The organism is Pseudoalteromonas sp. NFXS53 (assembly GCF_056629255.1).
In genome coordinates this window covers 1-57,671 of the sequence record NZ_JBWVBR010000022.1, presented here as the reverse complement: position 1 = coordinate 57,671, position 57,671 = coordinate 1, and the positions used below count along the sequence as shown (strand labels likewise).

Below are 57,671 nucleotides of genomic sequence, written 5' to 3'. Positions count from 1 at the left end.
AACTTTTTTCATAGATATCCTTCCTTTATTGTGACAGTGCGTAAACTTTTAGCACATAACGCTTGCCGTAAACGGCACAAAATAGCAGGCTAAAATTAGCGACGAAGGAGCAAAAGCCTGCTGTTTTGTGTCCTTGGTTTAACGGCTTTGTTAGCTGTACTTCACTAGAACTTCTTTAGCAAACTTATAAAAACAAACTGCCGCTAATAGTGTGAAAATAGAGGGTATAAGAAATACGAAAACCTCAATTAAGCCAAGCTCTTCAGAACTCTCTACAATTGAACTTGCTACAAACGAAGAGAAAATTGTAGCAACAATAGAGATTTTAACTCCTTTGGCATGCTTACTTTTTGTAACTTTATCAAGCTTAACAAATGCGAAAAGTACTATAAAAAGAGCAATTAGATAAGTAAGAGTATCTACTATCATCACAGCGAATTCAGCCAGTGATATCCCATACATATTTTTGATAATTTCAGCGAACATTTCCACTACTCAGATTTTCCTTGTACAGCTAACGCTTGCCGTAAACGGCACAAAATAGCAGGCTAAAATTGGCGACGAAGGAGCACAAGCCTGCTGTTTTGTGTCCACGGTTTAACGGCCTTGTTAGTTACGATATTTTTTGAGCGTTTGATTTTATTGAAAAAACAAAACCAAACAGACAAATTATGCTTACTAAACTTAAACAGCTTATAGATAACTGATTTAGCTGTAAGTTACCAAAAATAAATAAGTCGCTTACTAGAAGTGCTGTACTTGACATGAAGCCAGCTAGAAAACCTGATTTATGTTTTTTAAGATTCATCTTATCTCCTTGCTGGATGAATTCCATTAGTAACTAACGCCTTAATAAACGGCGGAAAATAGCAGGCTAAACTAAGCGAAGAATGAGCGCAAGCCTGCTGTTTTGCGTCCATTGTTTAATTAACTTGTTATATTTCAGTTGCTGAGATCCAAGTAGCTCGTAACTGATTGCCTATTTATACACTCACTAAAATATGGCAGTTGCTTATCTACACAAATAATATACTCGTCTTTTAATTCAACCACAGGCTTGATGTCTTTTACCAAATAGTGATCATTTACCTTTTTCAAGTGCACTAAAGCGAAGTTGAACGAAGTGAATTTAGGTAAACCACTTGAATGAGTGAACCCTATAAACTCAATAATTTCTGGTTCAGGGTTTTCGTTGTACCACTCGTAGACGTTATATTTCAATTCAAAAGCAACATCCATACAAATACCGCTTTCTACATATTTATCGCATGACTGTTCGCTTTCGACTACTGAAAAAGGTGACCCAAGAAATACAATATCATTTGCTTGCAGCAAGGAACTAAAGAAAATAATAAAGAAAGTAAAAATTTTCACCAATCTCTCCCTGAAATATAACGCTCGATTAACGGGTTAAAAATAGTGGGCTAAAATTGAGCGAAGCGAAGAGCCCGCTATTTTTAATCCCTGTTGAATTGCTTGTTAGCACTACTTTGACTCTAAATAATCGAATAATTTCTTTCTTTGAGCAGATGAAAACAAATAATAGCTAAACTTTATATCGTTACTTTTCGAGCTTTTTAGAACTATTAACCTAGGTAACCTATTAACAATTTTAAAGCCTTCAAAATTCTTCCACTCCAAAGTGACTTTAACGCCAAAATCAATGAATGTTATCCCTTGTTCATTAAGCTCTAAGCCGTATTCAATAACCTTACTTCTACCAGAGTTAAAAACGAATAACCAGATGGTGAAAAGCACTATGGAGATTATCAAAATGAAAAAAAGCAAAACCATGTCTTTCGGATAAATTCCTGTGAACATGGCAAAGATTAACCCTACTGCAATGAACCAAAAGTATTGAATGGACATTGTATACAACCTGTTGAGTAAACCTTGTACGCGTGTCTGAATTATCAACATAATTGCTAAACTATCCTTGAAGTGCTAACGCCGTTGTAACCGGCAAAAAATTGTTGGCTAAAATGTGAAGCGAAGCGTAGCAGCCAACAGTTTTTTGTCCGCGTTGACGACTTTGTTATGCGTTGAAACTCAAAATTCAAAGCGCTTGCGCCTGCACCAATAAGCCAAACTTAAAATTAAAAAACACACACCAAACTCAAAATTGCTAAGAAGCGTTCGACTGGTGAATGATGATTCTGGTCACAGCTTAAATTGAAAAACGAAAAGCCAAGACTAACTTAAAACTTAATTACGCCACTGTACCTAAAAGCTGATTTGAAAGAAAGGCTTGAAGCAAAAGCCGTTTTAAAGACAGCGATTTATAGTGACGCATAACGCCGTTGTAACCGGCAAAATTGTTGGCTAAAATGTGAAGCGAAGCGTAACAGCCAACAGTTTTTTGTCCGCGTTGACGACCTTGTTATGCGTTGACACGCAAATTTAGAAGCGCTTGCGCCTGCACTAATAAGCCAAACTTAAAATTAAAAAACACTCACCAAACCAAAAATTGCAAAGAAGCGTTCGACTGGTGAATGATGATTCTGGTCACAGCTTAAATTGAAAAACGAAAAGCCAAGACCAACTTAAAACTTAATTGCACCACTGTACCTAAAAGCTAATTTGAAGAAAAGACCTGACGTAAAAACCGTTTTAAATACAGTGAATTGAAATGACGCATAACAGCTTATTCTCTCCCAAATTGCCTGAATAAATACCGACAAAACGGGCTATATTACGTGTCCCAATATTCACACAAGAAAAGTTCATTGTAAACATGAGTTTAGAATGTCCAATTTTGCTTAATTGTGAGAATTGGACAAAACGCGCTGTAATAATGTTATGCGTCAAAAACAAAACCCTGTATATAAAAACAGTATTTTATTTTGCTCTTTTTGTGAGGTAGTTAAATTGATATGAGTGCATCATGATTGAAGGCTGAGAGTCTAAACAAACTTGCAAAGTAAACTTGATTAGATATCTAAACTCTCTTGCACACGTATTTTAGCTGCCACAAAGTCTACATGTGCAACATACATCAAACTCGATATTTTACGAATGATGTGATCTTCATAATCATCTAAATGACCATCTGCAAAAGCAACGTGCCATAACAACTCGATCACTTCCATACGTTCTTCGTAGCTTGTTTTCGCATTCACTTCTTTTACAAATTGGTGCAAATCTAGCGCAGCTTCAACCATAGGTCTTACTTTATCTATCAGAACTTTAACCTGGCTTTCATCTAGCTCACACTGTGTTTTTAAAATTTCGGCAATCTTATCGAGTTCCGATTGCTCAATTTTGCTGTCAGCGCGCATGACTTCAACTAACAGAGCTGCAAGCCCAGTATTAAAATCAATTGAATTCTCAGGCTTGTTGGTTTGCTGTAGTTCATTACTGAAATCAGCTAATAATGCTTTAAGCTTTTTAAACACAAGTATGTCTCTGATTGTTATATATAGTTTGATTATATCTCTGTTCTTCAGATTATACCGACTCATAAACATTTTCTTACAGTATTTAGGTACTCGATGACATACACTTGCCAATCTACTCTTTGGAATTACATGGATGCATATGAGAACGCTTATCTCAGCGCTACTTTTGACTCTATTAGCGGGGTGCGTTTACGTACCAGAAAACGTACATAGCTATGATGAAAAATGTAATGTTATGCGTAAAAAGAAGGTGTTAGCCCTCGAAGAAGCAATCCCCATGGCAAATTGCTCAAATGAGGCATGTGCGCTATTAATGGCTAGTTATGGTTTAGTGACTGCAGCTAGCTTTGTGGTATCAGGTAGTATTGTGGTTATTTCTAATACCGTGTATTGGCTCGAAAAGCCCTCTGATTGCAAACCTAAGGAAACAAATATCAACTAAACTAAAATGTAGTTAATTTGGGAAAAACACCTGAACAACTAAGCCCGTTTTCCCATCACCTCGGTTATGCAAACTCAGTTGACCATGATGGGCTTCTGCGATTTCTCGACAAAGTGCGAGCCCCAAGCCGCTACCACTGGCTTTAGTTGAATAAAATGGTACGAGTGCACTTGCCATAACCGCTTCACTCATTCCTTTGCCTGCATCACTCACGCTGAGTAATGTACCTTGAGATTTAGGTTCAATTTTTACTTTAATCTGTTCTGCTTCTGAGCCCGATTCGTGCGCGTTTTTAAGCAAATTAATAAGAAGCTGCTCTAGCTGAACTCTGTCTGCAAGGCATTCAACGTTTGGGATATCCCCTTCAATACTAAAAGCCCACTCTTGCTTAACACTGTTCAATAAACTCGACCAATCAATTGCTTCGAGTTTTGGTTGAGGCAATTTGGCAAACTTGCCGTAACCTTGAACAAACTCATTCAAGTGATTTATGCGCTCTTGCATGGTCGAAAATACCCGCCCGAGCCTTGGATCATCGAAGTTTTGTGTCAGTAATTTTCCGCTATGTAACATAGAAGACATAGGGCCCAATGAGTTATTCAGTTCATGACTAATAATGCGTATGACTTTTTTCCATACCGCCACTTCTTGACGGCTCAGCTCACGAGTCAGTTGCTTAAAAATATATAAACGGTGGCTATGGTTATTTAATAAAAACTGTCCGGTTGAGAGGTGCCAAGTTTGTGTTTCATCATCCTGATTTAATTGACTCTGTTTTAAATGTGCGTGCTTTAGGTGAAATAGCCCATCTCTACCTGCTTCCATCGCATTTTGAATTTGCTCACTGCCAAAAGCATAGAGTTCATTGCGAGTTAGACCTTCAAGTTTCTGCTCACAATTAAATAACAGTTTGGCACTGTGATTACTGAAGACCACATGGTTATTACTATCTATTAAAACAAGCGCCTGCGGTGAAGACTGCAACACTTTATCGAGCATCAATTCACGCTGATAAATCCATTGCTTCTCTTGTCTAAGCTGCTCGGCGGTTTGATTGTAAGTAAGACACAAACGCCCAAGTTCATCGTCTTCACTATATGCAAGTAAACTCGAAAACTCACCATCTTTGAAATTCAACAAACCCGTTTCTAACGCTTTAATACCTGAGTTAACCGGTTGAGTAATTAGGCCACTCACAAACCAAGCGAGGACAACGGCTAAACTCAAACTAATCAGGCTGAGTGTACTTGATGCGCCTAGCACAAGTAGTATAGGCACTAACGCCAACACAACACTTAACATTGTTGCTAACTGCAATTTATGGCGAGTACTAAGATTAGCTGTGAGTGATTTCATAAAGGTTAACGTTTTAGTTTTATTAATAGTCGATATCGAATTTTTGTAAACGTCTATATAGCGCTTGTCGTGAGAGACCAAAATGCCTTGCTACTTTGGCAACAACCCCATGATACTCACGCATTGCCGCCTCTATTTCATCTTTATCAGGTTCTTTATTTGAGTTTGGAAGCGTTACATTTTGTGTTTGGTGTAAACCAAAGTCGGTAAATTCCAGTGCACCATTTGGCTTTAGAACAGCAGCACGCTTACAAGCGTTTTCAAGCTCTCTGACATTTCCCGGCCAAGCATAGCTAGTCAAAGCCTGCTCAGTGGCTAATCCAAATTCTCGCTCTGGCAAGAAGTGTTTTATAAGTGGAACGATGTCGTCTTTTCGTTCGCACAATGGAGGCAGTCTGAGCTCTATGACATTCAGTCGGTAATATAAATCTTCTCGAAACCTGCCAGCTTTTATGTCTTGTAATAAGTCAGCATTAGTCGCCGAAATAACCCGTACACTGACCTTTTGTGTTTGCACTGAGCCTAGGCGTTCAAACTCACCTGTTTGCAACACCCTGAGTAATTTCATTTGCCCTGAGGGCGGCAAATTGCCAATTTCATCTAAAAATAACGTGCCACCATCCGCAGCTTCAAAACGACCAATGCGTTGTTTATTGGCGCCTGTGTAGGCACCCGCTTCTGCACCAAATAGCTCAGCTTCGATTAACTCACTGGGCAATGCGCCTGCATTTACCTTAATAAAGGGTTTATCTGCCAAAGCAGAATTTAGCTGCACAATTTCGGCAATTCGCTCTTTACCACTACCATTTGGTCCTGTGATCAATACCGACACATCAGACTTAGCCAGTTGCAATGCCATATCGACCACTCGCTCCATGGCGGTGCTCGCATACACAAGGCCAGCTAGATTTGCCTGTTCATGTACTGAGTGTCGCTCATCTTGTTGCCGATTAAATGTATCGTTGTCTTGTTTGGCTTTACCCAATTCAATCAGGTTTGCAATGCTGGTCAGTAATTTATTGTCATCCCAAGGCTTAGCAATGTAATCTGCGGCACCCGCTTTCACTAACTCTATGGCGGTTTCAAGCTCTGTCCATGCGGTGATCAGAATAATGGGTAAGTGTGCATTGAGTGCACGCAGTTGATAAAAGAGATTCTTGCCTTCTTCACCCGATGTGGTGTCAGCGGTAAAGTTCATGTCTTGAATAGCTAGGGATATACGTTGATAGCGAACAACTTGCTCGGCTTCGAAAGGGGTGTGTGCTGTCACAACATCATAACCATGTATTTCGAGCAATAGCGATAACGCATCGAGTACAGCTTGGTTATCGTCAATGATGAGTATCTTATCCATGTATTTTCTTTTTATTATTCGTGCTACACCAAAGGCTTGAGTGTAGCACGAACTAAGAGGTTGAGTATTTAGAAGTTAAATTGTTCGTGTTGCAATACTTGGGTCGATATTAGCCGCACGTCTTGCTGGCCCAATCACCGCTAATAAACTCATCACAAAAACTGCAACGGCTGTGATTGCAACATACCAGTTTGATAACGCAGGGACTGAGTAATTCGCCATAAGCTGTTGACCGAGTAACACTGCACCACATACCCCTAATACTAAACCTGCAATACAAATTAGGCTGTTTTCGACAACAAAATAGCTGATAATCGCTGATTTGCGAGCTCCTAACGCGCGTCTTGTACCAATTTGCTTCGTGCGCTTATTAATATTAAACAAGGTAAGGCCAAAAATACCTAAAGCTGTCACTAGAACCAATACACTGATAAGTACGATTAACATGCGCATCATTAAACGGTCTTCAGCAACATAATTTGCTTTTTTAACATCCAGACCCGTTAAGTCTTGAATAACGCGCTTTGCATAATTTGAATGCATCGCACTTTCAATTTGCTTCATTACCTCTGCGCGGCGTTCTGGCTCTGTGCGAACTAAAAACTGATGAAGCTTACCTGGGCTTACTGTCGGTAGTAATACAGATTTATCTTTACGGTTTTCAAGTTTCAACCAAGGGCCTTTCATCATGCCGATAATACCGACAATTGTTAAAGGCTGGTCGCCCGTATAAATCACTTTTCCTAGCCCATCTTCACCAGGGTACAGCTCGTCCATCAATGCTTTAGTTGCCAACGCCACTTTAGGGAATTTACTATAGTCTCTATTCAACACCACTTCATCTTCAGTAAAGTTGCGACCTGCAATTAAGTTAACACCTAAGGTGTTTAAACCGTGCTCGTCTGTTTCAAAGTAACTGGCATTAACCGATTTTGACTTTTCTGGTACGGGTTTTAATCTAAAACCCGTTGACGAACCTCCCCCCGACAGTGGCACAGCACTGATCTGAACAGCATCAACAACACCCGGCATGGCTCTGAGCATCTGCTCATCTAAATCTACCTGTTGGATTAAATCAACGTCAGTGCCAAAGGTCATTACGTTAAACTTAAAAATATTTTCTTCTTCATACCCCGTTGGCTGGTTTAAATAATCGAGTCTGTCTTTAATGATAAAAGCTGCATTGCTAACAATGGCTGTAGTAATCGCTATTTGAATTAGCAATAACACTGCCCCCACTTTGGAGCGTAACAAGGCATTGAAAATAGGTTTAATTTCTAACATGTCAGTGCTCCTATTGGGTTTTAAGATAAGTAGCTGGTGTGGTGTTACATACTAACCAAGCGGGGTAAAGACCGGCGATAATACATGCTGAAATGGCGATTAACGGCGCGGTCATCAGCATTGAAATGTCCATATTCGCGAGTGCATCGTAATAACTCAGGCTTTGACGTATACCAAATAGACCAACTTGCGCCACAATAATGCCAATAACACCACCAAAAAGTCCCAACATGCCAACTTCAACAATGTGCTGAAAAAACACTTGTTTCTTACTTGCGCCAAGTGCTCGTCGCACGCCCACTTCTGGCGCTCGGCGTAAGAATTTCGCCAGTAAAAGACCAAGAATATTAGCTAAGCACACCGCCAAAAACATAAAGCTCAGTGCGACCATAATCTTGTTATCTTCGTTCACTACCTCCCAGTAACTGATCCACTGGTTTACATCTCTAAGCTTATATTCGGCTTTTTCGCGCGTAAAACGTCCAGCTTTCTTTTCTTCAGAAATATAATTTTCTAAATACGCTTCAAAAGCACGTTTTTCAGAGGCATTGTTTAACTCTACCCAAAACTGTAACCAAAACTTTTCTGATTGCAGCTTGTCGTTAAACACTTTTACAGGTTCATGTTTCCATCCATTGGTGTTTCCCCAAGTGTCTATTTCACTCGCTTTGATCAATGAAAACGGAATAAAAATATGCTCTGGTTTGTTGAAAGAGCCATTGTTTAGGTCGAAATATTTTATGTGTAACTTCCAGTCTTCGATCACCCCGACAACACGCACACTTAAATCATCAAGATAAAAGGTTTCCCCTACACTATTACTCGTACCGAATAATTTGTTGCTAATGCTTTGAGAGATTACAGCGACTGGAGCTGCACTACTTTCCTGCTCTTTGCTCCACACGCCGCCATTGATGAATGACAGATTAAACATATCAAATGCATCTCTTGACGCCACGCGTGTTTGCTCTAAAAATGGTTTCACTTTATCTGAGTTTAAGTGCACCGAAAAACCGGTTTTCATCAAAGCTGCACGTTTAAATGGTAAATCCGCGTTTAATAAATTTTCAGTATCACGATAAGTTAACTGGTATGGCATGCTGTCAGGTGACCACCAGCTTTCTCCTTCATCCATGCTTTGCAGTTGTACCGCAAACAGTTTGTCACTCTTTTCAGGAATAGGGTCCATCGACATCATGTGGTAAACCGACAAGCTGGTCATAGTAATACCAATACCAACTCCTATGGCAATTACCATTAACAGGCTTACTAATGGCGTGCGTTTAAAGCTCCGCCAACTTAAATCTATATAATGACTGAACATATTAAGCTCCTACTGCCATATTTGGATTACCCTGATATAGCGTAAAATCAGCAAGTTGGCCGTCTACTACCTGAATATTGCGCGGTGCTCGACGAGCAAGTTCTGCGTCGTGCGTTACCATGATAATGGTGGCGCCATCTCGGTTAATTTGTTCAAGTAGCTCCATAACTTGACGTGCCATTAAGCTATCAAGATTACCTGTTGGTTCATCGGCTAATAAAAAACGCGGTTCACCAGCCAGCGCTCGAGCAATGGCAACACGCTGCTGCTGACCGCCAGAGAGTTGCTGAGGTAAATGCTTAGCGCGGCTTGCTAGCCCCACTTGCTCCAAACACTGCTCTATTCTGCGTTTGCGCTCAGCCGCTTTGATCCCGCGATAACGTAAAGGCACTTCAACGTTTTCGTACAAGTTTAAATCTGGAATGAGGTTAAAGCCCTGGAAGATAAAACCAATCTTTTGGTTACGTAAGTCCGCACGTTGATTGTCATTCAGTTTGCCAACATCAATACCATCCAATAAGTATTCACCGCCAGTGAAGGGTTCTAACATACCCGCAATATTCAAAAAGGTGGTTTTACCTGAGCCCGACGGGCCTGTTACCGCAATAAACTCACCTTCTTCAACATTTAAATTAAAGTCACGTAAAGCATGTGTTTGAACCATCTCTGTTTGGTACATCTTGCTGATATTATTCATTTTTAACATTGTTCTTTCCTTTTTAATTCGGTCTATATTCTGTTGATGATGCCTAAATGTGCTTGTTGTTATCTCTGTAATACTTATCTCGGCAGCTCTTATCTCAACAATACGGCATCGGCATTTTTAAATGTGTCGTAATTTGAAATGATGATTTCATCGCCTGGTGTAAGCCCACTTAGCACTTCCACATGGTTAATACTGGTGACACCGGTGTTAATTTCGATGCGTTCTGCACGTTCACCATTTAGCTTGTAAGCCACGTAGCCGCCTGCATTCATAAAAGCACCTCGTTTAACCATTAATATATCGCTGCGGCTTTCTAATAAGATGCGCCCTGATAAACGCTGGTTTTGTCGAATATTGTTAATATCACTTTGGTTAAAGCGCACACGCGTGGTTACTTCACGGTTATTCACTTCTGGCGAAATCGCAGACAAAGTACCTTTAACTAACTCAGTCCCCATTTTCAGCTCTACTTGCATGCCGATCCCTAAATCATTGGCATAGCTCTCTGGCACTTGCAATTCTGCTTCAAAAGCGGACAAATCGACTAAAGTGAGTAAGGCTTGATTTTTAGTCACCATAGCTTTTGATTGCACCAGCAAGTTACCAACAATCCCCGACACACTGGCTTTTACATTTAAGTTACTGACTTTTCTTTGAAGTTCATCAACCACCAGTTGCTGTCTAGCAACTTGGCTTTGCGATGATTGTAACTCAAACGCTAAGGTATCTTTGGCGAGCTCAACCTCTTGCTGCGCATGTTTAAAGGTCAGCTTAGCTTTGGCTAAATCATCGACTGCTTTTTCTAAATCAATTTGACTGATCAGGCTTTTCTCAATTGACAATTTTGCTCGGCGGTTTTCACGCTCTGCGGCACTCAACTCAACTTGCGCCATATCTAAAGTTTTATTTAGAGCCAATGTTTGGCGCCTTGCTTCTAGCTCACTTCTGGCAAGTTCGCCTTGAAGCCTAGCAAGCTCTGATTCTTGTTGCTTTAAACTGTTGTTAAGCTCTGGGCTTTCAACCTCTGCAATCACCTGTCCCTTCTCTACACTGTCACCTGCTTTCACTTGCAACGTAACAAAGCCTTGCTCTGGGCTATAAGCTTTTGGTGCATTAGCAGCAACTATTTTACCTGTTGCCGCTATATCTCTGACCAAGTCTCCTTTAATGACCGTCGCAATTTGTAGCTGTGCTTTATCAACAGACTGACTGACATTATCGGTATTCATCATGGCGTAGCCTGCCCAAGTAACAAGCGACAGCACACCAGCAATCAACAGTACAGGTTTTAGTTTTTTAGGCTTATGTTGAACCATTTGATCTTGGCCACTGGTATCTCTGATCATACTCATTCCTTATTGATTCAAAAATTGCTCGGTGCAGCTGATAAGTAATGACATCAACAACATCAAAAGGGGTGATACAAAAAAAGCGGTCGTTAAAATCATTGTCTAGCTCCTGAGCTTATTATGTCTAAATAGATACCAAGACTGTGCCAAACTTTAAAACCCAATATTTTCATGCGGTTATCTATTTTTAGGTTCTTGTACGCTTGTCCGCGGACGATAAAAGTGTCCGCATCGGACACTTTTTACTTAAGCAATTTGTGTCATTAAAAAATGCTTAAGTCATTGAAATGAAGTAATAGACTGTTAATGTGAGAATTAACAACGGTATCTAAACTGAGATTAAGGAGTATAAAAATGAAGTTCAGTTTATTAGCGGTTATCGCTTTGCTCTTTTCGAGTCAACTTATGGCACAACCAGAGCAAATCTTTTTATTACGCCACAGTGAAAAAGCCAGTGGTAGTGATCCGTCATTAACGGATAAAGGAAAGCTCAGAGCCAATAACATTGCCAAGCAACTTCTGTCAGCCAAACCAGCACAGCTTTTCAGTACTAATTACAACCGAACTCAACAAACCATCGCGCCACTGGCAAAAGCAACATCGCTAAAAGTCCAAAGCTATAATCCTAGGGAATTAGTACAATTTGCAGGTGAGTTAAAGTTATTACATGGTGTAGCCGTGGTAGTAGGTCACAGCAATACAACGCCTCAACTTGTGAAGCTGCTTTCAGGGCATCGAGTGAACATTGAGGAAGATGAATACGATAAACTATATGAACTGCGCTTGCATGGCGATAAATACCAGCTTATACGTCACAAAACATCAGCTAAAGCACAGTGATATTCTCGCTTCAAAGATAACGCTTTTGTAACGTGAAAAATCGACAATCTAAATCTATGCTTTACAAAAAAGATAAAGCATAGAATTTTATGAACGTTCAACAGTCCATTATTATTCCAGCAAAAAAAGAGCAAGTATGGCGTGTCATTAGCGATATACGCCATGCCCATCAGCATATTTCTGCCATAAAAAATCTAGTGATTATTGAGCAACCTAAAGAGGGGCTAAAAGGACTAAAATGGCAAGAAACCAGATCCATGTTTGGTAAAGATGCCACAGAGACAATGTGGATCACAGAGTCACAAACCAATGTATTCTATAAGACCAAAGCACAAAATCATGGTTGCGATTATTACTCTGAGATGAAAATTATCGAAGGCACAGGTCAATGTGAGCTTGTTATGGGGTTTACGGGAGTACCACAAAGCTTGTTTGCAAAAATTATGGGAAAGCTCATGTCACGATTCATGACAGAACAGCTTAAAAAAACCATGCAAGCAGACTTAAAAGACATTAAAAATGCAGTGTTGGCGATCCATAACCTAAAAACTGAGTGAGTTATAATTGCTCTGAAAAGGTTTTGTATATACCGGCTTCTGCTTGCTCACCTGTTTGTGAAGCAAACCCTAAACGAATATGACTTACCTCACCATCATTTGGTTTTAAAGAACGGACTGAATTAGGGTGATAAAACTCTTCTTCCGATTGAAAATAAATGCCTTTTTCTCTGGCTCTTAATTTTAACGCAACCACATCTTGATGGCAGTTTAGCCAAAATGCCATACCGCCATCAGGCTTGGTAAATGAGAGGTTTAAGCCCCGCGCTTTTAAAGCATTTAGGGTACTATTCATTGCCTGCCAACGCGCTTTATATGATTTAGTCATGCGCTTTAAGTGACGTTCAAACTCTCCTGTCTCCATCCAGTGCGCGACCGCCAGTTGAGTAAAGACGTCATTCTTATGATTAATGAGCTTTTTTAACCCTTTTAAATGCGCTAAAACAGGCTTGGCAGCATGTAAATAGCCGAGTCTCGCACCCGCACACATTATTTTTGAAAAGGTCGATATATAAATCACAATACCCGCGGGGTCATCTGCCGCCATTGGCTGAAGAGGTCGACACTGATAGTGAAATTCATGATCGTAGTCGTCTTCAACGATCAGCACACCGTATTGATAACACAACCGGTAAATTTCTAGGCGCCTAGCTATGGGTAATGTCACTGTGGTCGGGTATTGGTGTAATGGCGTTAAATACAGTAGCTTTATTTTCCTGAGTTTTAGCTGGGCTTCTAAGTCATCGACACATATCCCCTGCTCATCTTGTGCAATATCAACTAATGCTGCACCACAACTTTCGAATGCCTGTCTTGCAGGCGGGTAGCCTAGGGTTTCAATGGCGACAAAGTCACCTTGATTGATAAACGCTTTTGCAACCAAGTATAAAGCTTCTTGAGAGCCATTACAGATAAGCAAATCATCTGCATTAAGCGCTCTTGCTTGACCTAGGTATCGCAAAATTTGATGCTTTAGTGAGGGTAATCCTGCACTCTCTGAATAATGCATGTCATGGGCGTTGAATTGCCTCGCGGCCATACTCAAAGATTGTTTAAATTTCTGTTTAGGAAAAGCAGATAAATCAGGCAAGCCACCAGCAAAAACATAGTCAAAAGCTGAAAGGTCGACTTCACTTATCTGTTGAAAAGGCGTTGAAAAATTGTACTCAAACGGTTTTATTGTTCTTTGCTTCGTGTATTTTTCACTCGACTCAATTGGTAAATGTTCACTTACAACGTAGCCACTTCTTTGTAAGGAGATTAGCCATCCTTCAGCAACTAAGCCCTGTAAAGCGTTCATCACAGTGTGACGATTTACTTGGTAATACTGAGAAAGTACTCTGGCTGACGGAAGCGCTGTGCCAGGTAACAATGAACCTGACTGAATTGCACTGCGGTATAGGTCAATAATTTGCACATATTTGGCTTTGCCATCACTAAAAATAATCTCTAAAGGTTGCATGGCTCTGTCTTACTGAAAAATTGAATCATCATAAAAGAGTATAAAATATGCCTGAACCTCTTATTGCTACCTAAATGTCGAATTGACTATAACTTGGAAGGAGTATTAATAATCTGCCAACTACTCACCTTATCATTTACATATCCTGACTGGCGATACGCTTTTTCAATTTCACCTCTTTCTTTTAGAATTGATAGCCCTTTTTCAAGCGCTTTGATCAAAGGCTGACTTTGAGCTGTATAGCGCGAAACCGGAAAATGTCGACTGTCAGGCATAATAACTTTCAAGTTTTTGATTGGTAAATAGGTTTGCCCATTATGTTTAAAGCTCAAATCATCAGAATTGTGAAAAGGCCCTAGCATCACATCAGCTCGTTTTTTATAGAGCATATCTAACATGGTCGTGTACTTACCTGTGTGATACATACCATTAAAATTTAATTGTTTAAGTATTTGCCAGTCATGCTGCCAATTTTGATTTGAAACTGCGATTAACTTTACTAATTCAGCAGGTTGCTTCACTGACAGCACATCAACATTGTCGCTATGCGTATATAGCCCTGCCTCTGCACGACCCGCTTCTAACACGGCGCTGCTAATATGCAACTTATGCTCAAACTGTTTAATCTCATTTAACCAAAGCGGAGTCGCACTTAAATGTATTGCCCCTTGCTTCATCAATTTAATTCTACGAGGCGGATGATCAACTTGAATATAGTTAATTGGTAAGTGAAACCCACCAATACGAATTGCTTTAACAAGTAGCACATGCTCAACAACATCGCGGGAAGCCTTTAGACTGCTGTAATCATTTATATCTAAAATGTTTCTGTTATCTAAAAACTCAAAGTAGAGCTGTTTTATATCATCTTGTATGGCAATGGTGATCGTTGAGTTATCTATTTCTGCTGTGCTGGCACTGTGCCAAAGCATACAAAAACACAATAATAGTAGGCGGGTCATATCAATCCTTAATCTTCTCAACGCACTGTCATTAAATCGTAAATTACCTATTAACTCAATAATAAAAAACTATTAACACTGGTCTAGTTGTTTGTTCGACTCTGGTTGTATTTGTTACACCTAATAACAGCTAACTTTCCCTTAGAGATCATTGCGACTGTAAGGAATTACGAAGATGTTAAAACCCATTTCATTAGAGACCGAGAAAGTTAAGCTCACGCCATTAACTGAAAATCATCTAGACGCCCTCTTTAAAGCAGGCAGTCACCCAGATATTTGGCGATGGGTATTTAACAATTACTGTGAGAACGAAGAAAAGTTAGCTTTGTGGTTTAAAAACACTGCACAATTTAACCAGAATGAACAAATTGTCATGGCAATCATAGATAAAACCTGCGGTACTGTCGTTGGCACAACACGATTATTTCGACTTGATACGCACAATCAAAGTGCTGAAATAGGTCATACATTCATTGCTAAGTCAGCACAAAAATCCCATGTGAATACCCATGCAAAATATCTATTACTCAGTCATGCATTTGAGGATTTAAACTTAGTAAGAGTCACCTTTTGTACTCATGAAGAAAATAGGGTCTCAAGAAATGCCATTTCACGACTCGGTGCCAGGTTTGAAGGGTTAGCATACAAACAACGAAAACTCCCTGACGGTAACTTTAGAAATACAGCAATTTTCAGTATCACTGACGATCAATGGCAAGGTATAAAAGCTAAGTTAACGGAACGAATGCAAGCAACTGAAACTGCACAAAACTAAAACAATTTAATTGATTTAACACAATAATAAGGGAGTTTATTATAGTTAATTAACTCCTTCTGATCTTCATCAAATCAGCTCTAAATTAAGTCAGTTATCAAGGTTATTTTGTTTATAAATCAACCTTATTTGACTATATTGCCCGTCTTGCATTAACAGGATGGAATGCCAGTATGAGTACACGGCACACTCAAGAAATAACACTAAAAAAAGAAACCGTTCTACTTTCAACCACAGATCCCAATAGCAGGATCACCTATGCCAATGAAGCTTTTTGTGATGTCTCTGGTTTTAGCACCACAGAAATGTATGGTCAGCCACACAATCTTGTACGTCACAATGATATGCCTAAAGCAGCTTTTGCCAATATGTGGGAAACGATCCAAGCTGGTAACTCTTGGATGGGTCCAGTTAAAAATAAGAGCAAAGATGGCCGCTTTTATTGGGTGAATGCATTTGTGACGCCCATCAAAAATGAGCAGGGTAAGATCATTGAGTATCAATCTGTCAGGACTCATCTTGACGACCAAGTTAAAAAGCGTGCTCAACGCGCATACCAAAAAATACAAGCCGGACAAGTCGCCAATCGTTATTACGATAGCACCAAATGGATAACTTATGGTTTGGTTGCATCAAGCGCTATTGCTTTTATGACATTGGCCTTCACCCTCTCTCCTGCCATTTTGGCACTCGCTATTTTGCTGTTGTTAACTTCATACATGCAATTGAGATGGCGTAAGCGTTACCTATATACACTCAAAGAAGCCAAAGCAGCGTATGACAATCCACTTATGTCATTCTTGTATTCCGGGCATAACGATGCCGTTGGTTCATTATCTTTAGCGATAAAAATGCAACAAGCCAAAGTTAGAGCAGTTGTTGGGCGGGTCAATGACGAATCAATTCGGGTTAATATTAATGCACAAAAAAATACCCAAAGTGGGCAACAGGTCTCTGAACTATTAAAAAAACAAAATAATGAAGTTCAGCAAATGGTGCAATGCATGCAAGACTTCACCGTCACCATCGAAGAGTTAAATACGAATGTAGAACGAGCCTCACGCGCTGCAATGGCTTCAGAGCAACACACTCAAGATGGTAAATCCTCGGTTGATAAAGTCATCGATGCCATACATCATTTAGATGAGCATTTAGCTGAAGTTAACCAAGCCGTATCTAGATTGGTTGCTGGGAATGAGAAAATCCATGGCATTTTGAATGTCATCAATTCAATTGCTGAGCAAACTAACTTGCTAGCATTAAATGCCGCGATTGAAGCAGCAAGGGCCGGCGATCATGGTAGAGGTTTTTCTGTTGTCGCGGATGAAGTAAGAGCATTGGCTCAAAAGACTCAAGCATCAACAGAAGAGATAACCCAGCTAGTCCAAGAGCTGAACGATGTATCGCAAAGTGCCGTCAGCTCGATGGACCAAGGAAACCTTTTGTCTAACACCAGTGTGGAGCTTGCAAGTAAGAATGGTGAAAGCTTATCGACCATTCAGTCTCATGTTACCGAACTGGCTGATCTTAACCGTTCGGTTGCAGCTGCAATAGAACAGCAGTCCGTGGTTATTAAACAAATCAACCTTAATGTTGAGAGCGTAAGCGAACTGGCCGACTTAGGTGGGCAACATGGTCAGCATTCTCATAACTTAAGCCAAGAGCTGTTAAGTCAAATCGAGCAGCAAACCAAACTCATCCAGCAATTTTGCTAATATCGAGCTGCGTGGCTTAAGTCACGCAGCGCCTACAAACTGAGTATTTTTTGTACTGCATTATTTACAAATCATAAAACACGAGATCTTAATCTTGACCAAATACTATACTTAAAGCCTCATCAGAGCGATCGCTTCACTGTTTTCAGCGTAATGACTTGTACCAACTCAGACGAGGTCAATACCATGCTGTACTATTTAATTACCAGTCAAAACTACAAAACCTTCAGAAACATTGAAGATAAAGTAAAAGGAATTGCCTACGTTGAAGACATTACTCACCTGTGTAACCACGAACCACATCCTTGGCACAGTTGGCTAACGAACAAGGTCGCTCATCTCATTAAAGCTGAATCATTATTTGCTCTACTGGTCGTCTTTTCTGTCTTTATTGCAGCTTCTGTGACTAACCTGTCTACCGGTCTATTTGTGATTGGCGGTATAGTTGTTGTACTGTTTAGTATCTGGGTTTGCGGATTAATTGGCATCGAGCAAGTTTCTAATTATGTATCATGCCAAGATATGCTTAAAGATAAAGAAGACTCACTTGCAATGTACATTGAAGCGCAAGAAGAGAATAAGGAAAGAATTGAAAACATATTAAACTCAGAAAGGGAGCTTAATTTGTACAAAGTGAAGATATGATTTAAGCGGGACAAGTCCCGCTTTTAAAGCTTTATTGCTGGTTAGACAGCTTTTCTTTTGCAGCTTCTACTTTTGCAAAATCAAGACCTAACTCTTCTACAGCCTCTTTAATCAAACCTGGATTTTGCATAACAAGACCCATTAACTGCTGAAGTTTTTCTTGAGGGATACCTAGCTGTTGCACAATCCCCATCGCCATAAGTGGGTTTTCTGTTAGTGCTTCAAATAGCTGATTAATCTGCTCATCAGCAATATTGTGTTCTTTAAGAATGGCAATAATTGGATTCATAATTTATCACTCGGAATTAGTTTATAACGCTTTATGTATGGGCAAAATCAATGTTTTCAACTCTCGCCATGAAGTTTGTTATATTTATCAAGCGCTAATTGAACGCGCTTTACTAAGGCTTTATCAGTTTTAAGACTAAATGCCATGCAAGCTCGGCGATTATCTATTTCTTTTACCTCAAGGACTTTTCTGAGCATAGAATAATCATACCCGAGCTCTTTCATCCTTTCAGAGGCGGTGTATTCAGTTTGAAGAATAAAATCGACTCGACCTGCAACTAACTTTCGAGGGCTTGAGCCGGGATCTGAAGTTAAATCTAAATTTAAACCAGGCTTAAAACCTGCGTCTGTCAAATACCCTTCACTTACGCTACCGCGCACGATAGAAGTCAAATACCCTTTAGCATCTTCGAGAGAATTGAGCTGAATATCATTTCTTGTCTTTAAAGCAAACAAATACTCTTTAACGGGGGCCATTAGCGGGCAAACCCAGTGAAATAAGTTTTCTCGTTCGGGAGTTCGATAAATTGAGTAGATCATGGTATTGGCTTGAGTCTTAGCCAAATGCATAGAGCGTAACCATGGGTAACTTGAGATTTTATATTCAACACCAGCATCAGACAAAACAGCTCTCACTTTGTCTGTAGAGCGGCCAACAAGCTGGCCTTCAGCATTGGTATAGTTATAAGGTAACCACTCTTCAGTCACGACATGAAGCGTTTCTGATGCTGATACCTTAAAACTGAAAAGTAAGGCTAAATAAAGAAAAAGTTTCATTTATTCCTCAAGGCAAGTTATAGAGACTTACCTATCAAAAAATGCATCAACCGCGAATGCGATTAACTCATCAACTTGAGATTCAAACTCTTCTAACGGCTTGTCTATTTTTTGAAAATAGCTATCAACTTGTCCTTGAGTAAGTTTGCGATTCAATAAAGAGTACTCTTTTTCATCGAGTAATTTGTCATATCTTGGCACGAAAGAAAAAATAGCATAATTTGGAGGCGGTATTTTCTTTACTGCAAATTGACAAAACTCTTCGATATAATCGATACCATCAGGACCCAAACAACCGGGCTCAACACGGTAAAGAAGCTGGATCCTCATGTCTTTGCTCATTTTACTTACCTAAAAAAGACCACCTTTTTGATTTTTCCTTTTTCAATCTGGTAGCTAGTTACAAACTCAGAACGCTTATCAACTACACCTGCTTGCTGGGTACAAATTTCTGAGCTTTCATGATCAATAACAATACTGCCATGCACAATTCGCTTTAGCGATTTAGCATTTAAGCATTTCATTTTCTTAAACATCAAACCATAACGCTTGATTAAATCTTCTTTACCCGTAAACATGAGTTTTTGCGGGTACATGTAGAACTCTACATCATCAGCATATAAAGCCAAGAATGATTTAATGTTTTGTTGATTATAGGCAACAATTAATTCATCTATTACTTTTTCAGCTGCTTTTTCTTCTGCTGTTTTAATATTGCTGAGTGCAGTCGCCTTTTCTTCAAAGGCTGGATTTGCATTAATAGCAAATGAAAAAAAGAACAAAGTGATAAAACTAAAAAATCTCATAAGTACCTAATAAAAATACAGCATAAACCTGTGCACCTTAGCAAATCTCAACCTTTTTTCATAGCTTACCAGTATTGTTCGACCGATATATGACCAGGCTCAGAACGTCGGTGCCTTGAATAACCGAGCGTTTGGAGAAGTTTCGTCAAGTCTTTTACCATTTCTGGATTTCCACAAATCATAAAATGAGAATCTTCAGGTAAACGTTCTTGATTGAAAAACTTTGCTATTTTATTGTTTTGAATTAAGTCAGTAATTCTACCTCGTAACCCATTTTCAGGTATTTCTCGCGTCACTAGAGGTAAATAAGTAAATTGCTTAAACAGCTTTTGGTGTGCATGTATAAAGTCTTGATAGGTTAAATCTGTATTAAACCTGACGCTATGAATAAGCACGACTTGCTGATATTTATCCCAAACCTTACCATCAGCCAAAATAGATAGAAAAGGCCCAATGCCTGTGCCTGACGCTATCATCCAGAGACTCTCTCGTTTAGGTGATTCTTCAATAGTTAGGAAGCCGTTTGCTCTTGCCTCAACATCGATGCTGCCACCCACTTCTAATTCAGCAAGACCTGACGTCAACTTACCGCCTTCAACCTCTGTTAAGTAGAACTCAAGCACAGGGTCTTTAGGAGCATTGACATAAGAGTAAGCTCGGGCAATTCGCTTATCACCAATTGTCATCGCTAACTTGGTAAACTGGCCAGCTTGAAAAGGGGACACATCTGCAGCAACCTTGATGCTAAAAAGTGTTGGCGTCCACCAATTAATTTCAGTAATTTTTCCACTAACCCATTGAGACATAAAACCACTCTGTTTGTTCAACACATTTATAAATGTGGCAGATAGCACCGATATGTCAAAAAACTCAGCAGTTCATAAATTTTAGGCAAAAAAAAGCCACACTATTCAGCGCGGCCTTTTGGGGTGTGATTCGCTTTCATTCTGGGCGTGTCTCCAAAAATCAGCGATTACGTTACCAAGGAACTTTTTTGCTCTAAACCCAACGAGCAAATAACAACTTAAAAATTTTTGTAAAATCGTTAGATTGACTCTAAAGCAATCTTAACCATTTCGTTAAATGTACTTTGTCTTTCTTCAGCTGGTGTTGCTTCACCTGTGATCACATGGTCACTTACTGTGAATAATGCCATTGCTTTTGCGCCATACTCAGCTGCAACGCCATACATGCCCGCAGTTTCCATATCAACTGCCAATACACCTAGTTTGTCCAGCTCTTCATAGAAAGAACCATCAGCTTGGTAGAAAGTATCAGTCGTGAATACATTACCTACTTTCGCTTCAATACCTAGTTTACGCGCTGCGTTAACGCCGTTTTCAAGTAAACCAAAATCAGCAATTGCTGCGAAGTCATAACCGCGTACTCGAGCGCGATTTACATTTGAATCTGTACTTGCGCCTTGTGCGAAAATGACATCACGAATTTTTATGTCTTGGCTAATACCACCACATGTACCGATACGGATAAGGTTCTTAACGCCGTAGCTAACAACGAGCTCACGCGCATAAATAGACATTGACGGAATGCCCATACCAGAACCCATGATGCTTACAGGTTTGCCATTGTATGTGCCTGTAAAACCAAACATGTTACGAACACCTGTAACTTGGCGAGCGTCTTCAAGGAAGTTTTCTGCAATATATTTTGCGCGTAAAGGGTCACCGGGCATTAGTACCGTTTCAGCAAAATCACCATTGTTCGCATTGATATGAGGAGTACTCATTCTCTTTTCCTTCTTACGCCTTGAGCAGGTCGTCAGCAAAGCTGTCGCCGTAGTCAAGTGTTGATAAATTAAACCACTGGGCAAGGGTTTGACCTATGTCAGCAAAACTTTGTCGTTCGCCGAGTACGATATTGTCAATCCCCGGTGTATAAGCCAGTACCGGTACATATTCACGCGTGTGATCTGTACCTGGTGCTGTTGGATCGCAGCCGTGATCTGCCGTAATAATTAATAAATCATCTTTTTGTAATTTATTAAGTATCGTTGGTAGGTAATCATCGAATTGCTTTAGCGCCTCGGCATAACCTACTGCATTACGTCTGTGACCAAATTTTTCGTCAAAATCCACAAGGTTTGTGAAAATCAAACTGTGATCAGGCGCGCTGTCGATGATTTCTGAGGTTTTCTCAAGCAAATTCATCAAACCTGGCGCTTTATGTTTCTGAGTAATGCCTTGATGGGCATAAATATCAGAAATTTTACCAATGCTGATCACTTCACCACCATCTTGCGCCAACTTATCTAATAATGTTGGTGCAGGAGGTAGCACAGAGTAATCTCTACGATTACCTGTTCGCATAAAGTCGGCACTCGAAGTGCCTATAAATGGCCGCGCAATCACTCGCCCTATATTCATATCATCAAGCAGTGCCCGTGCGATTTCACATACTTGATAAAGCTTGTCAAGGCCGAATGATTGCTCGTGTGCGGCTATTTGGAACACACTATCAACTGAGGTATAACAAATTGGCATGCCCGTTTTTACATGCTCTTCACCCAGTTGTTCTAAAATAACGGTACCTGAACCGTAACAGTTGCCTAAAATTCCTGGAATTTCGGCGCGTTTGCACAATTCAGTAACAAACTCTTCAGGGAAGCAAGGTTGTGTATTAGGAAAATAGCCCCAATCAAACAACACAGGTACGCCCGCCATTTCCCAATGACCAGATGGCGTGTCTTTACCGCTTGAAAGCTCTTTTGCATAACCCCAAGCCGCCTTTGGCGCTGAGCGTTCTGCCACTTCACACGCTTCTTTACCCGCTGCTTCACAAGCATCAACTAAACCAAGTTTAGTTAAGTTAGGTAAAGGAAGTGCTTCTCCTTTATCTTCTTTATATGCAGCTAAAAGGTGCGCAAGGGTATTTGCTCCTAAGTCTCCAAATTGTTCTGCATCTGGAGCGGCACCTACGCCTAAGCTGTCTGCCATCAGGATAATTGCTCTTGCCATAATTTACCTCTTAACTTATGCCAATCTGGAGAAAAAATAGTTGCCTCCGAATCAGTGTTGAATACTTTAATAGTTGGTTAACAACAGCGTACAGGACATAAGTCCGCTTTTAAAACTAGACGCCAATTGTCACGAAAATGTCATAAAAGTCCTGTTTTTAGCAAGCGGACATAAGTCCTGTCGCAGAAATATCAAAATCGCTAAATTTGCTCCCTAAGCGAAGCAAAAGAGATTATTCGTGTCTTTTTTGCTATTGTGATCTTCCGAGTGAATCAACAGTTGGGTGTGAACTTTAGTGACACGAACAATTATAGCTATTGCTGGTGCATCTGCATCTGGCAAATCTCTTTTTACGCAAACTATTTATAACGAGCTTGTAAATGAGCTAGAAGATGGTTCTATTGCCATCATCGAAGAAGATGCCTATTACAAAGATCAATCGCATTTACCGTTTGAGCATAGAACACAAACAAACTATGACCATCCGGATGCATTTGAACATGAGCTTCTTAAATCGCATTTAGAGCAATTAAGATCTGGTCAGTCTGTAGAAGTACCAAGTTACGATTATGCACAACATACTCGTAGTAAGGAAACTCGTCAGGTTAACCCTGCAAAAATATTAATTGTTGAAGGCATTTTATTACTCAGCGACCCTGAGCTATGTAAAGAGTTTGATATAAAAGTATTTATTGATACGCCTCTTGATATTTGTTTACTGCGTCGCACGCAGCGAGACATTGAGCAGCGAGGCCGAACACTACAATCTGTTGTGGAGCAGTATCAAGCAACGGTAAGACCCATGTTCTATCAATTTATAGAACCATCTAAACATTCAGCTGATTTAGTGGTTACACGCGGTGGCATGAATCGCGTGGCGATTGATATAATCAAAAGCAAGATAAAATATTTGCTACAAGAATAAAAACGGGAATTTACCATGACAACAATAATGAGCCTAGTGGGCATGATGGCCCTGCTGGGTATTGCATTTGCAGCGTCAACGGATCGCAAAGCTATTAATTTGCGTACTGTTGGGGTGGCGTTTGCACTACAGCTTTTTATCGGTGGTTTCGTACTATTTTCAGAAGCTGGCAGAAACATACTTGACCAATTATCAAGCAAAGTATCAGCAGTAATTGGTTACGCAGGAGACGGTATCGAGTTTTTATTCGGCTCTCTTGCAAAAAGTGACAGTAATATTGGTTTTATTTTTGCGATCCAAGTATTACCGGTCATCGTATTTTTCTCTGCGCTAGTCGCAGTGCTTTATCACCTAGGCATAATGACATGGGTTATTAAAATTTTAGGTGGTGGTTTACAAAAATTGCTTAAAACGTCTCGTCCGGAGTCGCTTTCTGCAACAGCTAATATCTTTGTGGGACAGACGGAAGCACCTTTAATTGTAAAACCGTTTATTCCAAGCATGACGAAGTCAGAGTTATTTGCTGTGATGGTAGGTGGCCTTGCAACCGTAGCAGGTTCTGTTATGGCAGGTTACGTTGCAATTGGTGTAGAGCTTAAATATTTAATTGCTGCCAGCTTTATGGCTGCACCAGGTGGCTTCTTAATGGCAAAAATGATCGTGCCAGAGACAGAAACACCAAAGCAAGACTTATCAGATGTTATGTCTGATGAAGAAAAACCAGTCAATGTGATCGATGCAGCTGCATCTGGTGCATCAAGCGGTATGCACTTAGCACTGAACGTAGGTGCAATGCTACTTGCTTTCGTAGCATTAATTGCATTATTAAATGGTTTGTTAGGTGGAATTGGTGCTTGGTTCGACCACCCGACCCTAACATTACAAGAGATTTTAGGTTACGTATTCGCACCTGTTGCATGGTTACTTGGTGTACCTTGGAGCGAAGCTGTAACGGCCGGTAGTTTTATCGGACAAAAGCTAGTAGTTAACGAATTCGTTGCTTATCTAGACTTTATGAATTATCGAGAAGGGTTAAGTGCACATACACAAGCAATTGTCACATTTGCGTTATGTGGATTTGCTAACCTTTCATCGATTGCAATCTTACTAGGCGGACTTGGCGGTATGGCGCCAAGTCGAAGAAAGGATATCGCACGCTTAGGGCTCAGGGCGGTTTTAGCAGGGTCAATGGCTAACCTAATGAGCGCCGCAATTGCAGGGTTTTTCCTCTCGCTAGCTTAGAAACTTAACGAGATTTCCCTAAAATTTGCAAAACAATTGGTTGGTTGCTTTAAGGGGTTAAAGTAACCACACTAACTTGAACGATACTTCACCAAAGGGCCTTTATGGCCCTTTTATCGTTTCTGGAGCAAGCTATTCTTTAAATGAAAAGTTTCAATGAAGAAATTTTGAATGAAAAGTTTTTATTGAAAGATATACCCCAACTCCTCTGCTACCTTCCTCAGCTTATTTCTTCTCAATTAACGTCTGCAGTTTGTCTTGCTTTAAAAAGTTCTCTAATGACAAGAATAATGGCTTCGGTAATTCATCTAACCCAAACCATTGCCAACCTAGACACTTATTTGGCTCCATGATTTCAGGCTGGCCTTCTACACCATTTGCCACCACGTACAGAGTCACATAATGTTTATTTAACGGATTAAATACATCGTTAGAAAAACCTAACTGACTTACTTCAGAAACCTTCAAACCAGTCTCTTCTAGCGTCTCTCTGATTGCACAAGCCGCTATTTCTTCACCCATTTCTAGATGACCACCTGGAGTGGCCCACGTATTCGCGCCATGCGACCCAATACGTTCACCGAGTAGAATTTTACCATCACGAATAATGACAACTGCGACACCCACTCGAACATGTTCTGACATAATTTTTGCCTTAATTATTTATTATTTTATTAAACACAAAAAAAGCCGCTTAATCGCGGCTCTGTATAGATAACCTGAGCTCAGGTTAGATAGGTTTTTAAATTTCTTTCTTTGTTAATACAGCGGCATAAAAACCGTCATACTCAGAGTTAATTCCTGGTTGCAGGTTTAACTCTTCTAGTAATTCAAAGTTTGGATTGTTCTCTAAGAATGCCTGAACTTGCTGTTGGTTTTCACTCGGAAAAATAGAGCAAGTCGCATACACAAGCTTTCCGCCGACTTTACACATCTGGCTGTAACGCTGCAGAATTTCGGCCTGCAAGCTGATCAGAGTATCAATGTTTTCAGGTTGTAAATGCCATTTTGCGTCTGGATTACGGCGTAGAACTCCCGTTCCAGAGCAAGGCACATCTAACAATACACGATCAAACTTTTCTTTTAAGCGCTTAATCGTTTTACTGTTTTTAATTAAACGCGTTTCTAGCATGTGTACACCCGCACGCTTTGCACGTTTTTTTAGTGCATCTAGCTTATGCTGGTGAATGTCCATCGATAAGATGTAGCCTTTATTTTGCATTAGATTTGCGAGATGTAAGCTCTTACCACCCGCGCCTGCACACGCATCAACAACACGCTGGCCTGGTTTTACATCGAGTAATGGTGCGATCTGCTGTGAGCCTGCATCTTGCATTTCAAACCAGCCTTTACTGAACGCATCTGATTTAAATAAATAGCCGTATTCTTCAACTTCTAAACAGTTGTCTTGCTCAAGTACTTTGGTGATTGATTGGCTCTTTTTCAAAGACGTTTGTAACGTTGCAGCGTCGGTCTTCAAGGTATTTACACGAAGGTAAGGTTTCGCAGGTACGTTCAGTGCCTGCGCGATATTAACCCAATCATCACCAAGTTCTTGCTCTGCGCGTTGCCAAAGCCAATCTGGATAACTTTGTTGCTCTGCAGGCGAAGCTTCATTAAGGTTTGCTTTTAATGCCTCAACTCCTAAACCAGCAAATTCTGACCAGTTTGGTAACTCTACGCCATTTAACAGTTGATAGGCCTCAAAGTGTAGCCATGGCCAATTCTCATCTGAGGTGTCGATATCAAGTGCCGTATTGAGCTGGCGATGATAACGGATCAGCTCATAGCAATGTTGTACATAATAAGCTTTGGTTGCTTGATTCCAAAAAGCTTGGTTAGCAAGACCTGCTTCTATTGCTTTATCAGCGTACTGCTCTGTTTCAAAAACTTGTTTAATACAGCTAATAATTGCTTCAACACATTGGCTATCGTTTAACACTCGCCTAACTCCTAAATTCAATAACGACGCGGATTGTAGCTGATTTTCAGATAAGCGACGAGCACTATCAACTTAAAACATGCTGGGTGCTCATTACATTTGCAACAGTTCATTACAAATTCGAACTTGTTTGCTCTGCAATTAAATCTAAGATAGGACCACACCAAGTTCGAGGAAAGGAATTTAAAATGAAACACACGCTTTTATTGATGGCAGCGCTAAGCGCATCTTATTCAGCGATGGCAGCAAAAGACATTCCAATAAAAACCAATCGCAGCCTGATTGAAACTAAAAGTCCGATTATGTTTGCCTATCATGATGAAGACGCCAATTTAGCTGAGCTTAATCTTGAAAGCATGGAATTTACCAAGCTCGAACTGCCAAAAGATACTTTTGGTTTTGATTACGGCAAGCTTGCGGGATCATCTAAAATCACCGCTTTTGTAATGAATAAAGAAGGCATTTTTTCTGTCGATAAACACGGCACTAGAAAGGTGCTTTCAACAAATGCACTGCTTTCTAAACTAGAATTCGACGAGTTCGAGAAAATCAATTTTATTAGCGACATTAATAATGATGGTCTGAGCGACATTGTTCTGCCTGACTTAACTCACTCAGAGATTTACATTCAAAACCCTGACAGCAGCTTTACTAAGCACACATTCAGCACTGAGCCTAATTTTTCGGGTAATTTTAGCAGTGGTAAATTGCGTCTAGACATTGACCTAACCATGGTGCCTAAAGTATTCGACATAAACCAAGACGGGTTTAATGATTTAGTGTTTCATGACAGAGAGAAAATCGATGTACTTTATGCCAATAAAACAGGCTATGAAAACGCGCTTAAGCCTTTAAAGCTGCCTGTTGAGACGGGCAAACTTGATGACGTTGAAGCGAATCGCCGCATTGCGAAATTACTCGATATCAACAATGACGGTAAACTCGACCTAGTCACACGTTATGCACCAATTGTTGAAGGCATGGACTCACTCGATGTTGAACTCACCTTTCAGGTATTCTACGGACAAAAAGATGGCCAATTTTCAGCAACCCCGTTAACTTTGCCTAAGGCTTCTGGCACCAGTCGCTTTGAGTTCGATAATGATTTTAACGGCGATGGTAAAAGTGAATTACAAAAGTTTCATGTCGACTTTGGTCTAGGCACAATCGCTTCTATGGCACTAGGCGGCGGTAGCACTGATGTTGATGTAGAGATCAGTTTTTATGCGCAAAAGCCTGACGGCACCTTTTCTGAAGAACCAGACTCTGAAAAAGAAGTTGAAATGGAAATTGGCATGAACAGTGATGAAATGGCATTAACTTACTATGCAGGGGATATCAACGGCGATGGCAAGCAAGATGCCGTATTCAAAACCGGCAGTAAAACGCTCAGTGTTTACTATGGCAATGCCGAGACTGTGTTAAATAAAAAACGGGGTAAGATCAAACATAAACTACCTGAAGATGGCAATGACATTAAGCTAGTCGATATCAATAATGATGGTAAGCATGATTTTGTACTTAGATTTCAAGATGATGATGGCAAAAGTACAATTCAAACTATTTTAAATTAGATAGCAAAAGTTTTTACGCTGCAATTGGGAGTGCCTTTGGTACTCCCTTTTTTATTCCAAATTAAAGGGTTGTACCCAACTATTTACTTGTAGAGTCACATTTATTTCATTATCTTTAAAATCAGAAGAATAATAAATCGGTGATATACGTGCAGTATCTTCCTCTCACACACGCGCATTTTCAAGATGTGATCTCACTGGCTAACATCGTTCATGGTGACAACTATATGGACGAACAGAGCCTAACTAAAATGCATCAACAAGGTATCAAGCATGATATTAATGCCAGTTTTGTTGCAATAAATGAACAAAACGAGCTAGTCGGGTTTAGGCTAAGTTATGCCGCAGATCAATGGGACATTGATAAATGGTGTAGTCCAAAACTCTGGCCTGTACTCCCTTCACAGATGGCATATTTCAAATGTATTGCCGTTTCTGAAAAAGCCCAAGGCCAAGGTATAGGCCCCAAATTACTTCACGCCTCTATTGTTGCTTTAAGACAGCAAGGTGCTTTGGCAGGTGTTGCGCATTTGTGGAAACAAAGCCCAGGTAATGGCGCGGTGAAATATTTCACAAAAGCAGGCGGTGAGCTGATAAAGCTTCATGATAATCGCTGGACCGAGTTATGTGATACGCAAGGTTATGTGTGTACAGTTTGTGAAAACAGTTGTCAGTGCCAAGCGGCAGAAATGGCTTTACTTTTTTAAAGTTTAGCTACGCAACATTGCGCGGCTTATAACCGCGCAACTACAGGCTTTTCCTACCAAGGTATTTGATCACCTTTATAACTGTAAAAGCCACCACTTTGGTCGTCAGTTAAAGACTCAATAACTTGCTTTAACCCCAGCGCCGACTCTTCAGCGCTTATCAATGCATTTGGTCCGCCCATTTCTGTTTGAACCCAACCAGGGTGTAGCGCAACCGTTTTAACCCCTTGTGGTAACAAATCGTTTGATAGGCTTTTCACTACTGAATTTAAAGCCGCTTTTGAGCTGCGGTAAATGTATCCGCCGCCTTTGGTATTTTCAGTATGGCTACCAACTCGCGATGATAAAGCTGCGATTATTTTGAGTTCACTATTTAAGACTTGAGTTACAAATGCTTCTGCCAGTTTAGTTGGCGCTATCACATTGGCTTCAAATACCTCTAGCCAAGCATCTACATCGCAATTGCCAAAGCCATAACCTTTTGGTCCATAGAGCCCGGCATTATTCAAAAGCACATCGATTTTTGAATCGGCTAATTTTGCGCTCAAAGTTGCCATTTGCTGATAATCAGTAATATCTAGTTCATAGACCTGGAGCTTTTTGAATTCATTCTTTAATTGATTAAGCAAAGTAGCAGCAACACTATTACGACACGTTGCGATTACTTGCCAATCATCAGCTAAAAAGACCTTGGTCAATGCTAACCCTATGCCACGGTTTGCACCGGTAATAAACACTGTTTTCAATCGAGTTCACCTAATATACCCAAACTTCCTCAAGATGCATGATTCAGAGCGCTGCCTTCTGTTCTAGTTCAAGGAAAAGGACGCAGCGTAATGACGCGTCCTTTCCAAGTTCTTTGACAATGAAATAGGACTGAAAGCACGCTCCCTTGGGCGAGTTTGATTGGCTTTCATACTGCGTTATCAATTTTCGATTTAGAACCACTAGACCTTCAAATCGATGCCTTTCTGACAGCCAATCAATTCTCGCTTAACCTCGTATCTTGAGGTGGTTTGGGTATATATTCAATACTTTGTGCCATTTTGCCATTTTTACATTTGCCATAACACCCTGGCTTTCTTGGGCAGCTGTTACCTCGAATACAAATGACTCTAAGTTCAGACGCTAGCCCCCGCTCTATCCAGTTAATATTAAGAATACGCGCCACACTAAGCAGTTGCTGACGGATATTATGCGGCACAACCGTTGAGCCGCCATGCTTAATACAAAGTGCTTGTAGGTTCTCAACGACAGCTTGCGCATCAGTGCCTTGCGCATCAATGGCAGGATTCAAATCAATGCCCATACACAAAACATGTTTCGCACCAGCTAAGTCTTCGACTAATACTGACTCACAGCAATACAAACGCGTCTTACCATCAACACTCAAAATTGAAAGCTGCGCACTGCTTTCTCGTGACATTTCACCAAACTTTCTAAATACCGCCCAGTGCTGACAGGGGTCTTCAACCTGACGCATATTACCCCAAGGCAGAGGAATACCATTGCCCCGATATACCGCTTTCAACTTACCAGGCTTATACGCATCAAAGTAATGCCAATGTGGGTAGGGTGACACCACAGTCATACGACGCATCGCCACAGACACCGAAATATCAAGTTGTTTATGCACTGAAATATCATAACCATAGCTGTCGAGTAATTGCCTAAATGGCGCTTTAGGACACAGTAATGCGCCAGCAAAAAAGCTGGCTTCAAAGTCCTGCCACGCTTGAAGAATATCTTGCGCATTGGGTGTGGTGTGTAATTCTGTTTCTTTTTGCTCAGTCCCACCAATCGATAATATACACTTAACCCCCTCTTGATTGTGTAACACTGCATGCCCAATATGTACGGCTAAATCATATTTCAATCGGCTTTCTTTCGTCTTTAATTTTTCATTTAAGAACACAAGATTGGGTGCTCTTAAAAAGGAACTGACTAAGCGTGACTTATTAACTTTTTTTACTTCGTTGTGCTTCTCTTTTTCATTAAACCATTTAATTTCTAGGCCTTTTTCTTGAGCAATACGCATTAAATCGCTGGAAGTTAAATAGAGATTTTTATTACCTACTTCTTCTGCTGCGCGCTCTAAGTCAGGAAAGTGATTTTGATGATGTTCTTGGTGGGCACGAATTAATAAATGTGCGAATTGACGGCCACTTATTCCCGTTTGAGACAGCATTTCGGGGATCGCGATTTGTAAAATATCATTACTGAACAGAAAGTTGGGTTCAAGTGCCATACCAGTGATCCCACCGCTTCTGCCTTTATCTGGCGTAATGGTATCTTTTTCAGGCTCACTGTCTAAAAACCACTCTACGGGCTTTTGAAATACTTGGGCCAGGTTCTCGAGCATTTCTTGGCTCGGCGTGCGCTTGCCGCGTTCTATCATAGAAAGGTAAGAAACTGAAGGAGCAGAATAGGCATCAACTCTCACACATCGACTAGATAAATCTTCTAATGTCAGATGGTTACGCTTTCTTAAATTACGTATTTTAGTCCCTAAAAAATGAGATTTCCGCATTAATGTTGATGTTTTTTTCACTGCCGTCCCCTGCTTATATTTTATTCACACAGTAAAAATAGCAGATTTTGTAAAATTTACACTGTGAAATTCTTTTTGTGAAATTATAAAAAATATTCACATACACTGAATTCAACAACCAACAAAAACGATTTAACGAATGAGGTTACGATTATGACAGCACTAACACGCAGTGAAATGACAGATCAAACATGTCAGAAAATGACACTTGCAAAACAATATCTTGATGAGCACTGCCCGCTTGATCAGGGTTCACACACTCAAGTGACACATTACTTGGTTTACTATAATCATCTAATGGCGTTTTTCGCAGATGGTAGTCACTGTGGTTTAGAGCAGCCAAAACAATTCGTTGCCCTATGCGGACATCGTGATGACCCAACAGCTATTTTGCTTAAGAAAAAAGATGGTTTGCATGTTGAACTGACTTTCAACCGTCGAGGTAATGCCGGTCAAATTGATATGGCGCACATTGATGATATTCAAATGGAAACACAACTAAGTAGCGTAGATAGTAATAATGACGCGACTCAACTAAAACGTCTTTGGATTAGCTTTTTAACTGGTATCGAGTATTCAATTGTTCGTAAAGGTCAATCTAAAGCCTATACTGCAAAAGATGGCAGCGAGTATGTGCTGTAAAATCAAATCACAAACAGCATGAAAAATCAGTGAGCACTGTGAAAAAACAGCGGTCGGTGCTCAAATTGCCTAGGGCTATTTCATGTGTGTTTTTGGAATAACGCGAAGTTTAAAAAACATACTCTAGACAAAGACTCTGTTACTTGTGAAAAACTTTACTGCTAAAATCATATTTTACTTTCAACCCTTCAAGCGCAGCTAAAAATTCCTCTTGCTCAAACAAACCGTCAATTATGTTAAATTGACTCTCTAAAGAAGTTGGACTTAATAAAGCTCTGTAATATTGCTCATGAGGTGCTTTTGAGAAATAAACTAAATCTCGCCAATGCGGGTGCAAACTAAAGTAATAATTTAATGTCGCTCGACTGATTACGGCGAGATCAAGGCGTTGCTTAATCAACATTTCTAGCAACTGTAACTCTGAGCTCGTTGGCGTCAGTTTGGCCTTCCCCGCTTTTAAAACAGGTGCAACTCTAAAATAATGATACCCTCTCACCCCTCCAATATTTTTTTCATAAAGCGACTTTTTACCCGAATAATCAAAAGGCTTTTTAATATGAGAAATAAATTCATCTTGATCATGTAATAAAGGCCTGGTCCAGAAAAACTTGGTTTTTTGCTTGTCTTTAAACCACACAGGGTGAACACCTAAGATCATGCCATCTAAGGTATTGTTGGCGATTTCTCTATTGAGTCTTTTACGAGGTACAAATTGAGCGACAAACTGATATTTGCTTTGAAAACGGTTAAAAAGCTCAACTAGTTCAAAATAAAGCCCTGTTTCTAATTCTAATTGTTCAATATATGGCGGTTTTAAATGGTAAACATACACGTAAACTTTTTCAGCAGTGTGTATTCTTTTTCCCTCTTCTTTTGCATTCAGTAACAAAGGCATTAATAACAAAAGAAGTAGAATAACTAAAAAGTTCGGCACGATAATTCTATATTTTATTTATCATTTAATAAGTTATAGACGATTTTTGAGTTTCTACAACTGCTAATTAATTATAAACATCGCAATACCCCACCGCTAAAAGTAAGGATTGCAGCATCTGCACCATCGAAAAAGTTCCTACTAAAGATGAATACACACTCATAAAAACTGATTAAAGCCAGGGTTATTACATTGTGTCTTTGTACCAATTTTTTGCATGCTGTAATTGAGCTTTAATAAACTCATCTTTTAAGGCCATATAAACTTGAATATCGTTATTGCAAGCCTGAGCTGCATTCGTTTTAATCTCAGCATACTGCAAAGCAACTTGCTTATGTGCTTTTAAATAATCTCTAAAAATACGATGTTCAAGCGCATGTTCATGGCCTTCTTCAAAAATATGCACATGGTGGGTTCTTTGCTGGCCACCCTTTTGAAAGTAACGTCGTCCAACAATGCCATTCTCTCCCTTACCGACAAACCCAAGCGCCGTAAATTGCGCAGTGAGATTATCTAAAAGGTCTAAACTTTTCACTTCAACAAGTATGTCGATTATGGGTTTAGCACATAAGCCAGGTACTGATGTACTTCCTATGTGTTCAATCGAAATCACTTCATCTTCAAGTAGAGATGTTAGTTGTTGTTTAACCTCTATAAACATTGCAGGCCAAAGTGGGTTATACTCAACAACTTCAATAATTCTTGCCATTCACTTTAACCTTATAATTTGGAAGAATTAGTTAAGAGGAATAACACAGTTTCTACCATTATCTTTCGCTTGATAAAGTGCCCTATCGACTCGAGAAAACACATCATCGAAATGCGCATCTTCGCAACTGAACTCTGTAAGCCCAATACTGACCGTAAGCTGGATTTTTTGAGCGCCGCATAGTGAAGATGACTCAACTTTACTTCTCAAACGCTCAGCAACATAGCCGCCAGCATTGATATCTGTATAGGGTAACAATATTGCGAATTCTTCCCCGCCAATACGAGCGAACGTATCTTCTTTTCGCAACAGGTCTTGTACAATCGAAGTAAGACTTTGAAGTACTTCATCGCCTATAGGGTGACCAAACTGATCATTAATATTTTTAAAAAAGTCGACGTCAAAAGTGAGCAAACTAAAGCTAGTATTTTGCCGTTTAAAAATGCTAAATGCTTTCTCTGCCTCTTTTAAAAAATAGCGACGGTTGTAAATACCGGTTAAATCATCCGTGTTAGCTAGACGTTTAAACTCTTCTTTTAATTTGTAAATCTCAGTTACATCAGTTGAAAAGCCAATGAGTGAACGCTTTCCTGCCATGGTCACTGGTACTTTCACACTTAAATAATGTTGAGTTTCTCCATTATCAACCATAACTTCCTCAACTCGTTGAACTTGTTGTTCTGCTATGGCTTTAGAATCGCTCGCATGAAAATGCTCTGCGGTGTCTTTTGGCAAAATATCTTGCTCTTTTTCACCAATTATCTGCTCTGAATCTAGACCGAATAAGTCCGCGACTTTCGAGTTAACATATAAAAAACGTCGCTCCTCGTCTTTCATATAAACATAAGCTTCTACATTATCTAGAATCACGCTCAATAGCTGTTTTTGTTCTTCAACTTGCTTTCTGAGGCGCTTTTCTTCGGTGATATCATGTGCGATACCTACCAAGCCAATGATATTTTTTTGTTCATCGAATAGTGGGGTTTTAATAATTCGGTAAACTCTTTGCTCTGAAGTATGACGAACAAAGTTAGATTCTTCAGAGACAACTTGCTGCTTACCAGAAAAAACTTTTCTATCATTTTCAACTATTTGCTGAGACATTGACAGGTCAAAAAACTCGTTATCTTCTTTGCCTATAATGACATCTTTTAAACATCCAAATAATAATTCAACTTTGTCATTTGCATATATGTACTTCCCTTGCATGTCTTTTGCGAAAATATAAGCCCCTAAGTTGTCACATATATTAGACATTAAAGAAGTGGGCTCTCTAGTGGCGTTATCTTGTATATTTTCCAAAAAATTATCCCTTATAGATTTTCATCTTTTTTGAACGTTCTTTCAGTAATATTTCTTTATGAACAGTGCAAACTTAGCACAACTAAAACAAATAGAAACTGATTTGCGAGTAATCACTTCACTTTTAGGCTTGATTAATTGATTCTATTCAAGATATAAATTGTATACAGTATTTAATTTTGGTTTTAAGTATGTTTTTACGATTTCTAATTATCTTTACTCTTTTTTTCGCCTTTTTTACTCAGGCACTTGATATAAAAGTGCATACGCTGCCAGTTCAAAGCGAGCTAAGAGCAAGTGCAATTAGCGGAGAGCTTATTTGGGTTGCAGGTAATGAGAATACTATCTACAAAAGTTTAGATAAAGGTAAGACCTGGATTAATAGTGGATTCAAGTCTAATCAAAACTTTGATTTCAGAGACGTAGAAATCATTAATGACCAAACCGCCATTGTGATGGCGGCAGGATACGGTGAAGATTCAGCGTTATTCATCACCAACAATCAAGGGAAAAACTGGAGATTACTCTATCAAAACCCTGACAAAAAAGGCTTTTTTAATAGCATCGCCTTTGTTGACAGCAAGCTAGGTTTTCTGATGGGCGACCCAGTTAAAGAACACTTTATGCTAAAACGTACAACCGATGGAGGCGAGACTTGGCAGCCCATTGACATGACACATTTTCCAGAGATTGAAAAAGATGAAATCGCATTTGCCGCTAGTGGCAATACACTCATTACTGATCGCCAAAACGCAATCTATTTTGTGACAGGTGGAAACCAAGCTGCGATATATCAGTACAATTATAAAACCAAATCGAGTCATAAAACCCAACTTCCCCTGCATAACAAAGAGAGTACATCTGGTGCTTATAGTGTCGCGTTCAATAGTAAAAATGATCTGTTTGCACTTGGAGGCAACTATAAAAAAAGACAAGGTCCATATGAAAATATTGTGTTAATAAATAAGAATGGCCATCCAGTCAATCAAGCGGTTAACTTTGGTGGTCTCATTACAGCTATGCAATGCTCTGACAACATTTGCATTGCTGTTGGTAAATTAAATAGCTACATGTCAAAAGACAATGGTTATCAATGGCAAGCCTTAACAAGCACTGGCTTTGACGGGTTTTATACTTTAGCCCAAAGTGAAGACATATTTGTTGCCGCAGGTACACAAGGTAAAATAGCAATCATAAAGCAAGATAGCTCATGGTTTTGAGCACTAAATATCTTGGTTTTTTTCAGCACAGCAGCTTATCTTTAAACTAGGTCTGTATGTTTATTTTGAGGAACTAAAGTGCATACTATCGAAAGAACACTGTATCAACTCAGTGCTGATGACATTTGTGTTTACGCTATTGTTAGAGGCTCATGGAGCTATAACGAAGCGTTCCTGTTCAGCAAAGACTTTCTAGACATCATTAAGACATTTGAAGGAAAGCCTTTTACACACTTAGTCTATTTTGATGAGTTCACTTTTTCTGTACCAGAAATTGAAGAAATCATACAAAAATTAGTCGATAAATTGGTGTCTAAAGGCCTAAGATTTACTGCTCAAGTTATCCCGCTCGAATACTACAATATCACTCAGTTTCAGCTTGCCAAAATGACACAGACTAAAGGCTTGTTTGTCAAAAAGTCTTTTAATTGCCTAATTGATGCACAAGATTGGTTAGAATCTCAATCTTTCAATGTACCTCATCAAAATGGCCACTTTGAATGCGAAATTTTTAAAAGTTTAAAAACAGGGTGATAACAAAAGGTTAAAAAATGTAAACACCATAAACCCATGTTTATTATAAATTTGATCTATAATTAACGTTTAAACCACACCTAATTAAAACAATTAATTTACAATTGTGATTGATAAAGGTGCAAAGATAGGTATAAATTGTCCCTCTTTTGAACTGGAGGCGGCAACATGAAGCGTATCTTATTTATCTCATTCAGCGTTGTGATCATAATCGCTACATTCATCTTTACTAAGCAAAGTGAAGATAAGCAAAATATTGTCATCGTACAAACCAGCAAACCTGGTGAAGTAAACGTAAGCCCCCCTTCTGTACTTGTTGAAAAAGAAACGCACATTGACGCAGCTAAACCCTTAAAAAAAACTGATGTCGGATCTGAATTTTATGCAATCAATAAACTATCAGAAAAAGCTAAATCTGTGCTTTCTGAAGCGGGTGTGTTGCCATCAGATCTAAATAACGAGGCTTACGTTGAATTCGACCTTCCCTCTCTTCGAGCATTGGAAGCGGGCGACAATTTTGAGCTTATGATCCCCCAGTCGACAGAAACCTTTATCGCTGAAGTCACATTTATTGATGTTGCGGGTAATGGCGATAGAAGTATTTTTGGTAATGTGACTGGTGCAGATGGTCGCTTTCACACCACGGTTTTAACCGTAGGCAAAGATGCGGTATACGGCCAACTGACCGCGCCAAGTGGAAATTATGTATTTGAATCTAAAGACCAATATGGATGGATCGCTGCAAAACGGGACTTGTATAGAAAGCACGTTGAGTTCGAGCATTCTGAGTCTGAACATCACTCAGATGCACAACACACGGAGCATGAAAAAACTGACATTTTTGCTCCTCAATTAAACAAAACTGACAAGTAAGGAATACAGATGAAAACATCACTTAAAACTCTGGTCGCTGCATCTGCAATTGCGTTCTCTGGTTTCGCTTCGGCGGTTACCATTGATATCGGTATTTTATATACAGATCAATCAGCAGCTAAAACTGCAAACATCAATACTAAAATCAACCAACTGATTGCCTTTTCAAATCAGGTATATCAACAAAACGGCGTTGATATTCAACTCCGCTTAGCTGGTAGCCAAAACCTAGGAAACTACGCTATTACACCTGAATCTGGCTGGCTAAATTCTGTAACAAACAGCACTTATGTTGCAGATCTTCGCAACACTTGGCGTGCTGATATGGTCGCAGTGCTAGGTACAGGTGAAAGCGCTGGTAATGGCTTAATTTCATGTGGTTTAGCTTGGGTTGGCCAAGGTTCTAACGGCAACTTATATAGTTCAATGAGCGATCGCATGTTCAGCATTACAGCTATCGATTGTGGTGCAACGACATTTGTACATGAACTAGGCCATAATCAGGGGCTTGCTCACTCACGCAAGCAAGGTGATACATCTGGTGGTGTGTACGTTGATGGTATGGGCCACGGTGTACAAAACAACTTCGCAAGTATCATGGCTTACCCACATGTGTTTGGATCAGCAACTCAGTATGATTATTTTGCAAACCCAAATTGGTCTGTAAATGGCGTACCGTATGGTGTTGTAGGTCAAGCATATGGCTGGAAAACGGTAAACGATACCAAATACAGTATTGCTAACTTTAAGTAATATTATATAAAAATAAAGTGAGGTGCATTTAGCACCTCACTACTAAAGTGCTTGCATTACATGCCGCACACATATTTACACTATTTTATTCCTTTTCTAAGAATAAATAACTTTTCTCTAAAGTACTTAAAAAATAAGTCGATAACTTGGCATTGTCATGTTTGCTTGATATCCTGAAAAAATACATCAGCGCTTGTTCCAAAAGTACTGTTCAGTTTTTTGCAAAAATAATTTACACGCTAGAAATAAACTAAGTATTCCATGCCTCTATCGCAATTTTCAGATCAACTCATTCATGAGCAATTTACCTCTACTCAATATCAGCTGTTGCATAAGATTGGTGAGGGTGGATTTGGTAAGGTTTTCAAAGCTATACAAACTAATACTGGGCAACCTGTTGCGATTAAGTTTTTAGCAATTGAATCACATTGTGACGAACAACAAAAACAACGTTACATAGAGCGCTTTAAAAGAGAAACAGCATTAAGTAGCCAACTTCAGCACCCAAATATTGTTCGATTGCTCGATAAAGGACAAATTAACGATAATTTATTGTTCGGTGTGTTTGAGTATGTCGAAGGACAATCACTTAGAGAGCACCTGAGCCAAGAAGGAGCTTTAAATGCTGTCGATGCTAAAGAAGTTATGTTGCAGGTTTTGGATGCTTTAGTTCACGCACATCAAAATGGCATAGTTCACCGAGATATTAAGCCTGCTAATATTATGCTTAGCAAAACAGGGGCTAAGACTCACGCTAAAATTCTCGATTTTGGTATCGGCACGCTAACACAAGATAGTCGTCAAGCTGATTTTAATACCCTAACGCTCACCCAGGAAACATTGGGCACGCCATCTTATAGCGCCCCAGAGCAATTGCGTGGCGAACCAGCAACAGAAAAAACCGATCTTTATGTTTGGGGTTTAGTTTTCTTAGAATGTTTAACTGGTCTACCAGCAATTACTGGTTCGAGTATCGCCGCTGTTTATCATAAACAATTAAGCGATATGCAAGTTTCTATACCGAGCACTTTACTGGGACACCCTATAGCAGATTTATTAAGACGCGTATTAATTAAAAATGCCACCGACCGTGTAATTACTGGCGAGACGCTTTATCAAGAAGTGTCACAAGTAAATATGACTAATCTGGTTGGGGTGTTAGCAGATTACCGAGCACAGCAGAATGCGGATGATGACACTATGATCATGCGTAGTGACGGTCCTGTCAGCTCGTCAATGCAAAACTTTACAGCTCATATCGAGCGTAAACAAATCACAGTTTTGGCTATGCGACTTAGCACCAAGGTGCTAACAGACAAAGAGCTTGATTTAGATATTGTCGATACTCTATTTAGATCCCAACGTAATCACTGTATTGACATTGCAACTCGTTATGGTGCGACCCATGTTGGTAACTTGGCAGATTCTGTGCTGTTTTATTTTGGCTATCCAATTGCCTCAGATAACGATACACGTCTTTGCGCGCGAACAATATTAGATGCCATCAGTGACATATCTAGACGTAACGCCCTTACCCAAGAAGCGCATGGTGTACAAATTAATGTGCATGCTGGTATTCATTCGGGGGTGTTCACAACGTATGCGACCGCTATGCCTGAAGGTCATATTGCGAATACGGCAATGACTCTGGCAAGAGAAGCTGGCGAGCGACAAATTTTGTGTAGTGAGGAATCGAGAACTATTCTTGACCCCTATTCAGAGTTTGAATATTTTGGTGAAAAATTACTAAACCATCACGTTCGTAAAGAGCGTATTTTTAGTTTAACAGGTGAACGTAGAGTAGAAGCCTTTGGCTTTATGCGGGGCACAAGAAATAGTCATGAGCTTGTGGGTAGAAGCAATGAACTCGAACAGTCACTGTTAATTTTTAATCACGAAAAAACAGAAAATCGATTTACCCATATCCATGGTGAAGCTGGTATTGGGAAATCTCGTTTACTACAAGAAATCAGAAGTAATGCAGCCAGATACCAACACCTTGTTGCACAGTGTTTGCCTGAACATCAAAATAATGCGCTTTACCCAATTCTGACTTTGGTTCGATATTTATATAACACCAATAATTTAACCACCGCAGAAGCAATAGAAACCTTTACTTCTATTATCACAAAACATGACAACACTTTAGATTGCCAACAAACTCTACCTATCTTATTGATCTGGTTAAATATTGCATTAAATGATGAATTAACTGCTTCGACTCTCGCGCCTGATGCGCAAAAAGCTCTATTGTTTAAAGCGCTTAGTGCATTACTAATGAGTCAAAGTGTCAGCTTCAGTGTCTCAAAACTTTATATAGTAGAAGATATTCATTGGGCAGACGTCACGACCATTGAGTTTATGCAGCATTTTGCAAAACAACTCCATAATGGCGATGTGCTTATTAGTACCTCACGTCAAAAAGTACCAACAGAATTAAAAGATCTCACTTTAATAGAAGTCGGCTTAAAGAAGTTAACTGAGCGAGCAACCGAAGACTTTATTGTAAAGTTATTTGACAATCAAGCAGTGTCACAAAGCGTACTTGACGTATTAGTTAATCGTACAGACGGTATACCGCTGTTTATCGAAGAGCTCATCGATATGCTTAAGCAAAAAAGCTTAGTCAGTGTCATTAACGGGGAGATTAACTTCACCAGCCCAGACAAACTAGACCAAGTCCCTACAAGTCTACGTGAGTCACTTCAGCAGAAACTAGACAGCTTAATTCATGCTAAGGAAACCGCACAACTGGCCGCCACAATTGGCCGTGAATTCGAATATGAGCTACTTGTCGCCGCCTCTTCACTGAGTGAAAATCAAATTCAGAATGACCTAAATGAATTAATTGCTAAAGATTTAATTATTCATCAACGCCATGTGAATAATGACAGTTATATTTTTAAGCATGCATTAGTGAGAGATGCAGCTTATGAAAGTACAAACACGTCAAACAAAGAAAAGAATCATAACAAGATAGCTGACATTCTCGTTTCAAAGCCATACTTACAAGCTTTACTGGTTGCCCATCACTACAAACATGCGAAAAAATTCTTATTAAGCAGCACATACGCATTTAAAGCTGCTGATCATACGTATGAAGGCTCTTTGTATAAAGAAGCGTTCAACATAACAAATGAGTACTTTCAAATCGCCCAAAAGATTAGTGATGAGCATGAATCAATAAAGTGGCAACTTAAATTAAATAGCTACAATATTAGTTCGCTTATGCTTGGGTTTGGCTACGGTGATGTTCGAATTTTTGAAAAAGCAAAACAAAATGAGAGATTGCTTGAGCTAAGCAATGGTTGTTTAGGCATATCAACCGAAGAATATCAGAGATTGCGCCACCAGCTTATTTGGTCTCAAATCAGTTACCACAATAACAATAATGAAAGAACTAAAGCGATAGCGCTGGCCGAAGTAGCTTTGATAGACAACACACACAAAGCGAGTTATGTACACCGCCTACTAACTCAATCAATGCTTGCAAATAACTATATATTTGATGCGCAGTTAGACAAAGCTGAAAAATCATTATCTGAATGTTTTGCTCTTTTAGATCAACTTAACCATGAAGAAATTAGAAATGGCTTAAAAACTTACGGTTTACTTCCAAACTGCTTACCATATTATTTTAATTCAATTTTTCAAGCTGTTGTTGGCCAGTCTAAGGAGGCAATAGAAAGCATAGATCTGGCTATCAAAATTTCGCAAAAGTTTAATCATCTACCAAGCTACCTGATGGCATTAAATTATGCTGCGATCGTCTCATACATTTGCAATGAAACTACTTTTGCAAAAACCACGATTGAGCGTGCACGACAAGAGTTTAAGAGTGATTCACATCTTTATTTGGTTTTTCTACCAACCGATGCACTTAATGCTTGGCTAAAGCAAGATACCGATATGCTAAAAAATATCTGTGAACAAATTGAACAAACCGGGCAAGTGCATTCCCTGTCTTTCTACAAAACCATGTACATAGATACTTTAATTGAGTCTAAACATATAGACCATGCATCTACTCAACTTAGTGAGTTAATTTCCTGGTGTGAAACTCAAAACGAGAAAATAATGTTGAATAAATTAAAGGAATTAAAAAATGGAATCTGTTAGTGACGAGTTACAACATGAATTCAATGAGAATGGCTATGTAATTGTCGATAACTTATTTGACGAAAGCATATATCAAAAGCTCGCATCAGCTGCGTACTTATTAACCATTGATAAAATGAACCTAATTGAAAAAGATATAAAAAATGATTTGGGTGATATCTTTGAGTTCATTTGTAATAAACCAAATCACCCAATTGCAAATACTAACAATCGTTATTTATCGAGAAGCCACCTTGACTGCAGAGCAGATAAACTCATCGATACCATCGCGAGCAACATGATTGCAGCTGACATTCCAGACAGGCTTTTAGGTCATAAAGCCAAAAGAGCAGATTTTAAAGGATACATTTCTCTGATCCCTGAAGATAAAGTGAGAGGGATTAACAATCTTCATCAAGATTATCCTTTAGATCATGATGTTAATGATTTAATTATGTGTTGGTGTCCAATCTCTCCCGTAGATGAAGCTAACTTCAGAATCATACCAGGCACGCATAAGCTTGGCGCTTTGCCACAAGAGGTGTTTGGTCAATTTAAGCAATTGCCACCAAACATTACAGAACAACTCAAAGACAGAATTAAAACCGTTGAAATAAAGCTAGGACAAGCAATCATCTTCAATACCAAAACCGTTCATTCGTTAGATAAAAACTTTACCAATAAGACAAACTGGTCTTTTTTCGTGAGTTTCGAAAAAGACTTTAATTAAACAAGGAAATTATAATGTCAAAAGAAGCATTACTATCACCCACTCTGCATTTTTTAAATGAAATTATGAATAACCCAGAAAGCTGCAAGGCATTTTCAGATGATCCTGAAAGCTTTTTCGCAACATTCGAGGAAAACCATAAGCTTAAACAAGAAGTAAAAGACTGCCTATATCACCCAATGCAGGGTCTTGAAGAATTACTAAAGATTGTCAAAAGTGAACTGACAACAACAACGACGAATTACCAGCCTATCATTATTCTTCCGCCTCCTAGTGAAACAGAATAAACTGGCTCAAAACCTTAAACTATCTAGTTAAGAGTTAATTCAATAAAATGAGTAACACTTCGTGCTTACTCATTTTTTCATAACAGCTAAAACCCCCTCAATGTTAACTTTACGTTAATTCATTTTTTATCCATAATTGGTTCGTAGAATAATTTATTGGAAAAATTCAGACTAGGGAATCAATTATGCGTCGTTTTACGACTTCTTTAATTGCTGGCGCTATGCTTACTGTTCTTTCAGGTTGTGAGCTAGGTAGCAATGACACACCAAGCAATATTGCTGTTACAAATATCTCAACAGGCCCGCTTGATACATTAGAGCCAAACCAAACTGTAAAAACTTACTATGATGTTGAAATTGCAGGTTTCAATAACGTAGACGTCGATGTGCATTTTTACTTAATTCATGCCGCAGAGCTCGATGAAGAAACCGGTGATGAAGTAGAAATTGAAGAAGTCCATAAAGTTGGTGCATTAGAGCTTTCTCAAGTGTCTGAAGGTAGCCACAGTTTTGAGACTGAAATCACTATTCCTAATGACCTAATTGGTGGTCATTATCATATTATCGCGCAAATTGACCCACACGATGATCATGCTGAAGATATTGAAGATGATAACCACCCTTCTGTCGACCATGAACCATTTGCTGATGGTGAATTTCCTTTCGCTGACGTACATGTACGTGTATTAGAAACGCATGACTATAAATTACTGAGTGCCGAGTTTGGTCAAGAAGCGTTAATTTTAGATGCACCAACAGTAGATAATGGCACTAGCCACCATCATTCAGATTTAGTTGGCTTCATTGAAGCTGACTATGAAGGGGCGGAGCTTGGCTCTACTAGCATCAAAGCTGAAGTTATGGTTAACGGCAACTGGGAAGCCACCCACTTTTGGAATGCCGAGACTCAAGGTTATGAAGATGTGATTTTACATGACTTCACTTTAGGTCTTCATGACGAACACATAGGCTTTGATATTGCGCTTGAAGACGCATTATTACAGCGAATTCACGATGACCATGATGCAACGCAAGAACAAAACCTTCAGGTTCGTTTTACCCTATCTGACCTGTCTAATAATCCAGAAACAATCACAGATAACAATGTAATTGAAACGCAAATTCCACTTTATTTCTACATAGGTGAAGAAGCGGATTCATCTGAAGGATTTGCTAAGCGCGGTCCACAATATGCCGTTGGGCTAGCGAATATTAAGCTAGAAAAATCGTTCGATAAGTCTTACGGCGATAAGTCAAAATTTAGTGTCGGTGTAGATTTAAATGGCCAATTATTCATTGTACCTACCGGAGATATTGGTGGTCGTGTAACTGGTGAAGGTATCGTTGAAGCCTACTTCTTCAATGCTCAGAACACGCTATTTAGTATTTCTTATGATGGCAGTGCTTATGTAAGCGGCAACAACACTGGCTATGCGTCAGAAATGATCATTTTCAATAATGTTGTTTTTGAAGATGAGAAGTACGTCGCTAAATATGAAAAAGCGTGGGAAAAGAAATGGGAAGAAGAGAAAGTACTTGCGCAAGCACGCTTTACTATCGGCCCTATTCCTATGAGTGTTGAAGCAGGCGTAAATGGCAGTTTAGGTTTTGAACTGACTGTTGGCTATAACGCTGAATTATACGCTGAAGGTGACTTGTTCCACGTTGACTTCGGTGCATTTGGTCGTGGTGGTGTAAACTTAGGTTTAGTATCTGCTGGTGTACAAGCTGTTCTAACGCTAATCGACAATACCTTCTCATTAGAGTCTAATGCAGGTTTTGCTCTGGTCAGCACTGGTAATAACAAGCCACATATTTATTATGGTATTGAACTGAAAAATGACCTTGATGTAATCTCAGGTAAGTTTGGCCTTTATGCTGAAACGGTTGGTGTTAAGTGGTGTAAGAAATGGGGTATCCCATACCCATGTGGTAAAAAGACCACTAAATATGACCTATGGTTATATCAAACAAACAGTGTTTACAATAAGTCTTGGACACTATACTCGAAAGAGGACGAAATCGAACTATGATCCTATCATGTCGATTAAATTTGCTTGCTGCGCCCTTAGTGGCGCTAGCAAGCTTTCAAAGCCAGGCAAGCGCTTTTTGCCAACCTCAGTTTGACTTCAACATAAAGTCTTTCACCAGTTTTAATTACACCAAACTTAACAGCCCAGCTCAGCAGACTGATATTGAGATCCAAGGTAAGTTGTCTGTTATTTCAGTCAAAAAAGAAGACGAAAAAAATTGGTGGGCGGTTAAAGCAGATCAAGTCAAAACGGTGCAAGGGCAGCTATCAATGCCTTTACCAAATTACGAACGGCCTTTTGCATTTAAACTCAATGAACAGGGCCTGATCACTGAATTTTATTTCGCTGATACTTTAGATACCCAGTCTCAAGATCAACTTAAAGGTCTTGCTTATTACTTACAGTATCAAAAGAACTTATCTAAAATTACCAATGAAACCGACACGCTCGGTGAGTATCGAGTTAATTATCAGCAGAAAGAAAATGCCTTAAGCTTTGCAAAAGTGAATTATGAGCACAAAAATAAGCAGGCATTAAATGCTTTTTCTCATATTGAGGTAGAAAAGTCAGAGCAACAAATCACGCCCTCAGAATGTTTTTTAGATTCCCGTGACGGCATAGAAAAGTTGAACTTAGTGGGTGCAGATCTCACTTTCACATCTGAGCAAAGCTTCAGCGTTAAAAAGCTCAAGCAACCTTTTGAGACTGCCCTTTTCTCAATGTCTGATGATTTATCACTTTGGCAAAGTACTCATGTTGAGTTAACTCAAGCCGAAAAAGACAAGTTAAAGAAAGAATTACTCGCTTTTGTTACTGAGCAAGATATTACTCAGATTGATGCACATACACTGGCCTTGTTACTGAAAAAATATGATGCCGTTATTGGTGAATTAAGAGGCGTTATCTTAACTAATCAGATTTCAGATAATGCCCAAATGCGCTTATTTAATGCCCTTGGGCAACTCGATACCCCGTCAAGCCAAGTGCTATTAAGTGGTTTATTGGTAGGCACTGAGAAGCAGCCGCAAACTCAATTTAGGGCTCTGCGCGCGCTTACACAAGGGCACCAACCTCTTTCTCAACAAGCAACCGACACGCTTTTAGGCCTTTTGAACGATGGCTTTTTAAGTGTTGATCAAGAAGTGAGTTCAAGCTTCTACATGACGCTGGGTATTTTACTCAATAACCGAATTGGCTCTGCTACGGCTCAACAACTTAGCCAAGCGATTGTTGAGCATATTACGCTCAGTGAAAGTGAAAGCAAAACGGCCGACTTAATCACGGCGCTTGGTAATAGTCGTGACGATCAACACGTTGAACTGATTGAAGACTACTTGACTGATAGCAGTCCACGAGTCGAAAAAGCATCAATCAGAGCGCTTGGTATGATGCAAAGTGATTCGGCTTATCAAAACCTTGAAAAGCATTTTAATACTCACTCTGGCAGAAACACCAAAGCCTTACTTTCAGCACTTGGCAATTATGATATGAAGCCAAAAACCAGTGACTCGGTGCTTAACCTTGCGGTAAACGACGATGACGACGCAGTTCGTTATGCGGCGATTAATGCATTAGCCAAACAACCTAATAACGAAGGTATTAAACAAACACTTAGGCAGGCGCTTCGCTCAGAAAAGTCTAAGCGTAACTTTAAGGCCATTGTTAAGTTACTGCATAAAAAGCCAGCAACTAAGCAAGGTGACCAGGGCTAATTATTTATCATCTAAATCCAGCGCCTTACTTTTGTTAGGTAAACATCGTAAGGCGCGCCAAACTTCTCTTTTAAAATACGTTCCTCTGGCTTGATTTGAAATTGAGTAATGTACATCACAAATAACACTACTCCACTCAACGAACTGTAATCAGCTAAAAACACCGCAAAAGCCAACAGACTCAATGCCACAGATAAATACATGGGGTTACGGCTATATTTAAATATCCCAGTTGTCACTAAGCACACTGTGTTCTTTGGTTTCGTTGGGCTAATGGTGGTTTTGGCTTTTCTAAATGACCACACCGCAAACAACGCAATCCAAGATGAAAACACAAGCATAACGAGCGCTATTTTGACCTTAAATTCAGTAATACTATCTATGGAGATAGCAAATTCTGAACGTGAAAGATAATACATCCCCGTTGCACTCAGTAAAGCGATAACTGGCGGTGGAATTTTGTGATCCAGAAGATGCATATTCTTCACTCGAAAATAAAACTGGTATCTAGCCTACTCCAATTTCATGCTTCTGCATATAAGTCGCTAGTAATTGCGCTTCAAGGTTTCCTTGTTGCAGAGCTTTGAGCACGCCTTGTTGATCTACTCTACTACGCTGCTGTCCTAGTTTCTGCTTGCCTTCAAAATTCGTAATTTCAATCTTAAGCCCAACGATGGCTTTCGCTAGTTTAGCGTTGAAGTCATCATTAAAAACGTCGTGCTCTGATAATAACGAAGGCTCATATTTTTCTACTGTTTGGTTTACCACATTCAATGTTTCAGTTTCACTTAAAATAGAAACTTTGCCAATAATATGCACCGCAACATAATTCCATGTTGGTACGGCAGCCCCTTTTTCATACCAAGTTGGAGAAATATAAGCATGAGGACCTGAGAAAATAATCAGTACTTCTTGCCCTGCCAACGCTTGCCAGTGCGTATTTGCTTTAGCTAGATGTGTATAAAGTACATTTTGTTTTTCATCAAACAAGAAAGGTAAATGTGAACCAGTTAAGTTAGCTGAAACCAGACAGCCAAAACTATATTTATGAATAAACTTATTGACTGAGCTTGCTGTCATTTTAAGATTTTTAGGGATATACATAGTGTTACTCCTTAATATAATTACAGCAACACTAAATAAATTTGGTCTAACTTAAATCAACCAGAAATAGAAACATTGTTAGACCAGTAAGTAGGATTGATATTATTACTTAAAACTCACTTCTCTTGTCTCTAGTAAGAATTGCTCTCCTGAATGAAAGTTAATTTCTATAAAAAATACATGGTTTTGTTTATATTTGGGTTCAGAATTTAGCGCCAACTGAGTTATTTCTGCAGGCATATTATCTGGCTGAGCAGTGAACTCTGTCACAGAAAAGTAGTCCACATCGCCATTTTGCTCGCTGTAATAAGGGGTAGGCACATAATCTAAATACACAACATCAAAAACATCATTCAAACTGCTTCCTGCAGGTAAGTCATCGTTGAAAGCGGCACTAGAAGTAATCTTAATACTTGAAATACGCTGCTCTGTATAAGGTGGAATAGGCGAGCACGCATACGCTTTACTTATGAGTGAAAAATCAAAGACTGGATCAAATCGTTTAGCGAGCGAGTTCTTTTCTATGTCTAGTTTTATGATAAAAGATTGAAAATCAATGGCATCAACACTCTCATAAGCATCTCCACCAACATATACACCACGAGCGTCAGAATTAAATACACTCAGTGTATAGTTATTAATAACATACTCAGGATTACTAAAAGTTCCACAAGGGTTATCAGGTTCTTCGTCGTTACTACATCCTGCAATTAATAAGGCAAGTAAAGCTGAAGTAAATACGGTGCTGCGTTTCATAGATGCATCCTTTCTAGTTTAAATAATCGTTTCTATTTTGATTCCAAATCGAGTTCATGAAAAGCCTTTAGCATCAGTTTTTAGTTTCATTCTGTTCTTCTTTGTATCAGGGCCTGTTGAACTTTGCAGCTCAAATTTTGCTTTCCATGAGCGGGGTTTGGTCGCGGCGCTCGGTTTAATACTTAGTGATCTAAGTGTAAACCGAGCAACAATGAACAAAGCTTGCTCAGAAAAGCCCGCAGGGCAGCGCTTGAATGGCATTTCTACTGTGTTATCACCTAGCTCAGATGGAATAACCATATTTCGTAGGTTCTGCCTAGTATAAATACCATTCAAACTGCTGCAAAAATGAACTTAAAAGCTCAACAGGCCCTCTTATGTAATCGCTCAATAAAAAGGCCAAAACCTAAGGTGGTTTTGGCCTTTCGCTCTGGGGGTTGTTTTATATAAATTTAATAACCTATTTGCTTTTTAAACGCTTCTAAATTCATATTAGAAGTCTATGTCTATCGACAACCTGGCGTGTTGTAATCAACCACAATAGAAGCCCCTTTTGCGTTACCCGATACTTTCAGGTAACCCCAATATTGGCTTTGATTGTTAATATAAATACACTCACCATTACCACTATTGGTAGAAGAAGCATCTACATTTGTGCTGGTAGGCCAGCCTTGATTGCTATATTCAAGGCTTAAATCGCCCGAACCATTAGCAGTTGTGATTGCGATGCTGTTTTGGCCACTTACATCTTCTAAGCTCAACCAAATCGTGTCTTGCTCAGCCAAACATCTCACTTGACCGTCATATAAACGACCACCTGTTACAGGACCGCTGGTCGCGCACGCATCTGGTACATTAAAGCCAGAACCCGCGTTGAAGCTCGCGATAATCGACGTATCAAAGCTGTTGTAGCCATAGACCATCACATGGTAAGTCCCAACTTGTACATTACTAATCTCACATGTTTCATTATTACCACCGATATAAGGACGACAATCATAGTCAGACATGGTCGGCTCTGAACCAAATTTTACGTACAGATCGGCATCACCAGTGCCACCGTTTAATGCAAAGTTCAGATTACTTGCACCTGCAGGTACCACAAACGTGAACTTCAATACACTGTCTTGCGCGCCAGAAATGGCCTTCGATTCACCGTTTTTCAATTGGTTGGTCGGCGTCGTATCACCTAAGATAGTCGCTGTTGTTGACTCAGTTCTGCTCGCACCTTCTGTGTCAGTTGCAGTCAGTGTGACCGTATATTCACCTGCCTGCGCATAGCTATGTGCAGGGTTCGCTTCAGAGCTTGATGTGCCATCACCAAAGTGCCATGTATAACTTGCAATGCTGCTTTCTTTGTCAAATGAACCTTGGCTAGAGAAGTTAATAAGCTCAGCTTTGTTCGCCGTATATGGGCCGTTAATCGCCACGAATGGCGCTTCATTTACTGTACCGCCACCATTGGCTAGTTGTTGTGTCCACTGTGTAAATTCGGCATCGTAATCAACTGCCCAATTATTCAGACGTGCCTTATACGCAGCCCAATCACCTGTGCGAGTTGAGTTAAGCATCAACTTTACTTCATCTAAATGACGTTCAAACATAAATCGAACAGCCAAATAGCCCCAACGATAAATACGGTCTTGATCAAAGCCATCATAGGTGGTGTTGAAGATTGTACCTAACGTGTAAGTTGAGCCATCTTTAATGGTATCAATTGCAGCTTGGTTGTTATCTTCATTAGCAACATATTCAGCAACACCTTCACTCCACCACACAATTGCTTCTGTTGGTGCATTAAAATCGCCGTATAAGTCAAAACGACCATCAAGGTAGTGCACATATTCATGCTCTAAGTTCCAAACATAGTGATCAGGGTTCGCATAACTCGCTTCGTATGCAACGAAGTTTGGAATATTGCCTGGCTTAGAAGGGTCGCCTTCTAAATACATACCGCCATTGTTGGTATTAATACCAAATATTGGGCCGCCATATTTGCCGTAGTCTGTGCTTGAATCAAAAATATTAACTTGTAATTGAACGTTGTTATCTTCAGCAACAGGTACATTATTAGTCTCTAACTTGGTATGAAAATACCCTTCTTCATAGCCCATTTTGCTACACGCAGCTTGATGCTGAGCCGTTGTCATATTCTGCGAGCGAATTTTAATTGTGCTGCTGCATGTATAAGTTTGTGACAGAACTTGATTTTCTAATTGTTCACCGTAGTTACAAATACCATAGTCGTTACAGTCGCCATGGTAGCTTGCTGTTTCTGCAGCACCTAACCAAGCGACATCACCATAACCGACCATTTCATAACGACTAAAGATGTCCTTTAACCCTGCATCAACTGAAGCCTGAATTGTCGTACCTGAGTATTGCTTTAGCCTGCCAAGCTCACGAGCTGCATTTGCAAACATAAACTCAGCGTCAGAGTTAATCATATATGTGCTGGTTGTGAACTTTCTCAGTGCAGCAACTAGATCTGTTTGCGTACCAATTTTGGCTTTAAATTCGTTATTCCACTGACCGCGGAAAAGCAAAGTGAAAACGCCATTTACCGCACCACGCATGTTCCATTTTGATGCGTAGCTTTCGTTCCAGCGGTTTAGCCACTGAGTCACAACTGGCAGATAGACATCTTGCTGTTCTGAACTATCCATCGTGATGATGACTTCTGATAAGGTCTTACCGTGCGCATCATTGTCGTCATAGAAATGGCTGTTATTTACAAAGGCATCAATTGCGCCTTTTACTGCTGGCGTAACCCAAGTCGCAAATGTGACTTGATCATTATAAAACTCAGCAAAATAACCCGCTCGCAAGAACAAGAACATGGCTTCAATATTAGCATCTCCGCCACCTTGATAGTTTTGGCTCAGTGTTTTTACGTGATTAGCCACTGCATACATATTGTTCGAGTCAAATGCAGTTGCTTGAATATTGCTCGATGCTGAGAATAGTTCGTTTACACATTGCACACCTTGAGATTTAATTTCATTGATTAAAGTCGTGCTATTGGTGGTTGCCAATGCATTAACATTACATACCGCCGTTGCCTGTACATTAGCCATTGAGAGCGCACTCATTTGCATCATGACAGGTTGCTCAGCATATTGAGATTCAGCAGTCGGCGCATTTTCAACATGAGTCTCATTTTCTACACCATGATGATGGTGGTGGTGATGCTCAGTATTGATGGTATTTATTTGCTGCATTTGCGGTGCTGTCATCGCAAATGCTGTTATGCCATAAAACGAGCCTGCGACCAGTATTGCCAGTTTTTTAAGTTTCATTGCTTTTCCTTACTTGTTGTCTTTTATTTGAACAAATCGCTCAAACGCCAAACATTAAAGCAGCACATTAACAAGAGTGCAATATATTGTATGCAATGATTATATTTACAAACAATTAATTTACAAATTGATGATTAACTGAATTGATTACAAGCGCTCTGTTTGACTAGGAATTATAAATAGAAAAAGAGGCGAAGCCTCTTTTTTAGTTACAACATAAATAATTATGGATACTTAGCAGAGCTGTGTATCAGCACAAAGGCCTGTAGTGACACACCAAAGGCGAGAGGTGGTGACACCACCCGCAACTGCTGGCGTTTGTTTTTCATCTAATTGCTTGTGTTCTTTGGATAGATTTTTAAGCTTCTTCTTATTTAATTTCAACATATTAAACTCCTTTTGATTAGCAAGTAAAGCCTACAAATGATGTACAAATAAATGGGTGGGTAAATGTTTCATCATCGGTTGGTTTTGCACCACCACCGATCTGAGGTGTCGCTGCTTCGCCTAACAGCTTATTTGCTAAAGGTTGCTGAAGTGTTTTAAGGTTTTTCTTTTTAAGTGTAAGTTTCATCGTTCTTCTCCTTAGACAGTTGATGAAACATTAAATTAACATTTCATTCTAAAACATGTTAGAAAATAGTTAGATTGAATAAATATTAAACACCTTGAAAACCCCTCAGAATTGAATATGCAATACCAATCCTCTTCATTAAGCGATCTATTATTAGAGGTGGTATATTTACCCTATAACACTTTAGGCAATGTAATATCTATTTTTAAACCACCTAAGTCACTGTGAGAAGCGCTAATTTCACCACCGTGCGCTTCTACTACCTTTTCGCAAATAGATAATCCGAGTCCTGACCCACCTAAATCGCGACTTCGAGACTTATCACAGCGGAATAAGCGTTCGAATAAATGCGGTAAATCTTGATCAGATACACCTGGGCTTGAATCCGAGAAAGACAAAGTTACATCCTGTTCATTATGTGAAACTTCAAAGCACACTTCTCCAGGTTTATCTGTGTAGTGGATAGAATTTCGACTCAAATTAGCAACAACTTGATGTAACCTTGCCGCGTCTACTTCAAGTAATACCTTATCGAGTGATGACTTTTTCACTTCAAGGTGCAAATCATGGTCGCAAAGTACATCTTCGATTTGCCCTGCTAAGTCATCGAATAACTCACTCGCATCATGCGTTTCTAAATTTAAGTTAAATGTACCTGTATCAGCCTGAGCGAGCTCATAAATATCTGATATTAGTAGATTTAGGTTATCTAACCTCTGATTTAATACCTTGTAAGTCGACTGAGGATCTGACACAAGATTATGCTCAAGTGCTTCTAAATGAAGCTTTAAAACAGCAAGTGGTGTACGTAATTCATGAGACACATCTGCAAGCAGCTGCTTTTTTAGCTCTAACGCTTGGTTTAAATGCTTGGCTTCTTGCTCCAACCTCGCTCTGCGTTGTCGAGTAAAAACCAACACAAATAAAATAATAAACAATAAAACAGCAACAATTGAGAAGCCAATATAACGTGTAAGTGTTTGTTCTGCTTTTAATAAAGCCTGCTCCGCTTTTGCTTGCTTTAACTCGAATTGACCTGCCACATACTCTGACTCAGATGCTAAAACAAGGGTCTTAAGACTCCCTTGTTCTTTCATTTTGTTTTTGTAATTCAAATGCATTTGGTTTTGCGCTTCAAACGCGCCTACTAAATCACCTTTCCCCTGCAATGCTTGGGCTAGAAAACCATAATACTTAGTGATATCTTTATCTTTAAGCGACTCAATTAACAACAGCTGTCTATACGCTCTTTCAAATAATTCCCCCTGCAAATACGTATCAATCAATAAGTAGCTTGCTCGTACATATGCATTCACATTCTTAGTTATATCTAGCTGTTCAACAATTGCTTCAAGCATGTCTTGGGCTAATTGGAGTTTACCTTGTCGCAAATACATTTCACTGACATAGGTATGCGTATCTAAAATCGCCAAGGGAACATTCAGATCTGTTAGTATCTCTAAAGACAGCTCAAAAAATTCAGCTGCTTCATCAAATTGCTTTAGAGCGACTTTTTGTTCACCCATTCTTCTGAGTGTAACTGCTTGGTCTTGCTTGCCATTAAGCCGCTTGTCTATGTCATAGACTTTTTTAAAGTAGTCGAAACTTTTTTCATACTCACCAAGCGCAGCATAACTTTCAGCTAACCCCCACAGCGTATCATTCATCCAAAACTCTTGAGACTTTTTTGGTAGATATGGGATTTTTTGCAGTTGTTGTAATTGAATTTCTAGTGACTTTTCAACTAAGCCTAAACTTGTATAAATCGCACTTTTCTGCCTCGCAACCGCCATTTCGAGCTGCACATTTTCTGCTTTAACAGCAGCATCAAGAGAGGCATCTAATGCAATGACAGCGTCAGAGTATTTGTTTAACTGTTGATAGGCATGGGCCAAAAATCGATTCGCATGAGAAGATAAGGTATGTAATTCAGCTTGTTCAAAGAAATTCGCAGCTGCAATTAAATAAGGAATTGCCTCAAAATGATGACCGCGAGTAATCGCCATATTGCCACGAGAGAGATTCAACTTACCTGAATATTCTAAACTTTCAAATGATTCAAGTAAGGTTTCTAACTTTGCCAGATAAGTGATTGTTTGCTCAAAGCACCCTTCGCGAATGCACACAAGCCCAGCTCTATGAAGCACATATGCAGTTTGAGATTGTGTCAACACATTACTGTCCAATAAATCACCAGCCTTCTTGAGCAAAATTTGTCGCTCTTTAGATGACTTCAAGCTTTCTGCTTGCACCTTAAACTCATCAAACTCTGCGCTTGTTGAGCCGATAGCTACCACACTAAAAAATGCAAAAAACACAAAAACAAAAATTCTCATACACTAGATTAAACACTTGATTAACAACTAGAAGAAAGTCTAGCGCGTAATGCGAAACGATTCCAACTAAAGTCCAATCAAAACCAACACATAAGAGTCATTATGACACAATTAAAACCGAGTCATAATGACTCTTAAATTTCAAAAAAAAACAACTAAAACCAACAATATCAACAAGATAAAAATTGGCACCAATGTTGATTTATATAACTCGTCGCGTTTAATTAAGAGTAAGCTTTATGCAATCAAAAGCCCTATCAGAGCAACCCCTTTATCAGTACTGCTTAAAGTTTGGCAGCCGTGCCATGGTAATTTTATTATTACTGACGCTTTGCTCGCTCATTATCAGCTTTTCACTAGCAGAACAGTTCTCTTTGCCAGTTCAGATTGCTAGCCATATCGCAACAATCATTTTTAGCGCGTTATTCAAAGTTGCTTATGTGATCCGCTGCATCGGCGCTTATCACTTAGGCCACACTAGTTTTTAATCTTGAGGAAAGTCATGTTAACCAAACAGCACATAGATATTGTTAAAAGTACATCTGTGATTATTGAACAAGGTGGTAGTGCCATCACAGAGCATTTCTATAATCGTATGTTTAGAGAGAACCCTGAACTTAAACACATTTTCAACATGAGTAACCAGCATACAGGTCGTCAAAAGGTCGCATTATTCGAAGCAATACTGGCCTATGCAAAAAACATAGACAATCTGAGTGCATTAAAAAGTGCGGTAGAGCGCATTGCAAACAAACACACCAGCTTTCACATTCAAGCGCATCACTATGACGTTGTTGGTCTGCATTTAATTGAGACATTTAGGGAATTATTAGGCGCAGACTTCACACCAGAAATAGAAGACGCTTGGACCACTGCTTATGGCGTACTCGCTGATATTTTCATCAATAAAGAAAACTCAATTTATACCGAAAACGCCAGTAAACTTGGGGGTTGGCAAGGTAAACGTGCTTTTAGACTCGCAAGTAAAACACCTGAATCAAAATTGGTAACCAGTTTTGTGTTTATTCCTGTCGATGAACAAGCGGTTGCAGACTTTAAACCCGGCCAATACTTAGGTATTGAGATCAATAGCGAACATTTTGAACACACAGAAATACGTCAATACTCGTTATCAGATAAACCTAATGGACGAAGCTACCGCATTTCGGTAAAGCGAGAATTAGGTGAACATAATGGTATTGTCTCAAACTTCCTACACGATCATTTGAATGTTGGCGATGTTGTCGACTTACATGCCCCTGTTGGAGATTTCTATTTCGCAGATAAACAATCTCCAGTTGTGCTAATTTCAGCTGGTGTTGGTATCACGCCAATGCAATCTATGCTTGAATTTAAGTCCGATATTAAATATCCACACCCTGTGACATTCTTACATGCCTGTGAAAACCAAGAACAACATTCTTTTGCACTGCAAACAGCAACTTTATGTGAGCAAAACCAATGGGCACACCATACTTGGTTAAGAGAAGCGAAAGGCTCTCAGTTATTGCAAAACCAATCAACTGGCTTAATTAACTTTTCGCAAATAGAATTGCCTAAGCAAACAGGTAACTTCTATATCTGTGGGCCGATTGGGTTTATGAAATTTGCTAAAACCGAATTAGAAAACCTAGGTGTTTGCAGTAGCCGAATTCACTACGAAGTATTCGGCCCGCACGCACAACTTTAACTTTCTCCACACCAATAAAGCAACCGAACTGACAACACATGTTACTTCGGTTGCTTCTAGCTTCTAGCTTCTAGCTTCTAGCTTCTAGCTTCTAGCTTCTAGCTTCTAGCTTCTAGCTTCTAGCTTCTA

At 39.5% G+C, this 57,671-nt stretch carries 56 protein-coding genes (1 of these 56 running past the window's edge); 22 read left to right on the top strand and 34 right to left on the bottom strand.

Annotated elements, in window-relative coordinates; translation table 11 throughout:
- The 4 genes from AC1HJP_RS18935 to AC1HJP_RS18920 all read right to left on the bottom strand — a co-directional run.
- Nucleotides 1-12, bottom strand: partial view of a hypothetical protein gene (locus AC1HJP_RS18935; RefSeq protein WP_480363121.1) — the beginning only. The gene continues 249 nt to the left of window position 1, outside the view; only the first 12 of its 261 coding nucleotides appear in the window; it begins with the start codon at nucleotides 10-12; the stop codon falls past the left edge of the window.
- A gap of 138 nt (nucleotides 13-150) precedes the next feature.
- Nucleotides 151-486, bottom strand: a complete 336-nt coding sequence (locus AC1HJP_RS18930; RefSeq protein WP_480363128.1) for a hypothetical protein — start codon at nucleotides 484-486, stop codon at nucleotides 151-153.
- A 456-nt stretch (nucleotides 487-942) separates the two neighbouring features.
- A complete protein-coding gene (locus AC1HJP_RS18925; protein WP_480363120.1) occupies nucleotides 943-1,374 on the bottom strand; it encodes a hypothetical protein in 432 nt (143 codons plus the stop codon).
- A 1,556-nt stretch (nucleotides 1,375-2,930) separates the two neighbouring features.
- On the bottom strand, nucleotides 2,931-3,395 hold the full coding sequence (locus tag AC1HJP_RS18920) for a tellurite resistance TerB family protein (RefSeq protein ID WP_240721992.1): 465 nt from the start codon (nucleotides 3,393-3,395) through the stop codon (nucleotides 2,931-2,933).
- A 142-nt stretch (nucleotides 3,396-3,537) separates the two neighbouring features.
- Here AC1HJP_RS18920 and AC1HJP_RS18915 point away from each other — a divergent pair, with 142 nt between their 5' ends.
- The gene (locus AC1HJP_RS18915) at nucleotides 3,538-3,840 is read left to right on the top strand and encodes a hypothetical protein (RefSeq protein WP_480363119.1); all 303 of its coding nucleotides are present in this window, start codon (nucleotides 3,538-3,540) and stop codon (nucleotides 3,838-3,840) included.
- 12 nt (nucleotides 3,841-3,852) lie between these two features.
- Here AC1HJP_RS18915 and AC1HJP_RS18910 read toward each other — a convergent pair whose 3' ends face one another.
- From AC1HJP_RS18910 to AC1HJP_RS18885, 6 genes are all read right to left on the bottom strand, one after another.
- On the bottom strand, nucleotides 3,853-5,196 hold the full coding sequence (locus AC1HJP_RS18910) for a sensor histidine kinase (protein ID WP_480363118.1): 1,344 nt from the start codon (nucleotides 5,194-5,196) through the stop codon (nucleotides 3,853-3,855).
- A gap of 22 nt (nucleotides 5,197-5,218) precedes the next feature.
- Nucleotides 5,219-6,550 (bottom strand): sigma-54-dependent transcriptional regulator, encoded by a 1,332-nt coding sequence (locus tag AC1HJP_RS18905; RefSeq protein ID WP_480363117.1) that lies wholly within the window; start codon nucleotides 6,548-6,550, stop codon nucleotides 5,219-5,221.
- A 75-nt stretch (nucleotides 6,551-6,625) separates the two neighbouring features.
- A complete protein-coding gene (locus AC1HJP_RS18900; protein ID WP_480363116.1) occupies nucleotides 6,626-7,834 on the bottom strand; it encodes an ABC transporter permease in 1,209 nt (402 codons plus the stop codon).
- Between the two features lie 10 nt (nucleotides 7,835-7,844).
- Nucleotides 7,845-9,158 carry an ABC transporter permease gene (locus AC1HJP_RS18895; RefSeq protein ID WP_480363115.1) on the bottom strand — a complete coding sequence of 438 codons (1,314 nt, stop codon included), beginning with the start codon at nucleotides 9,156-9,158 and terminating at the stop codon, nucleotides 7,845-7,847.
- Between the two features lies 1 nt (nucleotide 9,159).
- Entirely contained in the window at nucleotides 9,160-9,864 is a 705-nt protein-coding gene (locus AC1HJP_RS18890; RefSeq protein ID WP_058032267.1) for an ABC transporter ATP-binding protein, read from the bottom strand.
- 89 nt (nucleotides 9,865-9,953) lie between these two features.
- Nucleotides 9,954-11,210 carry an efflux RND transporter periplasmic adaptor subunit gene (locus AC1HJP_RS18885; RefSeq protein ID WP_480363114.1) on the bottom strand — a complete coding sequence of 419 codons (1,257 nt, stop codon included), beginning with the start codon at nucleotides 11,208-11,210 and terminating at the stop codon, nucleotides 9,954-9,956.
- Between the two features lie 357 nt (nucleotides 11,211-11,567).
- Here AC1HJP_RS18885 and AC1HJP_RS18880 point away from each other — a divergent pair, with 357 nt between their 5' ends.
- A complete protein-coding gene (locus AC1HJP_RS18880) occupies nucleotides 11,568-12,053 on the top strand; it encodes a SixA phosphatase family protein (protein WP_480363113.1) in 486 nt (161 codons plus the stop codon).
- Between the two features lie 89 nt (nucleotides 12,054-12,142).
- Nucleotides 12,143-12,610 carry an SRPBCC family protein gene (locus AC1HJP_RS18875; protein ID WP_480363112.1) on the top strand — a complete coding sequence of 156 codons (468 nt, stop codon included), beginning with the start codon at nucleotides 12,143-12,145 and terminating at the stop codon, nucleotides 12,608-12,610.
- A gap of 1 nt (nucleotide 12,611) precedes the next feature.
- Here AC1HJP_RS18875 and pdxR read toward each other — a convergent pair whose 3' ends face one another.
- Nucleotides 12,612-14,072 (bottom strand): MocR-like pyridoxine biosynthesis transcription factor PdxR, encoded by a 1,461-nt coding sequence (gene pdxR / locus AC1HJP_RS18870; protein ID WP_480363111.1) that lies wholly within the window; start codon nucleotides 14,070-14,072, stop codon nucleotides 12,612-12,614.
- A gap of 86 nt (nucleotides 14,073-14,158) precedes the next feature.
- Nucleotides 14,159-15,034, bottom strand: coding sequence for a hypothetical protein (locus AC1HJP_RS18865; protein WP_480363110.1), 876 nt, complete (start codon nucleotides 15,032-15,034; stop codon nucleotides 14,159-14,161).
- 175 nt (nucleotides 15,035-15,209) lie between these two features.
- Here AC1HJP_RS18865 and AC1HJP_RS18860 point away from each other — a divergent pair, with 175 nt between their 5' ends.
- From AC1HJP_RS18860 to AC1HJP_RS18850, 3 genes are all read left to right on the top strand, one after another.
- Nucleotides 15,210-15,809 (top strand): GNAT family N-acetyltransferase, encoded by a 600-nt coding sequence (locus tag AC1HJP_RS18860; protein ID WP_480363109.1) that lies wholly within the window; start codon nucleotides 15,210-15,212, stop codon nucleotides 15,807-15,809.
- 173 nt (nucleotides 15,810-15,982) lie between these two features.
- Entirely contained in the window at nucleotides 15,983-17,524 is a 1,542-nt protein-coding gene (locus AC1HJP_RS18855) for a methyl-accepting chemotaxis protein (protein ID WP_480363108.1), read from the top strand.
- A 186-nt stretch (nucleotides 17,525-17,710) separates the two neighbouring features.
- The gene (locus AC1HJP_RS18850; RefSeq protein WP_480363107.1) at nucleotides 17,711-18,169 is read left to right on the top strand and encodes a hypothetical protein; all 459 of its coding nucleotides are present in this window, start codon (nucleotides 17,711-17,713) and stop codon (nucleotides 18,167-18,169) included.
- Nucleotides 18,170-18,200: 31 nt separating this feature from the next.
- Here AC1HJP_RS18850 and AC1HJP_RS18845 read toward each other — a convergent pair whose 3' ends face one another.
- From AC1HJP_RS18845 to AC1HJP_RS18815, 7 genes are all read right to left on the bottom strand, one after another.
- Nucleotides 18,201-18,458, bottom strand: a complete 258-nt coding sequence (locus tag AC1HJP_RS18845) for a DUF2999 family protein (RefSeq protein WP_480363106.1) — start codon at nucleotides 18,456-18,458, stop codon at nucleotides 18,201-18,203.
- Nucleotides 18,459-18,514: 56 nt separating this feature from the next.
- Nucleotides 18,515-19,234, bottom strand: coding sequence for a substrate-binding periplasmic protein (locus tag AC1HJP_RS18840; RefSeq protein ID WP_480363105.1), 720 nt, complete (start codon nucleotides 19,232-19,234; stop codon nucleotides 18,515-18,517).
- Between the two features lie 27 nt (nucleotides 19,235-19,261).
- On the bottom strand, nucleotides 19,262-19,576 hold the full coding sequence (locus AC1HJP_RS18835) for a hypothetical protein (RefSeq protein WP_480363104.1): 315 nt from the start codon (nucleotides 19,574-19,576) through the stop codon (nucleotides 19,262-19,264).
- Between the two features lie 5 nt (nucleotides 19,577-19,581).
- On the bottom strand, nucleotides 19,582-20,040 hold the full coding sequence (locus tag AC1HJP_RS18830; RefSeq protein ID WP_480363103.1) for a nuclear transport factor 2 family protein: 459 nt from the start codon (nucleotides 20,038-20,040) through the stop codon (nucleotides 19,582-19,584).
- 65 nt (nucleotides 20,041-20,105) lie between these two features.
- The gene (locus tag AC1HJP_RS18825) at nucleotides 20,106-20,846 is read right to left on the bottom strand and encodes a ferredoxin--NADP reductase (RefSeq protein ID WP_480363102.1); all 741 of its coding nucleotides are present in this window, start codon (nucleotides 20,844-20,846) and stop codon (nucleotides 20,106-20,108) included.
- A 239-nt stretch (nucleotides 20,847-21,085) separates the two neighbouring features.
- Nucleotides 21,086-21,787 (bottom strand): purine-nucleoside phosphorylase, encoded by a 702-nt coding sequence (gene deoD / locus AC1HJP_RS18820; RefSeq protein ID WP_058032254.1) that lies wholly within the window; start codon nucleotides 21,785-21,787, stop codon nucleotides 21,086-21,088.
- Between the two features lie 13 nt (nucleotides 21,788-21,800).
- Nucleotides 21,801-23,015: a phosphopentomutase gene (locus tag AC1HJP_RS18815; protein WP_480363101.1), complete on the bottom strand. Its 1,215-nt coding sequence runs from the start codon at nucleotides 23,013-23,015 to the stop codon at nucleotides 21,801-21,803.
- A 295-nt stretch (nucleotides 23,016-23,310) separates the two neighbouring features.
- On the opposite strand from AC1HJP_RS18815, the gene udk reads away from it, so the two are divergent.
- Nucleotides 23,311-23,940: a uridine kinase gene (udk, locus tag AC1HJP_RS18810; protein ID WP_058032252.1), complete on the top strand. Its 630-nt coding sequence runs from the start codon at nucleotides 23,311-23,313 to the stop codon at nucleotides 23,938-23,940.
- Between the two features lie 15 nt (nucleotides 23,941-23,955).
- Nucleotides 23,956-25,182, top strand: coding sequence for a NupC/NupG family nucleoside CNT transporter (locus AC1HJP_RS18805; protein ID WP_138481334.1), 1,227 nt, complete (start codon nucleotides 23,956-23,958; stop codon nucleotides 25,180-25,182).
- Nucleotides 25,183-25,407: 225 nt separating this feature from the next.
- Here the strand turns inward: AC1HJP_RS18805 and AC1HJP_RS18800 are convergent, their stop codons facing one another.
- Entirely contained in the window at nucleotides 25,408-25,827 is a 420-nt protein-coding gene (locus AC1HJP_RS18800; protein WP_480363100.1) for a nucleotide triphosphate diphosphatase NUDT15, read from the bottom strand.
- Between the two features lie 97 nt (nucleotides 25,828-25,924).
- Nucleotides 25,925-27,124, bottom strand: a complete 1,200-nt coding sequence (locus AC1HJP_RS18795; RefSeq protein WP_480363099.1) for an RsmB/NOP family class I SAM-dependent RNA methyltransferase — start codon at nucleotides 27,122-27,124, stop codon at nucleotides 25,925-25,927.
- 188 nt (nucleotides 27,125-27,312) lie between these two features.
- On the opposite strand from AC1HJP_RS18795, the gene AC1HJP_RS18790 reads away from it, so the two are divergent.
- A complete protein-coding gene (locus tag AC1HJP_RS18790) occupies nucleotides 27,313-28,698 on the top strand; it encodes an FG-GAP repeat domain-containing protein (protein ID WP_480363098.1) in 1,386 nt (461 codons plus the stop codon).
- 149 nt (nucleotides 28,699-28,847) lie between these two features.
- Nucleotides 28,848-29,405: a GNAT family N-acetyltransferase gene (locus AC1HJP_RS18785; protein ID WP_480363097.1), complete on the top strand. Its 558-nt coding sequence runs from the start codon at nucleotides 28,848-28,850 to the stop codon at nucleotides 29,403-29,405.
- 53 nt (nucleotides 29,406-29,458) lie between these two features.
- Here AC1HJP_RS18785 and AC1HJP_RS18780 read toward each other — a convergent pair whose 3' ends face one another.
- On the bottom strand, nucleotides 29,459-30,151 hold the full coding sequence (locus AC1HJP_RS18780; RefSeq protein WP_480363096.1) for an SDR family oxidoreductase: 693 nt from the start codon (nucleotides 30,149-30,151) through the stop codon (nucleotides 29,459-29,461).
- A 236-nt stretch (nucleotides 30,152-30,387) separates the two neighbouring features.
- Entirely contained in the window at nucleotides 30,388-31,956 is a 1,569-nt protein-coding gene (locus tag AC1HJP_RS18775) for a DUF3612 domain-containing protein (protein ID WP_480363095.1), read from the bottom strand.
- Between the two features lie 105 nt (nucleotides 31,957-32,061).
- Between AC1HJP_RS18775 and AC1HJP_RS18770 the strand changes: the two genes are divergently transcribed.
- Entirely contained in the window at nucleotides 32,062-32,598 is a 537-nt protein-coding gene (locus AC1HJP_RS18770) for an aldolase/citrate lyase/malate synthase family protein (RefSeq protein ID WP_480363127.1), read from the top strand.
- Between the two features lie 139 nt (nucleotides 32,599-32,737).
- Here AC1HJP_RS18770 and AC1HJP_RS18765 read toward each other — a convergent pair whose 3' ends face one another.
- The 3 genes from AC1HJP_RS18765 to AC1HJP_RS18755 all read right to left on the bottom strand — a co-directional run bounded on the left by AC1HJP_RS18765 (nucleotide 32,738) and on the right by AC1HJP_RS18755 (nucleotide 35,543).
- The gene (locus tag AC1HJP_RS18765) at nucleotides 32,738-33,532 is read right to left on the bottom strand and encodes a hypothetical protein (protein WP_480363094.1); all 795 of its coding nucleotides are present in this window, start codon (nucleotides 33,530-33,532) and stop codon (nucleotides 32,738-32,740) included.
- Nucleotides 33,533-33,719: 187 nt separating this feature from the next.
- Entirely contained in the window at nucleotides 33,720-34,241 is a 522-nt protein-coding gene (locus AC1HJP_RS18760) for a GrpB family protein (protein ID WP_480363093.1), read from the bottom strand.
- Between the two features lie 27 nt (nucleotides 34,242-34,268).
- Nucleotides 34,269-35,543, bottom strand: coding sequence for a sensor domain-containing diguanylate cyclase (locus AC1HJP_RS18755; protein WP_480363092.1), 1,275 nt, complete (start codon nucleotides 35,541-35,543; stop codon nucleotides 34,269-34,271).
- Between the two features lie 191 nt (nucleotides 35,544-35,734).
- Here AC1HJP_RS18755 and AC1HJP_RS18750 point away from each other — a divergent pair, with 191 nt between their 5' ends.
- From AC1HJP_RS18750 to AC1HJP_RS18710, 9 genes are all read left to right on the top strand, one after another.
- On the top strand, nucleotides 35,735-36,763 hold the full coding sequence (locus tag AC1HJP_RS18750) for a WD40/YVTN/BNR-like repeat-containing protein (protein ID WP_480363091.1): 1,029 nt from the start codon (nucleotides 35,735-35,737) through the stop codon (nucleotides 36,761-36,763).
- 78 nt (nucleotides 36,764-36,841) lie between these two features.
- Nucleotides 36,842-37,297, top strand: coding sequence for a hypothetical protein (locus AC1HJP_RS18745; RefSeq protein WP_480363090.1), 456 nt, complete (start codon nucleotides 36,842-36,844; stop codon nucleotides 37,295-37,297).
- A 168-nt stretch (nucleotides 37,298-37,465) separates the two neighbouring features.
- The gene (locus tag AC1HJP_RS18740) at nucleotides 37,466-38,170 is read left to right on the top strand and encodes a hypothetical protein (RefSeq protein ID WP_480363089.1); all 705 of its coding nucleotides are present in this window, start codon (nucleotides 37,466-37,468) and stop codon (nucleotides 38,168-38,170) included.
- A gap of 9 nt (nucleotides 38,171-38,179) precedes the next feature.
- Complete coding sequence (locus AC1HJP_RS18735) at nucleotides 38,180-38,923, top strand: zinc-dependent metalloprotease family protein (protein WP_480363088.1); 744 nt, start codon at nucleotides 38,180-38,182, stop codon at nucleotides 38,921-38,923.
- 261 nt (nucleotides 38,924-39,184) lie between these two features.
- Nucleotides 39,185-43,042 carry a TOMM system kinase/cyclase fusion protein gene (locus AC1HJP_RS18730; RefSeq protein ID WP_480363087.1) on the top strand — a complete coding sequence of 1,286 codons (3,858 nt, stop codon included), beginning with the start codon at nucleotides 39,185-39,187 and terminating at the stop codon, nucleotides 43,040-43,042.
- Complete coding sequence (locus AC1HJP_RS18725) at nucleotides 43,029-43,751, top strand: phytanoyl-CoA dioxygenase family protein (RefSeq protein WP_480363086.1); 723 nt, start codon at nucleotides 43,029-43,031, stop codon at nucleotides 43,749-43,751. The genes AC1HJP_RS18730 and AC1HJP_RS18725 overlap by 14 nt, the downstream gene beginning before the upstream one ends.
- 14 nt (nucleotides 43,752-43,765) lie before the next feature.
- A complete protein-coding gene (locus AC1HJP_RS18720) occupies nucleotides 43,766-44,038 on the top strand; it encodes a hypothetical protein (RefSeq protein ID WP_480363085.1) in 273 nt (90 codons plus the stop codon).
- A 185-nt stretch (nucleotides 44,039-44,223) separates the two neighbouring features.
- Nucleotides 44,224-46,071, top strand: coding sequence for a hypothetical protein (locus AC1HJP_RS18715; RefSeq protein WP_480363084.1), 1,848 nt, complete (start codon nucleotides 44,224-44,226; stop codon nucleotides 46,069-46,071).
- Nucleotides 46,068-47,783 (top strand): HEAT repeat domain-containing protein, encoded by a 1,716-nt coding sequence (locus AC1HJP_RS18710; RefSeq protein WP_480363083.1) that lies wholly within the window; start codon nucleotides 46,068-46,070, stop codon nucleotides 47,781-47,783. The genes AC1HJP_RS18715 and AC1HJP_RS18710 overlap by 4 nt, the downstream gene beginning before the upstream one ends.
- Before the next feature lie 11 nt (nucleotides 47,784-47,794).
- Here AC1HJP_RS18710 and AC1HJP_RS18705 read toward each other — a convergent pair whose 3' ends face one another.
- The 8 genes from AC1HJP_RS18705 to AC1HJP_RS18670 all read right to left on the bottom strand — a co-directional run bounded on the left by AC1HJP_RS18705 (nucleotide 47,795) and on the right by AC1HJP_RS18670 (nucleotide 55,852).
- Entirely contained in the window at nucleotides 47,795-48,262 is a 468-nt protein-coding gene (locus AC1HJP_RS18705; protein WP_480363082.1) for a methyltransferase family protein, read from the bottom strand.
- Between the two features lie 28 nt (nucleotides 48,263-48,290).
- A complete protein-coding gene (locus AC1HJP_RS18700) occupies nucleotides 48,291-48,887 on the bottom strand; it encodes an FMN-binding negative transcriptional regulator (protein WP_480363081.1) in 597 nt (198 codons plus the stop codon).
- A gap of 105 nt (nucleotides 48,888-48,992) precedes the next feature.
- Nucleotides 48,993-49,643 carry a hypothetical protein gene (locus tag AC1HJP_RS18695; protein ID WP_480363080.1) on the bottom strand — a complete coding sequence of 217 codons (651 nt, stop codon included), beginning with the start codon at nucleotides 49,641-49,643 and terminating at the stop codon, nucleotides 48,993-48,995.
- 54 nt (nucleotides 49,644-49,697) lie between these two features.
- Nucleotides 49,698-49,943 (bottom strand): hypothetical protein, encoded by a 246-nt coding sequence (locus AC1HJP_RS18690; RefSeq protein ID WP_480363079.1) that lies wholly within the window; start codon nucleotides 49,941-49,943, stop codon nucleotides 49,698-49,700.
- Between the two features lie 206 nt (nucleotides 49,944-50,149).
- Entirely contained in the window at nucleotides 50,150-52,942 is a 2,793-nt protein-coding gene (locus AC1HJP_RS18685) for a collagenase (protein WP_480363078.1), read from the bottom strand.
- A 234-nt stretch (nucleotides 52,943-53,176) separates the two neighbouring features.
- Nucleotides 53,177-53,329 carry a hypothetical protein gene (locus tag AC1HJP_RS18680; protein WP_480363077.1) on the bottom strand — a complete coding sequence of 51 codons (153 nt, stop codon included), beginning with the start codon at nucleotides 53,327-53,329 and terminating at the stop codon, nucleotides 53,177-53,179.
- A gap of 16 nt (nucleotides 53,330-53,345) precedes the next feature.
- Nucleotides 53,346-53,516 (bottom strand): hypothetical protein, encoded by a 171-nt coding sequence (locus AC1HJP_RS18675; RefSeq protein WP_480363076.1) that lies wholly within the window; start codon nucleotides 53,514-53,516, stop codon nucleotides 53,346-53,348.
- Between the two features lie 173 nt (nucleotides 53,517-53,689).
- The gene (locus AC1HJP_RS18670) at nucleotides 53,690-55,852 is read right to left on the bottom strand and encodes an ATP-binding protein (RefSeq protein WP_480363075.1); all 2,163 of its coding nucleotides are present in this window, start codon (nucleotides 55,850-55,852) and stop codon (nucleotides 53,690-53,692) included.
- 239 nt (nucleotides 55,853-56,091) lie between these two features.
- Between AC1HJP_RS18670 and AC1HJP_RS18665 the strand changes: the two genes are divergently transcribed.
- Complete coding sequence (locus tag AC1HJP_RS18665; protein WP_480363074.1) at nucleotides 56,092-56,340, top strand: hypothetical protein; 249 nt, start codon at nucleotides 56,092-56,094, stop codon at nucleotides 56,338-56,340.
- Between the two features lie 14 nt (nucleotides 56,341-56,354).
- Nucleotides 56,355-57,542, top strand: coding sequence for an NO-inducible flavohemoprotein (gene hmpA, locus AC1HJP_RS18660; RefSeq protein ID WP_480363073.1), 1,188 nt, complete (start codon nucleotides 56,355-56,357; stop codon nucleotides 57,540-57,542).
- Nucleotides 57,543-57,671 lie beyond the last annotated feature (129 nt).

Excerpts from the sequence above, each read along its gene's own strand:
- AC1HJP_RS18930 (WP_480363128.1), bottom strand. The coding sequence starts at position 486 with ATGTTCGCTGAAATTATCAAAAATATGTATGGGATATCACTGGCTGAA.
- AC1HJP_RS18915 (WP_480363119.1), top strand. The coding sequence starts at position 3,538 with ATGAGAACGCTTATCTCAGCGCTACTTTTGACTCTATTAGCGGGGTGC.
- AC1HJP_RS18910 (WP_480363118.1), bottom strand. The coding sequence starts at position 5,196 with ATGAAATCACTCACAGCTAATCTTAGTACTCGCCATAAATTGCAGTTA.
- AC1HJP_RS18905 (WP_480363117.1), bottom strand. The coding sequence starts at position 6,550 with ATGGATAAGATACTCATCATTGACGATAACCAAGCTGTACTCGATGCG.
- AC1HJP_RS18900 (WP_480363116.1), bottom strand. The coding sequence starts at position 7,834 with ATGTTAGAAATTAAACCTATTTTCAATGCCTTGTTACGCTCCAAAGTG.
- AC1HJP_RS18895 (WP_480363115.1), bottom strand. The coding sequence starts at position 9,158 with ATGTTCAGTCATTATATAGATTTAAGTTGGCGGAGCTTTAAACGCACG.
- AC1HJP_RS18890 (WP_058032267.1), bottom strand. The coding sequence starts at position 9,864 with ATGTTAAAAATGAATAATATCAGCAAGATGTACCAAACAGAGATGGTT.
- AC1HJP_RS18885 (WP_480363114.1), bottom strand. The coding sequence starts at position 11,210 with ATGATCAGAGATACCAGTGGCCAAGATCAAATGGTTCAACATAAGCCT.
- AC1HJP_RS18880 (WP_480363113.1), top strand. The coding sequence starts at position 11,568 with ATGAAGTTCAGTTTATTAGCGGTTATCGCTTTGCTCTTTTCGAGTCAA.
- AC1HJP_RS18875 (WP_480363112.1), top strand. The coding sequence starts at position 12,143 with ATGAACGTTCAACAGTCCATTATTATTCCAGCAAAAAAAGAGCAAGTA.
- pdxR (WP_480363111.1), bottom strand. The coding sequence starts at position 14,072 with ATGCAACCTTTAGAGATTATTTTTAGTGATGGCAAAGCCAAATATGTG.
- AC1HJP_RS18865 (WP_480363110.1), bottom strand. The coding sequence starts at position 15,034 with ATGACCCGCCTACTATTATTGTGTTTTTGTATGCTTTGGCACAGTGCC.
- AC1HJP_RS18860 (WP_480363109.1), top strand. The coding sequence starts at position 15,210 with ATGTTAAAACCCATTTCATTAGAGACCGAGAAAGTTAAGCTCACGCCA.
- AC1HJP_RS18855 (WP_480363108.1), top strand. The coding sequence starts at position 15,983 with ATGAGTACACGGCACACTCAAGAAATAACACTAAAAAAAGAAACCGTT.
- AC1HJP_RS18850 (WP_480363107.1), top strand. The coding sequence starts at position 17,711 with ATGCTGTACTATTTAATTACCAGTCAAAACTACAAAACCTTCAGAAAC.
- AC1HJP_RS18845 (WP_480363106.1), bottom strand. The coding sequence starts at position 18,458 with ATGAATCCAATTATTGCCATTCTTAAAGAACACAATATTGCTGATGAG.
- AC1HJP_RS18840 (WP_480363105.1), bottom strand. The coding sequence starts at position 19,234 with ATGAAACTTTTTCTTTATTTAGCCTTACTTTTCAGTTTTAAGGTATCA.
- AC1HJP_RS18835 (WP_480363104.1), bottom strand. The coding sequence starts at position 19,576 with ATGAGCAAAGACATGAGGATCCAGCTTCTTTACCGTGTTGAGCCCGGT.
- AC1HJP_RS18830 (WP_480363103.1), bottom strand. The coding sequence starts at position 20,040 with ATGAGATTTTTTAGTTTTATCACTTTGTTCTTTTTTTCATTTGCTATT.
- AC1HJP_RS18825 (WP_480363102.1), bottom strand. The coding sequence starts at position 20,846 with ATGTCTCAATGGGTTAGTGGAAAAATTACTGAAATTAATTGGTGGACG.
- deoD (WP_058032254.1), bottom strand. The coding sequence starts at position 21,787 with ATGAGTACTCCTCATATCAATGCGAACAATGGTGATTTTGCTGAAACG.
- AC1HJP_RS18815 (WP_480363101.1), bottom strand. The coding sequence starts at position 23,015 with ATGGCAAGAGCAATTATCCTGATGGCAGACAGCTTAGGCGTAGGTGCC.
- AC1HJP_RS18805 (WP_138481334.1), top strand. The coding sequence starts at position 23,956 with ATGACAACAATAATGAGCCTAGTGGGCATGATGGCCCTGCTGGGTATT.
- AC1HJP_RS18800 (WP_480363100.1), bottom strand. The coding sequence starts at position 25,827 with ATGTCAGAACATGTTCGAGTGGGTGTCGCAGTTGTCATTATTCGTGAT.
- AC1HJP_RS18790 (WP_480363098.1), top strand. The coding sequence starts at position 27,313 with ATGAAACACACGCTTTTATTGATGGCAGCGCTAAGCGCATCTTATTCA.
- AC1HJP_RS18760 (WP_480363093.1), bottom strand. The coding sequence starts at position 34,241 with ATGGCAAGAATTATTGAAGTTGTTGAGTATAACCCACTTTGGCCTGCA.
- AC1HJP_RS18750 (WP_480363091.1), top strand. The coding sequence starts at position 35,735 with ATGTTTTTACGATTTCTAATTATCTTTACTCTTTTTTTCGCCTTTTTT.
- AC1HJP_RS18740 (WP_480363089.1), top strand. The coding sequence starts at position 37,466 with ATGAAGCGTATCTTATTTATCTCATTCAGCGTTGTGATCATAATCGCT.
- AC1HJP_RS18735 (WP_480363088.1), top strand. The coding sequence starts at position 38,180 with ATGAAAACATCACTTAAAACTCTGGTCGCTGCATCTGCAATTGCGTTC.
- AC1HJP_RS18730 (WP_480363087.1), top strand. The coding sequence starts at position 39,185 with ATGCCTCTATCGCAATTTTCAGATCAACTCATTCATGAGCAATTTACC.
- AC1HJP_RS18725 (WP_480363086.1), top strand. The coding sequence starts at position 43,029 with ATGGAATCTGTTAGTGACGAGTTACAACATGAATTCAATGAGAATGGC.
- AC1HJP_RS18720 (WP_480363085.1), top strand. The coding sequence starts at position 43,766 with ATGTCAAAAGAAGCATTACTATCACCCACTCTGCATTTTTTAAATGAA.
- AC1HJP_RS18715 (WP_480363084.1), top strand. The coding sequence starts at position 44,224 with ATGCGTCGTTTTACGACTTCTTTAATTGCTGGCGCTATGCTTACTGTT.
- AC1HJP_RS18710 (WP_480363083.1), top strand. The coding sequence starts at position 46,068 with ATGATCCTATCATGTCGATTAAATTTGCTTGCTGCGCCCTTAGTGGCG.
- AC1HJP_RS18705 (WP_480363082.1), bottom strand. The coding sequence starts at position 48,262 with ATGCATCTTCTGGATCACAAAATTCCACCGCCAGTTATCGCTTTACTG.
- AC1HJP_RS18700 (WP_480363081.1), bottom strand. The coding sequence starts at position 48,887 with ATGTATATCCCTAAAAATCTTAAAATGACAGCAAGCTCAGTCAATAAG.
- AC1HJP_RS18695 (WP_480363080.1), bottom strand. The coding sequence starts at position 49,643 with ATGAAACGCAGCACCGTATTTACTTCAGCTTTACTTGCCTTATTAATT.
- AC1HJP_RS18690 (WP_480363079.1), bottom strand. The coding sequence starts at position 49,943 with ATGGTTATTCCATCTGAGCTAGGTGATAACACAGTAGAAATGCCATTC.
- AC1HJP_RS18685 (WP_480363078.1), bottom strand. The coding sequence starts at position 52,942 with ATGAAACTTAAAAAACTGGCAATACTGGTCGCAGGCTCGTTTTATGGC.
- AC1HJP_RS18680 (WP_480363077.1), bottom strand. The coding sequence starts at position 53,329 with ATGTTGAAATTAAATAAGAAGAAGCTTAAAAATCTATCCAAAGAACAC.
- AC1HJP_RS18675 (WP_480363076.1), bottom strand. The coding sequence starts at position 53,516 with ATGAAACTTACACTTAAAAAGAAAAACCTTAAAACACTTCAGCAACCT.
- AC1HJP_RS18670 (WP_480363075.1), bottom strand. The coding sequence starts at position 55,852 with ATGAGAATTTTTGTTTTTGTGTTTTTTGCATTTTTTAGTGTGGTAGCT.
- AC1HJP_RS18665 (WP_480363074.1), top strand. The coding sequence starts at position 56,092 with ATGCAATCAAAAGCCCTATCAGAGCAACCCCTTTATCAGTACTGCTTA.
- hmpA (WP_480363073.1), top strand. The coding sequence starts at position 56,355 with ATGTTAACCAAACAGCACATAGATATTGTTAAAAGTACATCTGTGATT.